General features: G+C 37.4%; 50 protein-coding genes and 5 pseudogenes (2 of these 55 running past the window's edge). 18 read left to right on the forward strand and 37 right to left on the reverse strand.

Features of this window, described 5'->3' with window-relative positions; all coding sequences use genetic code 11:
• Nucleotides 1-1,142, reverse strand: a pseudogene (locus CEF18_RS09530) (IS1182 family transposase) (it extends 276 nt beyond the left edge of the window).
• A 207-nt stretch (nucleotides 1,143-1,349) separates the two neighbouring features.
• On the opposite strand from CEF18_RS09530, the gene CEF18_RS25870 reads away from it, so the two are divergent.
• Nucleotides 1,350-1,526, forward strand: a complete 177-nt coding sequence (locus tag CEF18_RS25870; protein WP_183040916.1) for a hypothetical protein — start codon at nucleotides 1,350-1,352, stop codon at nucleotides 1,524-1,526.
• Nucleotides 1,465-1,996, forward strand: a pseudogene (locus CEF18_RS27325) (transposase); the annotation flags it as partial. The gene CEF18_RS25870 and the pseudogene CEF18_RS27325, both read left to right, overlap by 62 nt.
• A 382-nt stretch (nucleotides 1,997-2,378) precedes the next feature.
• On the opposite strand, the gene CEF18_RS09540 reads toward CEF18_RS27325, so the two are convergent.
• The 4 genes from CEF18_RS09540 to CEF18_RS09555 form a co-directional block, all read right to left on the reverse strand.
• On the reverse strand, nucleotides 2,379-3,521 hold the full coding sequence (locus CEF18_RS09540; RefSeq protein WP_110936248.1) for a YheC/YheD family endospore coat-associated protein: 1,143 nt from the start codon (nucleotides 3,519-3,521) through the stop codon (nucleotides 2,379-2,381).
• A 522-nt stretch (nucleotides 3,522-4,043) separates the two neighbouring features.
• Nucleotides 4,044-5,180, reverse strand: coding sequence for a UDP-N-acetylglucosamine 2-epimerase (neuC, locus tag CEF18_RS09545; RefSeq protein ID WP_110936249.1), 1,137 nt, complete (start codon nucleotides 5,178-5,180; stop codon nucleotides 4,044-4,046).
• 18 nt (nucleotides 5,181-5,198) lie between these two features.
• Entirely contained in the window at nucleotides 5,199-6,236 is a 1,038-nt protein-coding gene (neuB, locus tag CEF18_RS09550) for an N-acetylneuraminate synthase (RefSeq protein WP_110936250.1), read from the reverse strand.
• 34 nt (nucleotides 6,237-6,270) lie between these two features.
• Nucleotides 6,271-7,374 carry a DegT/DnrJ/EryC1/StrS family aminotransferase gene (locus CEF18_RS09555; protein WP_110936251.1) on the reverse strand — a complete coding sequence of 368 codons (1,104 nt, stop codon included), beginning with the start codon at nucleotides 7,372-7,374 and terminating at the stop codon, nucleotides 6,271-6,273.
• A 185-nt stretch (nucleotides 7,375-7,559) separates the two neighbouring features.
• On the opposite strand from CEF18_RS09555, the gene CEF18_RS09560 reads away from it, so the two are divergent.
• A complete protein-coding gene (locus tag CEF18_RS09560; protein WP_110936252.1) occupies nucleotides 7,560-8,579 on the forward strand; it encodes a polysaccharide biosynthesis protein in 1,020 nt (339 codons plus the stop codon).
• Nucleotides 8,580-9,068: 489 nt separating this feature from the next.
• Complete coding sequence (locus CEF18_RS09565; protein WP_110936253.1) at nucleotides 9,069-10,625, forward strand: surface carbohydrate biosynthesis protein; 1,557 nt, start codon at nucleotides 9,069-9,071, stop codon at nucleotides 10,623-10,625.
• Nucleotides 10,626-10,921: 296 nt separating this feature from the next.
• Here CEF18_RS09565 and CEF18_RS09570 read toward each other — a convergent pair whose 3' ends face one another.
• Nucleotides 10,922-11,212, reverse strand: coding sequence for a transposase (locus tag CEF18_RS09570; RefSeq protein WP_183040915.1), 291 nt, complete (start codon nucleotides 11,210-11,212; stop codon nucleotides 10,922-10,924).
• Nucleotides 11,196-11,474, reverse strand: a complete 279-nt coding sequence (locus tag CEF18_RS09575) for a transposase (protein ID WP_110936255.1) — start codon at nucleotides 11,472-11,474, stop codon at nucleotides 11,196-11,198. Before CEF18_RS09575 ends, CEF18_RS09570 begins: the two co-directional genes overlap by 17 nt.
• Nucleotides 11,475-12,212: 738 nt before the next feature.
• On the opposite strand from CEF18_RS09575, the gene CEF18_RS09580 reads away from it, so the two are divergent.
• From CEF18_RS09580 to CEF18_RS09610, 6 genes are all read left to right on the forward strand, one after another.
• Complete coding sequence (locus CEF18_RS09580; protein ID WP_110936256.1) at nucleotides 12,213-12,935, forward strand: acylneuraminate cytidylyltransferase family protein; 723 nt, start codon at nucleotides 12,213-12,215, stop codon at nucleotides 12,933-12,935.
• The gene (locus tag CEF18_RS09585) at nucleotides 12,919-13,716 is read left to right on the forward strand and encodes an SDR family oxidoreductase (RefSeq protein WP_110936257.1); all 798 of its coding nucleotides are present in this window, start codon (nucleotides 12,919-12,921) and stop codon (nucleotides 13,714-13,716) included. Before CEF18_RS09580 ends, CEF18_RS09585 begins: the two co-directional genes overlap by 17 nt.
• Nucleotides 13,710-14,642, forward strand: a complete 933-nt coding sequence (locus CEF18_RS09590) for a Gfo/Idh/MocA family oxidoreductase (protein WP_110936258.1) — start codon at nucleotides 13,710-13,712, stop codon at nucleotides 14,640-14,642. Before CEF18_RS09585 ends, CEF18_RS09590 begins: the two co-directional genes overlap by 7 nt.
• Nucleotides 14,626-15,447: an SDR family oxidoreductase gene (locus CEF18_RS09595; RefSeq protein WP_110936259.1), complete on the forward strand. Its 822-nt coding sequence runs from the start codon at nucleotides 14,626-14,628 to the stop codon at nucleotides 15,445-15,447. The genes CEF18_RS09590 and CEF18_RS09595 overlap by 17 nt, the downstream gene beginning before the upstream one ends.
• A gap of 309 nt (nucleotides 15,448-15,756) precedes the next feature.
• The gene (locus tag CEF18_RS09605; protein ID WP_110936261.1) at nucleotides 15,757-16,440 is read left to right on the forward strand and encodes an acylneuraminate cytidylyltransferase family protein; all 684 of its coding nucleotides are present in this window, start codon (nucleotides 15,757-15,759) and stop codon (nucleotides 16,438-16,440) included.
• A 12-nt stretch (nucleotides 16,441-16,452) separates the two neighbouring features.
• Nucleotides 16,453-17,085: an acetyltransferase gene (locus tag CEF18_RS09610; protein WP_110936262.1), complete on the forward strand. Its 633-nt coding sequence runs from the start codon at nucleotides 16,453-16,455 to the stop codon at nucleotides 17,083-17,085.
• 981 nt (nucleotides 17,086-18,066) lie between these two features.
• On the opposite strand, the gene CEF18_RS09615 is transcribed toward CEF18_RS09610, so the two are convergent.
• Nucleotides 18,067-18,666, reverse strand: a complete 600-nt coding sequence (locus CEF18_RS09615; RefSeq protein WP_110936263.1) for an NADPH-dependent FMN reductase — start codon at nucleotides 18,664-18,666, stop codon at nucleotides 18,067-18,069.
• A gap of 1,120 nt (nucleotides 18,667-19,786) precedes the next feature.
• Nucleotides 19,787-19,930 carry a hypothetical protein gene (locus tag CEF18_RS25875; protein ID WP_183040913.1) on the reverse strand — a complete coding sequence of 48 codons (144 nt, stop codon included), beginning with the start codon at nucleotides 19,928-19,930 and terminating at the stop codon, nucleotides 19,787-19,789.
• Nucleotides 19,931-20,463: 533 nt separating this feature from the next.
• On the opposite strand from CEF18_RS25875, the gene CEF18_RS09625 reads away from it, so the two are divergent.
• The gene (locus CEF18_RS09625) at nucleotides 20,464-21,489 is read left to right on the forward strand and encodes a DUF3231 family protein (protein ID WP_110936265.1); all 1,026 of its coding nucleotides are present in this window, start codon (nucleotides 20,464-20,466) and stop codon (nucleotides 21,487-21,489) included.
• A 326-nt stretch (nucleotides 21,490-21,815) separates the two neighbouring features.
• On the opposite strand, the gene CEF18_RS09630 is transcribed toward CEF18_RS09625, so the two are convergent.
• From CEF18_RS09630 to CEF18_RS25885, 3 genes and pseudogenes are all read right to left on the reverse strand, one after another.
• On the reverse strand, nucleotides 21,816-22,397 hold the full coding sequence (locus CEF18_RS09630; RefSeq protein ID WP_110936266.1) for a peptidoglycan-binding protein: 582 nt from the start codon (nucleotides 22,395-22,397) through the stop codon (nucleotides 21,816-21,818).
• Nucleotides 22,322-22,693 (reverse strand): annotated as a pseudogene (locus CEF18_RS26435) (VapE domain-containing protein). The gene CEF18_RS09630 and the pseudogene CEF18_RS26435 overlap by 76 nt, the downstream one beginning before the upstream one ends.
• Nucleotides 22,694-22,986: 293 nt before the next feature.
• Nucleotides 22,987-23,127, reverse strand: coding sequence for a hypothetical protein (locus CEF18_RS25885; RefSeq protein ID WP_190238685.1), 141 nt, complete (start codon nucleotides 23,125-23,127; stop codon nucleotides 22,987-22,989).
• Nucleotides 23,128-23,395: 268 nt separating this feature from the next.
• On the opposite strand from CEF18_RS25885, the gene CEF18_RS09650 reads away from it, so the two are divergent.
• A complete protein-coding gene (locus CEF18_RS09650; protein ID WP_110936269.1) occupies nucleotides 23,396-23,587 on the forward strand; it encodes a hypothetical protein in 192 nt (63 codons plus the stop codon).
• A 650-nt stretch (nucleotides 23,588-24,237) separates the two neighbouring features.
• Nucleotides 24,238-24,309, forward strand: coding sequence for a YjcZ family sporulation protein (locus tag CEF18_RS09655; RefSeq protein ID WP_110937649.1), 72 nt, complete (start codon nucleotides 24,238-24,240; stop codon nucleotides 24,307-24,309).
• A gap of 935 nt (nucleotides 24,310-25,244) precedes the next feature.
• Here the strand turns inward: CEF18_RS09655 and CEF18_RS09660 are convergent.
• The 9 genes and pseudogenes from CEF18_RS09660 to CEF18_RS09700 form a co-directional block, all read right to left on the reverse strand.
• Entirely contained in the window at nucleotides 25,245-25,502 is a 258-nt protein-coding gene (locus CEF18_RS09660; RefSeq protein ID WP_110936270.1) for a DUF5348 domain-containing protein, read from the reverse strand.
• Entirely contained in the window at nucleotides 25,499-26,302 is an 804-nt protein-coding gene (locus tag CEF18_RS09665) for an ExeA family protein (protein WP_110936271.1), read from the reverse strand. The genes CEF18_RS09660 and CEF18_RS09665 overlap by 4 nt, the downstream gene beginning before the upstream one ends.
• A pseudogene (locus CEF18_RS09670) lies at nucleotides 26,295-27,557 on the reverse strand (DDE-type integrase/transposase/recombinase). The gene CEF18_RS09665 and the pseudogene CEF18_RS09670 overlap by 8 nt, the downstream one beginning before the upstream one ends.
• A 134-nt stretch (nucleotides 27,558-27,691) precedes the next feature.
• Nucleotides 27,692-28,222, reverse strand: a complete 531-nt coding sequence (locus CEF18_RS09675) for a DUF6431 domain-containing protein (protein ID WP_110936272.1) — start codon at nucleotides 28,220-28,222, stop codon at nucleotides 27,692-27,694.
• Between the two features lie 720 nt (nucleotides 28,223-28,942).
• Entirely contained in the window at nucleotides 28,943-29,506 is a 564-nt protein-coding gene (locus tag CEF18_RS27015; RefSeq protein ID WP_310793560.1) for a DNA polymerase family A protein, read from the reverse strand.
• Nucleotides 29,487-30,902: a DNA polymerase gene (locus CEF18_RS09685; RefSeq protein WP_310793559.1), complete on the reverse strand. Its 1,416-nt coding sequence runs from the start codon at nucleotides 30,900-30,902 to the stop codon at nucleotides 29,487-29,489. Before CEF18_RS09685 ends, CEF18_RS27015 begins: the two co-directional genes overlap by 20 nt.
• Nucleotides 30,899-31,531: a DUF2815 family protein gene (locus CEF18_RS09690; RefSeq protein ID WP_110936274.1), complete on the reverse strand. Its 633-nt coding sequence runs from the start codon at nucleotides 31,529-31,531 to the stop codon at nucleotides 30,899-30,901. The genes CEF18_RS09685 and CEF18_RS09690 overlap by 4 nt, the downstream gene beginning before the upstream one ends.
• A gap of 182 nt (nucleotides 31,532-31,713) precedes the next feature.
• Nucleotides 31,714-32,889 (reverse strand): annotated as a pseudogene (locus CEF18_RS09695) (DUF2800 domain-containing protein).
• Nucleotides 32,886-33,089 carry a hypothetical protein gene (locus CEF18_RS09700; protein WP_110936275.1) on the reverse strand — a complete coding sequence of 68 codons (204 nt, stop codon included), beginning with the start codon at nucleotides 33,087-33,089 and terminating at the stop codon, nucleotides 32,886-32,888. The pseudogene CEF18_RS09695 and the gene CEF18_RS09700 overlap by 4 nt, the downstream one beginning before the upstream one ends.
• Between CEF18_RS09700 and CEF18_RS25890 the strand changes: the two genes are divergently transcribed.
• Nucleotides 33,088-33,243 carry a hypothetical protein gene (locus CEF18_RS25890; protein ID WP_183040911.1) on the forward strand — a complete coding sequence of 52 codons (156 nt, stop codon included), beginning with the start codon at nucleotides 33,088-33,090 and terminating at the stop codon, nucleotides 33,241-33,243. The two genes, CEF18_RS09700 and CEF18_RS25890, sit on opposite strands and share 2 nt — an antisense overlap.
• On the forward strand, nucleotides 33,227-33,619 hold the full coding sequence (locus tag CEF18_RS09705) for a hypothetical protein (RefSeq protein ID WP_110936276.1): 393 nt from the start codon (nucleotides 33,227-33,229) through the stop codon (nucleotides 33,617-33,619). The genes CEF18_RS25890 and CEF18_RS09705 overlap by 17 nt, the downstream gene beginning before the upstream one ends.
• Nucleotides 33,620-33,853: 234 nt before the next feature.
• On the opposite strand, the gene glnA is transcribed toward CEF18_RS09705, so the two are convergent.
• The 12 genes from glnA to miaB all read right to left on the reverse strand — a co-directional run bounded on the left by glnA (nucleotide 33,854) and on the right by miaB (nucleotide 49,020).
• A complete protein-coding gene (gene glnA / locus CEF18_RS09710) occupies nucleotides 33,854-35,191 on the reverse strand; it encodes a type I glutamate--ammonia ligase (protein ID WP_110936277.1) in 1,338 nt (445 codons plus the stop codon).
• Nucleotides 35,192-35,467: 276 nt separating this feature from the next.
• Nucleotides 35,468-36,667, reverse strand: a complete 1,200-nt coding sequence (locus CEF18_RS09715; RefSeq protein WP_110937650.1) for a methionine gamma-lyase family protein — start codon at nucleotides 36,665-36,667, stop codon at nucleotides 35,468-35,470.
• 65 nt (nucleotides 36,668-36,732) lie between these two features.
• Nucleotides 36,733-37,989, reverse strand: coding sequence for a GTPase HflX (gene hflX / locus CEF18_RS09720; protein WP_110936278.1), 1,257 nt, complete (start codon nucleotides 37,987-37,989; stop codon nucleotides 36,733-36,735).
• A 29-nt stretch (nucleotides 37,990-38,018) separates the two neighbouring features.
• On the reverse strand, nucleotides 38,019-38,972 hold the full coding sequence (locus CEF18_RS09725) for an AAA family ATPase (RefSeq protein ID WP_110936279.1): 954 nt from the start codon (nucleotides 38,970-38,972) through the stop codon (nucleotides 38,019-38,021).
• Nucleotides 38,973-39,180: 208 nt separating this feature from the next.
• Nucleotides 39,181-39,414, reverse strand: coding sequence for an RNA chaperone Hfq (gene hfq, locus CEF18_RS09730; RefSeq protein ID WP_110936280.1), 234 nt, complete (start codon nucleotides 39,412-39,414; stop codon nucleotides 39,181-39,183).
• A gap of 45 nt (nucleotides 39,415-39,459) precedes the next feature.
• Nucleotides 39,460-40,389, reverse strand: a complete 930-nt coding sequence (gene miaA, locus CEF18_RS09735) for a tRNA (adenosine(37)-N6)-dimethylallyltransferase MiaA (protein ID WP_110936281.1) — start codon at nucleotides 40,387-40,389, stop codon at nucleotides 39,460-39,462.
• Nucleotides 40,390-40,391: 2 nt separating this feature from the next.
• Nucleotides 40,392-41,186 carry a class I SAM-dependent methyltransferase gene (locus CEF18_RS09740; protein ID WP_110936282.1) on the reverse strand — a complete coding sequence of 265 codons (795 nt, stop codon included), beginning with the start codon at nucleotides 41,184-41,186 and terminating at the stop codon, nucleotides 40,392-40,394.
• A gap of 64 nt (nucleotides 41,187-41,250) precedes the next feature.
• On the reverse strand, nucleotides 41,251-43,140 hold the full coding sequence (mutL, locus tag CEF18_RS09745; protein WP_110936283.1) for a DNA mismatch repair endonuclease MutL: 1,890 nt from the start codon (nucleotides 43,138-43,140) through the stop codon (nucleotides 41,251-41,253).
• A gap of 17 nt (nucleotides 43,141-43,157) precedes the next feature.
• Nucleotides 43,158-45,806 (reverse strand): DNA mismatch repair protein MutS, encoded by a 2,649-nt coding sequence (mutS, locus tag CEF18_RS09750; protein WP_110936284.1) that lies wholly within the window; start codon nucleotides 45,804-45,806, stop codon nucleotides 43,158-43,160.
• Between the two features lie 377 nt (nucleotides 45,807-46,183).
• On the reverse strand, nucleotides 46,184-46,753 hold the full coding sequence (locus CEF18_RS09755) for an outer spore coat protein CotE (protein WP_110936285.1): 570 nt from the start codon (nucleotides 46,751-46,753) through the stop codon (nucleotides 46,184-46,186).
• Between the two features lie 295 nt (nucleotides 46,754-47,048).
• Nucleotides 47,049-47,474: a YlbF/YmcA family competence regulator gene (locus CEF18_RS09760; RefSeq protein WP_110936286.1), complete on the reverse strand. Its 426-nt coding sequence runs from the start codon at nucleotides 47,472-47,474 to the stop codon at nucleotides 47,049-47,051.
• A gap of 1 nt (nucleotide 47,475) precedes the next feature.
• On the reverse strand, nucleotides 47,476-49,020 hold the full coding sequence (gene miaB, locus CEF18_RS09765; RefSeq protein ID WP_110936287.1) for a tRNA (N6-isopentenyl adenosine(37)-C2)-methylthiotransferase MiaB: 1,545 nt from the start codon (nucleotides 49,018-49,020) through the stop codon (nucleotides 47,476-47,478).
• Nucleotides 49,021-49,291: 271 nt separating this feature from the next.
• On the opposite strand from miaB, the gene CEF18_RS09770 reads away from it, so the two are divergent.
• The 3 genes from CEF18_RS09770 to CEF18_RS09780 all read left to right on the forward strand — a co-directional run bounded on the left by CEF18_RS09770 (nucleotide 49,292) and on the right by CEF18_RS09780 (nucleotide 53,191).
• Nucleotides 49,292-50,932 (forward strand): ATP-binding protein, encoded by a 1,641-nt coding sequence (locus CEF18_RS09770; RefSeq protein WP_110936288.1) that lies wholly within the window; start codon nucleotides 49,292-49,294, stop codon nucleotides 50,930-50,932.
• An 18-nt stretch (nucleotides 50,933-50,950) separates the two neighbouring features.
• Entirely contained in the window at nucleotides 50,951-51,670 is a 720-nt protein-coding gene (locus CEF18_RS09775) for a response regulator (RefSeq protein ID WP_110936289.1), read from the forward strand.
• Nucleotides 51,671-51,847: 177 nt separating this feature from the next.
• Complete coding sequence (locus tag CEF18_RS09780) at nucleotides 51,848-53,191, forward strand: CitMHS family transporter (RefSeq protein WP_110936290.1); 1,344 nt, start codon at nucleotides 51,848-51,850, stop codon at nucleotides 53,189-53,191.
• 354 nt (nucleotides 53,192-53,545) lie between these two features.
• On the opposite strand, the gene CEF18_RS09785 is transcribed toward CEF18_RS09780, so the two are convergent.
• The 4 genes from CEF18_RS09785 to CEF18_RS09800 form a co-directional block, all read right to left on the reverse strand.
• Nucleotides 53,546-54,412: a 2-oxoacid:ferredoxin oxidoreductase subunit beta gene (locus CEF18_RS09785; RefSeq protein WP_110936291.1), complete on the reverse strand. Its 867-nt coding sequence runs from the start codon at nucleotides 54,410-54,412 to the stop codon at nucleotides 53,546-53,548.
• 3 nt (nucleotides 54,413-54,415) lie between these two features.
• A complete protein-coding gene (locus CEF18_RS09790; RefSeq protein ID WP_110936292.1) occupies nucleotides 54,416-56,158 on the reverse strand; it encodes a 2-oxoacid:acceptor oxidoreductase subunit alpha in 1,743 nt (580 codons plus the stop codon).
• 440 nt (nucleotides 56,159-56,598) lie between these two features.
• Entirely contained in the window at nucleotides 56,599-56,859 is a 261-nt protein-coding gene (locus tag CEF18_RS09795; RefSeq protein ID WP_110936293.1) for a stage V sporulation protein S, read from the reverse strand.
• Nucleotides 56,860-57,030: 171 nt separating this feature from the next.
• Nucleotides 57,031-57,671: the 3' portion of a TIGR00282 family metallophosphoesterase gene (locus CEF18_RS09800; protein ID WP_110936294.1), read on the reverse strand. Its footprint extends 160 nt past the window's final position; 641 of the gene's 801 nt are visible here — the last part of the coding sequence; the start codon falls outside the window, past its right edge — the gene reads right to left on this strand; it ends in the stop codon at nucleotides 57,031-57,033.

Consider the following 57,671-nt stretch of genomic DNA (forward strand, 5'->3'; position numbering starts at 1 on the left):
GACATCGTTTACATTTTTCAACTTCGAAATAATAGGTATCGGTTTGGTTTTTCACAGTCCCTTTTTTACCGATACGTGCTTTGCGAATCGCTAAATGTCCTGCAGGACATACATACTTTCCAGCATCTTTATTAAATTCAAATTCATCTTCTTTTTTTCTCGTCCCTAGTACAGCCGGTTTGAGTTTTGCGACGAGCTTTATACCATGTTGACTTGTGTAGTAGATATTTTTTTTCTGAATAAGCTGCATCTCCAACAACGGATTCAACAACCATGCCCGCCTTTTGACTTTTTTCGATTAAAGTTTTCAGTTCTTTGCCATCATTCTTTTCTCCCGTTGTGATCGTTGCTCCAGTGATGATCCGTTCGTCACTCATCGCAAGATGAGTCTTATACCCAAAGAAAGAAGAATTCTTGGATTTATGACCGACTCTGGCATCCGAATCTTCCGATTCTCTTATAAAATGACGATCATCATCAAGGGTCTCTTTTAAAAGGTTAAGAGGCTCTTTTACTTTCGGATATGTAACAAGCTTTGGTTTATCTTCTATGATTTTTACCAAGTCCTCTGTATAGGCTGCTTCGATCGTATCTTCTACAGGCTTTTTCGGGAATTTTTCTTTCATGGTATCATCAATGGAGTAGATCACTTTTCGTACTTGTTTCGATTGATTTCTCAATATTTCCTGAGGTGTCTTTTGGTTATACCGTACTTTTGTGTAAGTGGCATCTACGATTAATACAAGCGATTGAATAATTTCTTTTTCAATCGCACTTTCAACAGTTTTCTCGATCAGAAGGTCCAACAGGTTCATATCTTTCAATCGCTGACGACGAAATTTTGTTAAGGAACTCGAGTTAATTGGCCTGTCTTCTGACACCATATCTAGAAAGTATTTAAAGGACATATCCACTTGAACCCGTTCGATCAAATCCTGATCTGACAGTGTCTAAATCGTCTTCAAAAGAAGATATTTAAACATGCTTAGATAATGGACGGCATTCCGTCCATTATCTAAGCAATACTTTTCTTTTAGTTCATCATAAACAAATGAAAAATCGATGAGCTCATTAATTTTTCTTAAGAAATGATCCTCCGGAATAATCGCTTCATACAAACCGTTATAAACACTTAATTTCATTGAATGCTGGTGTTCTAATCATCAAATCCCCCACCTTAAGCTCGATTGTGTTCCTATCTCCAGTTGATTTTTAAAATTTTTGAGACGCCAGCGGGAAAAGCAATGGGCGCAGACCCCGCAGGGTGATTTTTGAGTCCACTGAAAAAGTCTCCACCAACTCAATATTCTCGATTATAATTAAAATATTAGTTGGAAGGGGTGCGTCACATGATCCAGAATCTAGAAGAAATTAAATTGAGTCCACATATGGAGTTGTATGAGTTAGTCATTCCAAAAGATAATCAACTCCGTCAAATCAATGAATTAGTAGACTTTTCATTTGTCCTATTCCGGTCACGAGAATTTAACGTTTGCGAAGAACTCCAAGTTTCGCCTTGTTTCTAAGTGACATCCGGTGATTACACATGGAAAAAGAGTAAAAGAAGATGAATTTATCTTCAATAAAGACGCCGGTTTATATATGTATCCGGCCGGCCATCTAGCAACCAAAAAATCGAACAAAAAACGAAAGAACCGCACCACATAATTAAAACATTACTTCAACATCAGTAAATGTCGCGTTTGTCCATTACGAGATGGATGTTACAAAGAAAATGCAAAAACAAAAACGTATTCCATCACCATCAAATCTACTGAACACCTCGATCAAGCGACGTTTCAAAAAGCAGAAGCGTTTAAAGAACTCGCGAAAGAACGCTACAAGATCGAAGCGAAAAATAGTGAATTAAAGAATCGACACGGGTATAAAAAATCTTCAAGCTCGGGTCTCTTTAAACATGCAAATCCAGAGTGCAATCACTATATTCGTGGTAAATATAAAGCGAATATTGAAACTTAAAAACGAAAAAGAGTAAGAAATAAGATGAGATATAGGCCTGAATCATCGAGAATCTGGTTCAGCGAGTTCTATATCACTTTTTTTTACGTTTACACTCAATAAAACTGACTTTATCAGTGGCCTCGTGATTTTTCCCGAGGAGGCTAAGGCATAGCCCGCGGCAAGCGAATAAATTTTCAAAATCGATCCGATAACACATTGTGTATGTTTTCTATTGTGACAAGAAAACAGCCTGCTATTTTCAATTTGAGTAAATAACAGGCTGTTCAATTTAACTATCGGACTTTTTCAGTGCCCTCCTCTAGGTAGAGGGGTTTTTCGATTCTTTGATATGGAACTCTCTTTTTGTTGAGTAAAATTAGATGCTAAGCCTTCGAAGGGAGTTTCTAGAGGTGCATTTAAAAGATTCTATTCTCTTGTTTATGAAGATAAATACAGTATTCTAAAGGATTAATAAATGCGCTTCTTATAGTTTGCTGTGGTGATTTTGCAACTAGATAAGCTAATTTAGTAGATGTAGAATTACATTCAATAAACCACAATTGCTGGTTTGAATCTAAGGCAAAATCTATGGCAGTTTCACCTAGAGAACCATAAATTCTTTCTATACTTTCATGAAATTTTCTAAGAAAGACTTCTATTTTCTGTTTTAATAAGTCTGCTTCTTCCTCTGAATAATTTAAATAGGAACGAATAAAAGGATCGAAGCGAAAAAACTCTGCACCGGAAGGTAAATTTGTAATAGGTGAGTTTTCGGCTCCGATTCGCGAAAAAATATCTATAACTTTTAACTTACCATTCCCTGTTCTTTGTATCTCAGCACGCATATCTGTCATCCTGTTATTGTTAACTTTAATAGAATTAATCGCCGACTGCATTATTGCTTTTTTATTTCTTAATATTCTTCTGATGACTTTTGTTAACTCATTATATGTTTTTACCTTACGATATACTAACCTTCCTGAAAAATATTTATATTCATAACCCTGCCCAGGAACCATCCTCACGTGAATGATACTATTGCCTAGTCTTCCTACCCTCGGTTTTATATAAACTGAATGATTATAAGCAAACATTTTTCTTAGATCTGTTGGGTGGTTGTACAGCATAGTAATGGGTAAATATTTTGAAACTTCTTCATCTTTTAACAGCTCTTGGTAAACATTCCATTTGTCAAAGGCGCTTCGTGCATTTAAAAAGTAAACGCCATTTTTTATTAAACTCTCACGAAGTTTCATATTTACGTTATTATTAATTTCACGCGTTCGACTGTATAATACATCGGGGTATGAGTATTCTTTTCTACGCCATTTTTCGGATTGAATATCAAAATAAACGCCATTTATTGTTAATTCCACAAGGTTTATATCTTTTCGTGAAAAGAAAAATAATTCAGTATTATTTAATCCATTATTCGCTCTCACAAGCTCTCTGACTGTAAATTTATATTCTTGTTTTATATATATATTGTGAATAGCTTTTGTGCTTATATATACTCCTATTCTAACTTTCTTAGGTTGTAGGGATCGAAAAAGATTCATGATTTCCACTCCTTTCTCTTGCTACCTTTTTCTAACGTGATTTCCCACTAGCTCAGAATGAACAAAATCTGCTCCTGCGGATACTCGTTGCAGATAAACATTGCTACTTTTTAATGGACTTCCGTCCGTCGCCTCGTTATGCTCACGCTTTATTTCTTAGAGAGTTAGTTTCAGAGCTAAAGGGATAATCACTTTTTCTAATAGTACATGTTATGAATAAAAGCGCGTATAGTTCTCAAAAAAGGTAACTGCCCTAAGCCCTAATCATTCAGGTGTTTTCATCAATAATAGAGAAGTTGATATTTAATGTGAATGTAAAACGGATACAAATTTCATAAGCTGAAACTAGATCAGAATGTTTACCAATAAAAAGACGACTCTAAATTCACTAATGAATTTAGAGTCGTCTTTTTAAATCAGCGATTACATCATATTGGAAATCGAAGGTTTGTCATGTTTCTTCTTCCTTCATTTTTCTCTTCAATATAAAAAAACTCTTATCTATATAAATTTATCTTGTTATCATTTATTCTGCTCGTTAAAAAGTGTATCCATAAATTTGATCATTTCTTCAGCAGGTGAATTTACGACATTATAAGGGTTTTTTTTGTGACTATTAATTTGGGATAATGCCTTTTGTATTTTCTTTTTAATATTTGACGAATTATAGTCTACATGAAGAACATTATCACCGTGTTCCCGATTCTTTTGTCTATTTCCTATATTGATAAAAGGCAGATTAAAAAAAGGCGCTTCTATAATACCACTACTGCTATTACCAACCAATACATTTACCTGAGACAACAAAAACAAATATTCATCTGCAGGGAGAGAATGAAAATAAGTAGCATTCTTATTTTGGGCCACAAATTCATTAATATATTTACTAAATACTTCCCCTCCAGCATCACTGTTAGTTCCTAATAGAATGAGCTGTGTCTCAGTAAACTCCCTTAAAGCAGCTAAAGTCGTATTAATTTGACTGGAAATAGGGGTACTTTCTTTAGAATCTGGGTGCATAATAAATAAAATCTTTTTTTTACTTCCAGATAACTTTAATTTTTTACTAAGGAATTGTTTTTGAGTGTCGTTCATATTTTTAATTTTTTGAATGTCATGTTTTCGTAAAGAACCAATAACGAATATGTTTGAAGGTTTTTCTTGCATCGAAATTAAGCGGATTTTTGATTCAAATGAAGAGACAAAATGAAAGTTGGATAACTTGGATATTGCATGCCTGACTGCATCATCTGCAGATCCTGACTTCTCCCCCCCATGCAGATGAAAGATCAAGACATTTAAGTAGTGAGCTGATATGGCAGCGGATAACATTTCTCCTCTATCTCCTAGAATAAGAATTGCATCAGGTTCAGCTTGATCAATAATGTCTGCAAAATATATTGTAGCCAACCCTATAGACTTAGACATTGCTCCTCTAGAATCTCCCTTCAATAAAATAGAGGGAGTAGAAAGGATATAAAAAGGATCTTCTCGCAGTTCATTAATTGTTTTTCCGTATTCCTCCAAAAGATGCATACCTGTTACAACAAGCTGTACATCTAAAAATGAGCATTTTTCTATTTCGAATAAGAAAGGCCTGTAGATACCATAGTCTGCTCGAGTTCCTGTGAAACATAAAATTTTCTTATTTTCCCCCAAAATGCACCTTCCTTTATTTCATGTTTCTAAGTCCTCCCATAATAAAGGTGATCCGATTGGTTTATCACATTTAATTTTTTTACCTATTATATTTTTAAATTGCTTCGCCTCAATATGTGTGGCAGGTCTTAGGTACGACAAATCTTCTTCAGATAATCTGTGACCTTTAGTGACTTCCTTACCAAGATAGATACCTCTTCTTACCGTTTTTTTAGTATCTAATTCAGAGGGTGTAACATGCTTTACTGTACTGCCCAATGCTGCCTCTATCTGTCTTATACCTTTAACCATTATTTTGAAATCTTCCGTGTTCAAAGAGGATTTGTGGTCTGGTCCTTCCATGGTATTATCCAAAGTAAGGTGCTTTTCAATTATTTTATATCCTAAACTTGTTGCTGCATAAGGTATTTCTATCCCTAAAGTGTGATCTGAATAACCAACTATACAATCAAAGTGCTCTTTAAAGGTTTCGATTACTCTTAAGTGAACTTCATTGTAAGGAGCGGGGTATGCTGACGTACAATGTAACAGCGCCAGTTGAGTATGTTTCGGGAAAATTTGTACCGCGTCTTGGATATCCTGCAAGGTTGCCATCCCAGTTGAAAGTATGATTGGCTTATTATAAGTTGCAAGCTGTTGAAGCAAAGAGTAATGTGTTAAATCACCACTTCCAATCTTATATGCAACTACATTCATTTCTTCCAACAGCTCCGCACTTTTCTTATCAAAAGGAGTTGAAATAAAAGTGATACCAAGATCATCACAAAACTTTTTCACCTCTTCAAACTCTTGTCTATTTAATTGATATTTTTTTAGCATGTCAAACTGTGAAGTATAATTCGTACTTTTTTGGTATATTGCTAATTTACTTTTTGGAGTTACTAATTGATCAGTTTGATAAGTCTGAAACTTTACAGCATCTGCACCTGCCTTTTTGGCTGCGTTTATAAGTTGTTTTGCCATGTTTACAGACCCGTTATGATTTACTCCTATTTCTGCAATGATATACACGCTTCCTTTATCGGTTACTGCAATATTACCAATCTTGAAAGGCATTTTCTCAATCCTTTCCAACAAATTAATCATCACACTACAATGCTTTTTTTAATGCCTTAATGACGTATAGTTGTTCATCGAACGTAATAGTGGAGTAAAATGGGATAGCTAAGGTACGATTGGACATTTCTTCGCTAACAGGAAAGTCCCCTGCTTGAAATCCGTACAGAAATCTAAAACTATTCTGCAAATGGATAGAAGGAAAATAAGGTTTAGCTTGAACACCACTCTTTTCCAGGACGGCTATCACTAAATCTCTGTTTGTATCCTTAGGGAGAATCACTATAAAAACAAACCAACTTATCTTACATTTGTTTAGTAAAGTTGGCAAAGTTACAGGAAGAAAATATTTATTAATTAATTCGATATAACGTAAAGCTGCTTTTTCTCGTTTCTCAAGAATTTCCGTCAGACGTTCCATTTGTGCTAATCCTACAGCAGCTTGCAGTTCCGACATGCGGTAATTGTAACCAATATAATCATGTTCTAACCATTGGCTGTTTACACTTCTGCCTTGGTTTCTTAAAGCGGAAGCCATTTTAAAGATATCCTCTCCGTTAGTAACCAAGATTCCGCCCTCTCCAGTAGTAATTTGCTTATTTGGATAAAATGCAAATACACCAGCATCTCCTAAAAGTCCAACTGGTGTTCCTTCCCATTCCGCCCCAATTGCTTCACAAGCATCTTCTATCACTAACAGATTATATTCGTTCGCTAACCTCATAATGTCATCCATTTTGCAAGGTTGCCCAAATATATGCACCGCTAATATTGCCTTTGTTTTAGAAGTAATAGCTTGTTCTATTTTTGATACATCCATATTTAGTGTGCTTGAGTCAATATCGACAAAAACAGGTACTACCCCTTCATAAACTAAGCAATTGCCGGAAGCAATAAAACTATAAGGGGAAGTTATGACTTCGTCTCCAGCGTTTAATCCAAGTGTTTTTACAGCCACATGTAAGGCGCTTGTTCCACTATTCATGGCAACAGCATAGCGGGCATTAAATTTGGTTTTAAACATGTTTTCAAATCCTTGCGTTTTCGTTCCCATACTTAATTGACCCGATTCTAAAACCTCTTTCACATAATTTTTTTCTAGTTCAGAAATGTCGGGCTTCGAAAGTGGAATAATCATTCTTAACCTCCTCCTTCACCAATCATCATTCCTTACTCATCTTATTAAGCTTAAAGCGTACATAGACCTCTCAACATACACCCATTTTAATATATATTTTCTAAAAGTAGTTTTTTAGCTTGTGCATCAGCAATTTTCCAATCATACCCTGCTATAAGTAAGTAACTAAAAGAGAGGTGTTTTTTATGGATGACCAATCATTAATCAACAATTACTTTAAAGGGAAAATGATACTAGTTACCGGTGGAACGGGGTCCATCGGCCAACGGATCGTTTCGACTTTATTAAAATGTGAACCAAGAAAAATTATTATTTTAAACAAAGATGACAGTAAACAATATTTAATGAAACAAAATTATGTCAACTGTCCAAATGTTAGCTTTCTATTAGGTGATATCCGTGATTATGACTGTGTAGAATATGCGACAAGAGGGATAGATATTGTTTTTCATGCAGCTGCCTTAAAACAAGTGCCCATTTGTGAAGAACACCCCTTTGAAGCAGTAAAAACTAATGTTATAGGAAGCGAGAATGTAGTCAAGGCTAGTATCTTTAATAAAGTCAAAAAAGTAATAAACGTTAGTACAGATAAAGCGGTTAATCCTACTAACACCTTAGGAGTTACAAAGCTTTTATCAGAAAAGATTTTCTATAATGCAAACTTGTCATTAAACAATAATGAAACAATTTTTTGTTCCGTACGCTTTGGAAATGTGATTAACTCTAGGGGATCTGTTATTCCTCTATTTATTGATCAAGCTAAGTCTGGAAAAGCAATAACAGTCACTGACCCTAAGATGACACGATTCATCATGAGTATTTCCGATGCAGCAAAACTAACCCTAAAATCGGCGTTTTATTCAAAAGGAGGAGAAACGTTCATTTTTAAAATGCAATCTCTGGAAATATTAAAACTAGCTAAAACCATTAAAGAATATTATAAAAAGAAAGGAATCAACACACCTCCAATAAAATCAATAGGTAAAAGAAGCGGTGAGAAACTCTGTGAAGAACTAATATGGGTTCATGAAAAGGAACGTGTGGTAGAAGACAAAGAATTATATGTAGTGCTCCCAGAGGATGTTTCCTCTTTTTATCACTTTACCAAAACATCAATGCCTATTTTTCGATCTGATCAAATAGAACCAATTGATCAAAGGGAGATTATAAAATTATTAGATGGATATGAAAGTAAATCAAGGTGATTGCAACGGAGAAAAAAATGAAGTTATATGGTCGTGCACTCTAGAATTCTTTTCCCTTTTTCACCATATAAAATATGCACGTGTTCCTATTGCACTACCATTATTAAGAGATTTCCAAAAATATATGAAACACCACTAGTGTTGCATAAAATTTTACATTCATCCTTTTTAGAGCCAAAAAGGTTTCGTGAGTAACTGAAGTAGCCTGGAGATGCTTCCAATTATGTTACTGGGTAAAACATTGTCGTAGATGGGGGTCTTTCTCCTTGGTAATAAAATATCGGGGTTCCAGTAATAATGAATCTAATATTGCTGGTTGTTCGTTGACAGAGTTGTTCGAATATTGTCTAGAAAATAAGCTTAATTGTTGGGTTCTTGTCCGTTTCATGCTTCTATACAAAGAATATAATAGTATCAATATTAGTTTAATTTAAAATTAGAGAAAGAGAACCATTTATCATTGACAAGAAAGGATGGTTTAGGTTTATTATGTTGAAAAAACAAACAAAATGGATTTATATACCAATAGAATTGCCTACAAGGGAAATAGATGGAAAACTTCTTTTAGCATATTTCGCAGTAAAAAATAATTACCGTGTAATTATTGGTGAACAACGAAATATATATGATTTTGCGCGATTTTTTCCACCAGGTATTTTTTTATCAAAGGGATATCCAAACATAAATAAGTATAAGACTAGCCACTTATTTAATATAAAAAAGCAAGGTCACTCTATTGTTGAATTGGACGAAGAGGGATTATTTCTGAATTTATTCCGTGATAGAACGAGTAATGAAAATCTTAAAATACTCAACCAAATATATTGTTGGGGAGATGTTCAAAAGAAAACTCTTGTAAATACTTATCCCCATTTTAAAAATAGATTTTCCATAACAGGTCATCCTCGTTTTGATTTATTAAGGGAAAAGTACCGCAGCGTACACAATCATGATGTTGAACAAATAAAAAAGAAATATGGAGATTTTATTTTAGTCAATACGAGATTCGGTTTCTACAATCATATAAGCAGAATAAAAGGAATTATGAAACGTAGAAATAAAGATTTATATGACGACTCAAAGACTCTATATCATCATTTTATTAAAATGGTTAAGGGATTAAGTAAAAGCTACCCAAACTTTAACATTGTTATCCGTCCTCATCCAAGTGAAAGTAAGGTTGAATATCAAAGAGAATTTATGGACTATAACAATGTGTTTATTGAACATGCAGGAACTGTAGCGAAATGGATTTTAGCTTCTAAATTAATGATTCACAATAATTGCACTACAGGTGTCGAAGCATTTTTACTGAACAAACCTGTTATTTCATACATGCCGATTAAACCGAAACTTAATGTATATTTAGCAAATGCAGTTAGCTATAAAGCTACTAATTTAGTTGAGGTAACTACTTTTATTGATTCATATATCTCTACAGGAAAGATCAATAATATTATTGATGACCTTAAATACACTGAGAAAGGAAAAAAAATACTATCTAACCATTATGGAGCTATGGATGGAAGTTATGCTTATGAAAAAATTATTCGTGAGCTAAACAAAATTAAGATAAATAGAAGTTCGGCATTACGAACAAAGGCAATCAAGGAAAAACGTGTAAAACGCTCAAAATTAGTGGTTACAGAAGCGAAAATTAAATCCTTTTTTAATAAATTAGATAGGATCGAAAGCGTTGATAATAAATTAACTGTTCGTCGACTCAAACCAAACCTTCTTTATCTCATAGAACCTAACGAGATTAAGATAAAAAGTAGTGCGCCATTACGAACAAAAGCAATCAAGAAAAAACGCCGAAAAAGTGCTCCATTACGATCAAAAGCAATCAAGAAAAAACGCCGAAAAAGTGCTCCATTACGATCAAAAGCAATCAAGAAAAAACGCCGAAAAAGTGCTCCATTACGAACAAAGGCAATCAAGAAAAAACGCCGAAAAAGTGCTCCATTACGAACAAAAGCAATCAAGAAAAAACGCCGAAAAAGTGCGCCATTACAAACAAAAGCAATCAAGAAAAAACGTGGATAACGTCGAAAATAAGTGGTTACAAAAAACGAAAATTAAATCCTTTTTTAATATTATTAGATAGGATCGAAAGCGTTGATAATAAATTAACTGTTCGTCGACTCAAACGAAACCTTTATCTCATAGAACCTAACAAGTGATATCAGAGATGAAAACCTATCTTCTTTTGAAGGACTGCGTATTTTTTCGACGACTGTAGGGACCAAATCGTCCTACCATTCAAAATTTTTTTGAATGGGTTCATAAATAAACCGACACTTTTTTTATCGATCCGGTTTCCCTGTCTGATGATCTTCGTACTAAAAGTAGACAGAGTTATAGTCATTCTTTTCAATTCGATATTCGGCAATAGCTGGTCTAGCCAAATATCTCCCAATATATTTAGCTGCTCCTTTCGCATTTTTCATTTTCTTTTTTGCATTCACATAAAAGCCATGAGGATATCGTATGTATAACTGATCTATTAACTCTTTTACATCGTCCCGATTTGGGTACCATTTCATCATTAAATCCATCAATAACTTTTGCCAAGAGTTGCTTAAATAATTGTAAGGAATATAGTCAACTGGAGCCCTATTTCTGTTTATCAATAGCGCCTTCAGTAACCAATGCATGAGGGTTAAATTTCAGGTCTCTTCCAAACGTATGAACAACTGTTATAACACCAACTTCTAACTGTCTTTTCTTATTTTTCTTCTTGTACCAATAATCAAATACTTGTGCTACTTCTTGAGCTAGTTCATTTAACTTTTTCCTGTCTTTGAAAAATACCTGACAAAGTTCTTTAGGAACAGTAAAAATCATATGTCGATGAGGAACATCTAATATGCATTCCACTTGTTTTCTGCCCATTCGTCCGTAGATTTCTTCTCACAACGATGACAAAAGCGACGCTACAAGTAAAACATACGAAAACAGGCCTGGATTCTCTTCCCCCCCCTAGACACTCATATTTTGCATATCCAATGTCTTTTGCACCGCAATGCATTGCTTTTTCAACCGTTTCTTCAATATCCTTTTGTAATTCTTTTGGAAATAAGCGATTATAGCGCTTCTAAAATCCATCAAAGTGACCTTTTAGAATTTGTTTGACAATGCCTTGCTTCTTCACCACATAGAAAAGTTATTTGGGTTTTAATCCAAACAAAAGAAAAAGCAATAAAAAAGTTGAATTCTTGCTGTTGTATCCAAGAAAGTCCTTAATAGATCATATGTTCAATTTAATTATATGACATAATTTACTCTTTTTTAACTAAAATTACAGAACAGGTCCTAACAAATAATGACCTCATTAGTTTGAGAATATGAAAGGTTTTAGTCCGTTGGTAAAAGTTTTTTTATTCACAACAAATTGTTATCTTTAATAAAGATGTTAGTAACAATATTTATAATATTTGATGAAGCAAAAATACTCGAACTACCATACTTTTTTTTATTTCGCTTTTTCATATTCCATGTGGCTACTCTTAAGGGAGTGACAGTAGTTGAAGGTTATGCTTCAAAGCTAAAAAGACTTAGAAATTTAACAAAAGATGTTCTGCTATTTTCACGATTTTTGATCAAGCCGAGCGAATTAAGGAGGTGTAAAGTATGAGCGATAACGACAGGACAGTTGCATTGATTCCTGCCAGAGGCGGCAGTAAAACTATTCCCTATAAAAACATCAAAATGTTTTTAGGGAAACCTTTAATTGCCTGGACAATTGAAGTTGCATTAAGTACAAAAGGCATTGACAGAGTAATCGTTTCTACTGATGATTTGAAAATTGCAGAAATCGCCAAGCATTATAATGCAGAAGTGTTTTTGCGTGAAAAACATTTAGCTTTAGATGATTCTATGCCAATTGATGTGATAAAAAGTGTGATAACTAGATTGAGGAAAGAAGGTGATAGCGCGTCGTACATGGTTTATCTTGAACCAACGAGCCCCCTCCGGATTCAATCTGATATAGAACAAAGTCTAAAGCTTTTACGTGATTCAAGTAACTCCTTTAAATCTGTTGCCACTTATACTGAAGCAGAGTTAAACCCGCACCGAGCATGGAAAATAGAAGATGATATCCCGAAAGTATTTATTCCCGGAGCCAACCCTTGGCTACCTAGGCAAGTCCAACCAAGAGCTTTTCAATTGAACGGAGCTGTGTACACTTTTTCTATTCATGACATTCTTCACCATGCGCAACATCTTCTCCCCGAACCTTCTGGAGCTATCCTAATGCCAAAAAACCGGTCAATTGATATAGACGATGAAGTTGACTTTTTACTTGGTGAATTACTTCTTAAAAGGAGGTTAGACAGTGAATGCTCTAAGTGATTTATTCTCTTTGAAAGGGAAAACCGCTCTCGTTACTGGGGGAGCTGGGTATTTAGGGAGTGAAATTAGTATAACGTTAGCAGAACTAGGAGCAAGAGTGATAATTGCAAGTAGAGATATTAAAAAATGTAAAGATAAATGTAACGAGATAAATAAGCAGCTTGGAAATGATTGCGACATTCACTTTCTTGAATTAGATTTAATGAAAAAAAAATCAATATTGCATTGTTTCAAACAGATAGATTTACAATTTGGTGGTCTCGATATTTTAGTAAATAATGCTTGGTCTGGGAATAAAAATTCATTTGAATCTATTACTGATGAAGATTGGGAATACGATATTAATATGAGTTTAAATTCGGTCTTTTACTGTATTAAGCGTGCTTTACCAGGATTAAAAAAAAATAAAGGGGTTATTTTAAATATTACTTCTATGTACGGACATGTAGCCCCGGATTACCGCATTTATGAGGGGACAGAATTTACCAACCCTCCGAGTTACGGGGTAGCAAAAGCAGGAGTCATTCAATTCACAAAGTATTTAGCCAGCTTTTTAGCTCCTGATCATATCCGTGTAAATTGTCTTAGTCCCGGCCCCTTCCCTCACGAAGTAACACAGCATAATCAGGAATTCATTAAAAAAATATCATCTAAAAATCCTTTGAATCGAATTGGCAAACCACATGAAATTAAAGGAGCGGTGGCTCTATTGTGCACAGATGCATCGAGTTATATGACTGGACAAAATATCTGCGTTGATGGTGGGTGGTCTATATGGTAATGAAGGTTGGTATCGTGGGGTTCAATGAAAGTAACGGACATCCTTTTTCATTTTCCGCTATTATTAATGGGTATAGACCTAATGCAATTTCAAACGCAGGATGGAGGGTGATCCAAAAATACCTTGATTTAAGAGATCAATCTGAGTTTGGGTTTGAAGGTATAAATATTACACATGCTTGGACACAGGACACCGCATTTACAAAAGAACTGTGCTATGCATGCAAAATCCCTAATCCACTATCGAAAATAACAAACATGCTTGAGGAAGTAGATGCCGTCATTATCGCTCGTGATGATTACCAGAGTCACAAAGGTCTGGCTTCTCTTTTTTTAGAGCAGGATATTCCTACTTTTATTGATAAACCACTATCATTAAAGGAGAAAGAACTGACTTATTTTAAACCTTACCTTAAAACTGGCAAACTTATGTCTTGTTCGGCTATGCGATTTGCTAAAGAATTAGATCGCTTTCATAGGGATCCTTCCCTTTATGGAAATTTGTATCTAATTCGCGCGATAGGGCCTTTATCTTGGGAAAAATACGGTATACATTTCCTTGAAGCTATCATACCCTTTCTTTCAACGGAACCCCATTCTGTGAAGTCTTTAACAACTAAGTATGATTCAATGGTAATTTCTTTGAAGGATAATACCTTGTTTCAAGTAAATACGGCAAAAGAACAAACACATAACTTTCTGCCTTTCTTTATTGATTTTTGTGGGTCCAAAGCATACTCACAGGTCACAGTAGGTGATAACTTTTCTATGTTTAGGAGAACACTTTGGTATTTCTTTCAATCTGTTAAAACCAAAACTCCCGCCATTGCCCCGGACTCTACATTAATGTTAATGAAAGTATTAATAGCTGGACAACGTTCAAAATTAGAAAACAGAGAGGTATTCATTGATGAAGTCATCATTTAAAGAACTATTTCAGTTACACGAAAAAGTCGCAGTTGTTACTGGAGCTCTTGGTATTTTAGGGAGACAATTTTCTTCCGGCCTGGCAGAGTTTGGTGCCAACGTCGTCATCGTAGATGTAGATGAAGAACTCTGTAAACAATTTGCTAAACAATTGTCTGATCAATACAAAGTAAAATGCTTCGGAATCGGATGTGATGTTTCATCTCCTCAGCAGGTTAAGAATATGGTGAAAAGAATAATAGAGAAATATAAAAAAATTGATATTCTGCACAACAATGCTGCAACGAAAACCTCAGATCTGAAAGCTTACTTTACAGCATTTGAAGACTATGATTTGGCACAATGGAGAGACGTGATGGCTGTTAATATTGATGGAATGTTTCTAGCGGCACAACAAGTAGGAAAAGAAATGGTTAAACAAAAAAAAGGTACTATTATCCAAACTTCTTCCATATACGGAATCATTGCCCCGGATCATCGCATTTATGAAAAGTCTCATTACTTAGGGACAACAATTAATACGCCTGCCGTTTACGCTGCTTCTAAAGCTGCTGTCTGGGGATTGACAAAATATCTTGCTACTTACTGGGCTGAGCAGGGGATAAGGGTGAATATGCTAACACCCGGAGGGATGGAGAGCGGCCAAAATGAAAAATTCAAACAGAATTACTCATACAGAACTCCCATGGCTCGTATGGGAAACCCAGATGAATTAGTAGGTGCACTCATCTACCTTGCTTCTGATGCTTCTTCTTATGTTACGGGACAAAATATGATCGTTGATGGAGGATTAAGCATTTGGTGAATCTTAACAAAATAACTTCTTAAATTTAATACTGATAATGAGGAGGTTTGTTTAGTATGTATGGTAATAACATTTTTAACAACAATTTAGTACTAAGGTATAGCCTAACAAAGGAATTTTTTGATTCATTCAAATCACTTAAGTATTCAAGTATAGAGTTACCATTAACAATGGTGAAAAACTTTCATAACTATATAAAAGGTTATGTCGATACCCATCATAGAAATATAAACCTAATTATAAAAATGAAAAAAATGCACTCATTTATTTCATTTTTTTCATGAACTAATAAAGAGGAGGAATTAATAAATGATTTTGGGTATAATTCCGGCAAGAGGCGGATCAAAAAGATTGCCTAATAAAAATGTTTCTTCTCTTAATGGAAAACCATTAATTGAGTATTCCATCCTTACAGCAAATAATTCGACACACATTAACCGAGTGGTTGTTTCAACTGAAAATAAAGAGATTGCACACATTTCTAGAAACGCAGGTGCTGATATACCTTTCTTAAGACCATCAGAACTAGCCGAAGACAACTCTAACGTTATTGATACTTGCCTGCATCTGTTGAAAGAATTAAAGCAAAGCGAACTCTATGTACCAGATATAATCATTTTACTTCAACCCACTTCCCCTTTACGTTCATCCGACCACATTGATGAAGCAATTGAACTCCTATTGAAAGAGAAAGCAGATACCGTACTCAGCGTTTCCCCTCTCGAATATGCTTTGAATACACTGATGAAGGTGAATACCAGCGGGTGTATGACGCCATATCTTGCTAATAATTCATTCAACAAAACTGATCAAATCTATCGATTAAATGGTGCAATCTATGTAGTCAGAGTCCAAACCATTATTGAAAATAAGTCATTTTCCAGTAGCCATTCGATTCCTTATATCATGCCATTAGACAAAAGCGTTGATATAGATACTGCGTTCGATTTTCAACTTGTTTCGTTTTTAATGAAAAAGGAACAGAACGATTAAAGGAGGAACTGCATGATTGGGATCATAGGGTCTGGTGGCCATGCAAAAGTTATTTTGGATATATTTTTAAAGTCTCTTCCTTTTGAGCAGATAACATTTTTCAGTTCAAATCCATCTGTACAAACCTTTGAAGGGTTTCCTTTATATACTGATTCAATTGAAAATCATCACCTTATAGATTCAAAGATTGATACGTGGCACATAGCTATTGGAGATCAAAATATTCGTAAAGAAAAAATAACATTCCTGCTTAACAAAAATTTTTTCATGACTTCAGCAATCCACCATAAAAGTATTATTTCAGAGTCTTCAAAAATAGGTAATGGAACTTCTATCATGGCAGGGGCCGTAGTGAACCCACAAACAACAATTGGAAAAGGTTGCGTAATTAACACTTCTGCAAGTGTTGATCACGACTGTAAAATTGACGATTATGTTAATGTTGGTCCTGGCAGTATACTAACTGGAAACGTTTATATTGGAAAATTAACGGACATTGGAGCTGGAGTAACAATCATCCCAAATATTAAAATAGGAAAAAATTGTAGAATAGGAGCTGGAGCTGTGGTAATTTCTAATATCCCAGATAATAGTGTTTGCGTTGGTGTTCCGGCAAAAGTTATTAGAACTAATAAACCCCTTTAAGGGGATGTTCAATAAGGTTACATTTGAACATTCTTCTTAAAGAAAACAATTATATTACAACGTTTGTTCGTCTTCATCTTATCGCAGTAACACGTTTATTTATCCTTAATTAAAAATTCGATGAGCTTACGAATGCGATAGGATGCTGATCCTCCTTGTTTTAATATTTCTTTTTAAAAAACCTGACCTAGTTTCATTAAGTTATTTTTATACTGTTTATTTTCAGTTAACTTTTTCACTATTGAACTTAAATCCCCTCATTATAAGCAGCACAACCTACAGACCCTTTTATTAAATATCGATGCTAACCATTATAATTAATGATAAATTCATACGGTATTTTTGGTTGTAAAACAATAATTCCCTTTTTAAACATAGCAGCTTCTACAGCAGTAGTGGAGGATATAGTCATGCAGTAGTCTGATTTCTTTAAAAGATCAAATAATTTATATCCTGGTGCTGTCGAACCCACTTATCAAAGGTTGATGGTGTCAGTTCGTTTGGTCATTTTGGGTTCTCCTGAGCTTTTATTTGAACCAAGTTTATATGTCCTTAACTGATTTGTCTAATCAAGTGTAACCTATTCATTTTCCCGAACTGTGCTTGAATGCTAGACTTCAACTCTTTATGGCCCTCCATTTCCTCCCACCTTCCGAATAGCGTTTAGTCATTCTCTTTATCTTAGTTTTTTATATTGTGCAACTGTTCAAAGAAGTTATCTCTAACACTAACTTCGATAACCCCATTAAAAAAACCCATCGTTCTTCGAGTGTGTCATAGTAGTGGTAATGAAGACTGTAAATGCATGAAAATGCACCTCACAAATTGGTATTTTTGGTTGTTTGTCTCTCCCATTTTACCATTTTTTCGCAAGGTCTATTTTATCCTGCACAGGATTTTCACCACCAAGTTGTAAGACAAGCCGCCACGTCATAAAAAAGGATTGTAGAAATTCTACAATCCTTCAATCAACCTTTTCAATTAACCACGAACTGTTTTTAGTGCAGTAGACCACTTGTTCACTTGATCTAACATACCATTTACATTTTCCAGATGTAGTTCAGCTGGTTTGAAAACAGTACCATTTTCAAAATCTGTAAACAATGATAATGTTGGATGAACACGAACGTCAGCCACTTGTACTTCTCCTAAAATTCCACGCAGATGCTCAACTGCACGAGCACCACCTGTAGAACCATAGCTCACAAAACCAGCTGCTTTATTGTTCCACTGTTCACCTGCAGTATCAATGGCATTTTTCAATGCTCCCGAAATACTGTGATTATATTCCTGAACAATAAAGACAAAACCATCTAGGCTTGAGAGTTTGTCGTGCCAAGCTTTAATACCTGGCTCTTCTCCATCTGTTGTAAATACGAATGGTAAATTGAAATCTGCAATATCCACGATCTCATAATTTGCATCTCCACGTTTGTCCGCAATATCTTTCACCCATGCGCCAACCTGTGGACTAACTCGTCCTTGACGTGTACTACCTAATATAATTCCGATGTTTAATTTTTCCATTGTTATTTCCTCCTTAGAATCTCTTTTACCTAATATTTTTTCTAAAAAACGCATGCTAGACACCAACTCTGTTTAAAATAAGTACCTTCCCCAATGAGAATAGTTCCTCTTCATTGTCCTTACCTTCTTATACTTAGAGACTTTAATTGTTAACCTTGAATTTAATTTTCAAGCGAACAAAAACGAAAAATCAATTCCGCTTATCTCTAATTTATATAGTACTACATAATATATTACGATTTCAAGACATTTGACTTTATTTTTGTAAGTAATATTAAAAAAGTACGTTAATAGTGTTTTTAGACTAAGAACTCACTTCGCAGTTTGTGAATAGAAGTGAAACACTTCAACTCTAGAGAGAAAAACGCGTAGCTGTTTTATGCGACGTATTAAGATGAAGATCACGAGGGATCTTCTTGTCCACATAGAATACTACTTTATTTACCCGACATACTATAGATATGTAAAAGGGAGGTGTTTCAAATAGAAAAATTTGAAAACAGGCAATATCTGCGAAATAATGAAACCAATGAAGAATTAAATATTGATAATGTAAATAAGGAATTTGGGAATGAAGATGGACCCCCAGAATTAAATAAAAATAATCGGAGTAATCTTAGAAATGGTCGATCAGAAAACGATAATAAAATCAAATGAAAATGTAAAGAAGCAGAAACATCTCAGTCTTGCCCTTTAGTTTCAGTCATTCTATCGGGAAACTTCAGGGGCTTTATCACCATCTGCAGTAGACTTCTTCTCGAACTAAAACCCCAGAACCTATACAGCACTCTGAGGTTAATCCCATTAAAAATTACTCATGTTCTGGTGAACTTGTGTACGAAACATGTAAACCTTTAATTAAGCTTAAATTCACCGTTGTATACGTATAATTTATCAAGGTTTAATAAATATAACTTCAAGGAAATTTAAACCTAGGAAGATTAAACGTTATAAAAGCTAGAAGTTTAAAACTTCTAGCTTATGTTCATAATTTAAGCATTAAATAAAAATCCTTTTCTGTCGATCAACCCTAAATCATATGCTTTCTCAACGTAACTGAAAGTTTCTGCTTTAAATGATTGATTATTACCCATTCTTATTTGAAGATCACTATGAGATGTCTGCCAGCCATCTACTCCTCTTGATAGATTAGGATCTTTAACTTCACCGCTCTTTAGTTGGTCGAAAAGTCCTTAAACCCTCCTGATGATTTAATATGAGAAACATCTTGCCCACCCATCTTAGCTTGATGCCTTGCCTCGAGTGTTAACCTTGTAAATGCAGAAAATGCACTTCTATTAGAATCATTTATCATCATTTTATTTACTTCCTCTCTATTTAATTATTAATCCTCAGCTACTCCCAATCAATTTGAAAACTTTAAAATGTGTTCTTCTATTAATATCGACTGAAATATTACAAATTTAACCTTTTTATTCAAAGAGTTTTCTATTTAGATGATATAAGTATTTTAAGGTAATAGTAATAACTTTTTTTATAGTACACTACACTTAACAATTTGAGTGATAACGACCATAAGAATGTACCGCTTCTGTCATATTTTTTACCAGCTATCGCCAATGCATTTATCAATGGGTGACATCAGTACGCGTATTTAAAACGTTAAGGATTTTGAAAGATAAAAAATCCTAATCCCTCCGTATTTTTAGCGAGGAATTAGGTACTAAAGGGCAGCTAGCATCTTACACTAAAGCTAACCCGTTACTTTAAGTGTAATCATTCACAATACCAAAAAGAACCAATATAGTTTAATGGCTATCTAATCCTTTTCATAAAATACAGTTTTTCGCACATAATAAACCCAACTTTATATTATAGAGGAGGTATGTAATGAATGAAAAGAAAATATATCTAACATCTGCTGAAATTGCTTCGCTTTGGACTGGGTATATGAATGATAGTATGTCGAAACGTGTATTAGGTTTTATGCTGAAGCATATAGAAGACACGGATATAAAACCGGTTGTTCAGTATGCCTATGATATTTCATCCAATCATCTGGAACAGTTACTTGCTATATTTCAAAATGAAAATTACGCTATTCCATACGGGTTTACCGAAGAAGACGTAAACATGAACGCACCATGGCTTTTTACGGATACATTTTGTTTAACCTATGTGAACCACATGTCGAAAGTGGGTTTGTTAACCTACAGTGGGTTTGTTTCTATGAGTTATAAAGGAGAGGTACGAGGTTACTTTACACAAGCAATAAACGAAACAGCTACGCTTTATAACAAAACGACCGAAATTGCCCTTTCAAAAGGAGTAAATGCAAGACATCCTTATATTGAAGTTCCGAAAGAAACGGATTACGTGGACAGTAAAAAATATTTTAGCGGGCTAAATCCATTTAATGACAAACGCCCATTAAACGCCATTGAAATTTCTTATTTGTATATGAATATACTTACAAACTCAACTGGCATGAAATTGTGCCTTGCATTTGCTCAAACTTCGCCGTCCAAAGATATACAAGATTTTATGTTGCGAGGAAAAGATATCTCGCAAAAGCATATTAAAATTTTTGTCGATACACTGCTAAAAGATGATATTGAAGCTCCGCAGGTACCTGATACATCTGTAGCTGATTCAACAACCCAAACATTTTCAGATAAATTAATGATGTTTCATATGTCTCTAATCGTTGCTGCAGGAATTGGAAACTATGCCACGGCTGCTGCTACCAGTCAACGAAGCGATTTAATGGTCAATTATGAACGATTATCGTTAGAAATTGCCCGACTTGCTAAAAGTGGAGCCGATATCATGATTAAACACAATTGGCTGGAACAACCACCGGGAATTAAAAATCGAGAAAAGCTCACAAGAAATAAAGAAAAAGCTAATCACTAAATGGTTAGCCTTTTTTCTTATAATTTTTGTAATAGAAATCCGACAAACAACCCCGGAATGACACTTAATATTGGAAGTCAATTTGAGCGAGTGTTATGATTTTATATCCTAATAAAAAAATATTTCAAATAAATTCATTGTCGAAATTTAGGGATGGATATATAATAAAAATGTACTTCGCCGGGGGCTTTGTGCGAAGAAATTAGGTGTTTTGTGATGGGAGTCGCCCCTGAAAGAAGGGTGGCTCTTTTTGTGTGTAGAAGCAGAGGCATAGCGCCCCTGCTCTTTTTCATTACTTTCTTGGGTAATTGGTAGTCTGTCCAATATTACCCAAACATATGAGAAAAAGTTTGTGGTCCAGCAATGCCATCTTTAGCAAGGTTATTTACGCTTTGAAAGTTACGGACAGCATTACGTGTTCGAGTGCCGAATACTCCGTCAATCTTGCCTAACTTAAATCCTCTGCAATGAAGAATAGCTTGTAGGATCCACGTTAGATTTCCTCTAGCTCCTCGCTTGAGGTTAATACAAGCTTCACGAGTATTAGATCCAAACTTACCATCAACGACTAAACGTGCTGACGTCTGCCTATTTAACTCTGTTTGTAGTCCACGGACGAGAGCACCTTTTGTTTCGTCACCATAGATATTATCTACAGAAATCTTTAATCTGTAGCGACTGTTTAGGGTTGATTGGATGGTTGCAGTTGTACCAGTAACTGTCTTTGGTTTGCTTTGTTTGACTGGTGTAGGTTTCGAAACTTTAACTTTCCCAAGACTGATAACTTGTCCAATCTTTAATTTACTAGGATTCACATCTTTATTATATTCGATCACTTCATCAATCGTAATCCCGTCAATTTCGTTCGCAATCGACCAGCACTCATTTCTCCGATCTCCACGATCCATACGCCTTGTAATAGTTCAGCTGCTTCTATTCCTTCAAACGATTCCACACTATTTGTAAACCAGAACTGCCCCATCTTTTGAATCAACGTCGTTTTACCAAGTCCCTGGGCACCGATTAAAACTGGCATGGTATCGTGTTTACATCAGGGACTCATCGCTCTTGCAACAGCTGCAGTAAATGATTTACGTGTGACTGCTCTAGTGTACTCCGTATCGGCAGCACCCAAGTAATCGATGAATAGAGAATCTAGCCGCTTCACTCCGTCCCACTTTAATCCGTTTAAATAGTTCGTCACTGGATTGAATCGGTTCTTAGCGGAACACGTAACCAAGGCGTCATTAATAATGTCCCGGACTCTGAAGTTTAAGATTTTTTCTAAGTATCCTCATAGTCCGGCATCGTCTGTATCCGTCCAAGAGAAAACACTGTGATCCTCTTCTCGAGGTGCCCATGGGAAAGGACCTTCTCCGAGGATGACGTCCGCAAACGTATCCATTCGTATACGTCCTTTTAAGTTTGGATCATGATCTAAGGCAACCAAAGCGTTTTGAATTGTTTTTAATGGTTGTCCAGTAGTAGGACTGATCTTCAGCTCCTTGATCCAATTGAAATCATCCTTCGTAGCAGGAGTTGTATTTGATTCCGTTCGGCAACTGCAGCTGTTTGAATCAGTTCATCATATAAGTTATCTGCATCAGTATTCTTTTCACTCATCATGCCCTGTTGCATAGCTTCGGCAACCTCACCTAACTCTTCTACTAGGATTGGAAGCCAAGTACCATGCGAATGCCTTTGAATGCCTCACTTTCTGTTTTGTCGTTCATGTTCCTGGAGCACGTCATATAACGCGTTACTTGTTTTGGAGTTTTGGAGCTTTGGTTCATTGGTTTGTCTCCCTTCATCGTTTTCTCGGACTGCGACATTTGAAAAATGACTAAAGCACCCATCGCATTTAATTAATTCCATCATAAAATAACTACAAGAAGGAGTGGGTTTGGTGGAATCAGAATTAGATATTATTGATGAAGTACTTCCTCTTCTCGACATTATTACAATATTAATAATTGAAGCTGATCCAATAATCGGTATTGTTCTTGTAGCCCTGCTTAAACTTGTTACTGAGGATAGAATTGCTAAAATTTCCTTAATATTATTAGTGATTGTCTTAGGTACTATAAATGTTGAGTGAGAATTGTAGTAGCATAAAGTATATGCGTCTTATTAACCTATTAAGTTTCATAAAAATACATTTTTTCTATGAAAAGTTATTATTACACTGACTTGACTCCTAATGGACCCAAATGAAGATTTTATATGGAGTTTTTTTGTGTCATAATTTTCGTCATTTCTGTATTACCTCCTAATCAAGTAACCTTTTCTCGATATCATTCATTCGTTAAAAATTTCTTCACTAGGGGAATGTGATTATTCTCAACTGCATACTGAATGTACTTCTTCTCAATCTTCCATTCTGCGTCAAGATAATCGCATAGATCGACTAACAATCCTTATAAAAAGTACTTGATATTAGATTCGGACTATTCATTAATCGTCGTTTTGTTTATCAATCCAAAACATTCGACTGACACAACATGCGTCTAAAATACGTTCCATTAATCATTACCCCTTTGTTACACAATCTCGGTCATTTCTCAGACTGCTCATCAGCCAATGTCTTCCTCATTTGTCCATGATTAATTCGACTGTTTTTTTCTATCTATCCGCAATCAACTACATCGTTTTTACCTTATTACCATAAGATGTACTATCCGCAATCAACTACATCGTTTTTACCTTATTACATAAGATGTACTATCCCTATCGAAGGGGGGGTTACTAATGTTTGTCTTGATTGTAGTCTTATTTATTTTGTTGATTATTGTCGGTACAGTTTTCGTTAAACATTGCTAGAATTTTTGATGCGAGCACTTATTTAGAAGCGCTCGCTTTTTTTATCCTCATTCCTGATTTTCATGATTCAATTTTTTATAACTTCGCTTTATCCGGCTTTAGTCCTTGAAGTCTCGGACTGTGCAATACAAGTCACTGAACATTCATGTTAGCAGGATCCTTCATATTGAAACTATTCTCCAAAAGTTAAATGCCGTCTTTTATTGACCAAACAGTTACATTTATTTAAATTTCCGCATTAATTTTAGGAGCTTTGTCCTCTACACCTTCTTTTCTATTTCATATATTAATATAGTCACATAAGAATGGAGGTAGGAAAATATATGGGTTCATCATACTATCACACAGCTTGTAAATATAAAGGTAGGCCTGTGGAAATTAGGGATTGTTATGGAAAATGTTATCGGGGTACTATAGAATATGTTACACCACACGGTGTCTATCTTAGTACAGGATCTGGTGGAATATTCTTCCCATTCTTCGCTATTGTTTCTTTAGTACTGTTAGCCTCGTTGTTCTTTTTTTAAGTAACTAATCACTTTAACAGTAAAAAACATTAATGGTATAACAACGTTGCTACATCATTGTTTTTTCAGAAAGGCTTATGGTACTAAATTTGGTAGACATTCAGAAGGGAAAGCATCTCCTTCTGAATGTTATACATAGAATTTTCATGACACTCTAAGAATTTGGTTTACCTTATCTGATTGATCTTTTATTGATCAGTAAGTTAGATCATTTAGCGTATGTTACATATAAATTATAAGAATCGCTTGATCGTGGAATATTGTAAACGAGCACAATATTCCGGATACTCTTTTTCACATTAATCCAGGTGTAAATCTGAAATAATGTGCTATTTTTTTCACGGTATTTCGGAATGTGCAAAAACATGTTCAAATTACTCCAGCGTATATTTACAGAAAAGAAAACCCCTAAAAAGGGGCATTAACTAGCATGTAATTTTCTATGTTTATTCGAACCTTGTACACCTCGAATGTGTGGAGAACAAACCTTACTTCACTTTCCAGAGTGACAAACCAGTCAGAATCTCTCTCCAAATATGCATGGAGGTACCAGTTCTGTATCCGTAACTCAAATGCATAGCCTTGTTCTATCCAGTAAGGCTGTTGTCCGATCCATACTCTCCATTCTTGCTGATGATGGTCATATACTAAGATCCCTCGCCTCATGATAAGCCATGATCCTCTATAGCTAATCTTACGATTTCCTCATCTATCTGTTCCTTCTTTAGTTGAAATCCATATAATAAACTGTTAATTGTTAAGGTATTTAGAACTCGAGGCCAGCCCTGGGATCGTAATGCAATCGCTTCTACTGCTGTTTCCGTAAAGATGGGCATCTTTGCCCCTGCTAACTTCATGTGATGATGAATGTAATTGGAAACTTCCTCCCTAGTTAAGGGTTGAATCTCATATTTCATAATCATTCTCTGAGAAAGGGGACGATGATGATTTAACGCTAATCGTGTCTTTAAATGCGGTAAACCAGCTAAGACTAAGATAAAAGGATTCATTGAATCCATTTGAAAATTAAATAAAATGGCGATATCCTGTAAAAAAGCATCCTTTGCCATATGCATTTCATCCAAAATGAAAACGGGGGTAATCTTTCGTTCTCCCGACATTCGTTCAATCCCGTGTTGAATTTGTCTGAAAAGATCAACCTTACGGAACTTCGGTTCCTCCCCCAATCCGTATACCAATCCACGATAGAAATCCATTACACCACCCGTTGAAAGAGGAAAATAAACGACATGATATAAGGAAGGATTCAATGACTCCTTAAAGGACCGTAAGATAAACGTTTTCCCCGCACCGGGATCTCCAATAAGGAGACCCATGCCCTTTGTTTTTTGTAAATAATTTAATGCCTGTAATGACCCTTGATAATCATTGGAAGGAAACGCATCCGAAGGTCGTATATCTTTTGAAAATGGTGTCCGAGCTAAGGAGTAAAAAGATTTATACATGAGCTTGTTCCTCCTTCACATCGGGCTTTTGAGACAATGAAAATGGCGAGCGAACCCGTTTTACATGTGCATTATCTTTCATGGATACGAGAGCTGCTTCAGCCACTTTCTTATCCTCCTCAAAGATATAGACCCCTTTTTCGTCTAGCCTCACATCGATAGAATGACCAATAAAACGTGATGGTACTTCATAGAGTTGTTTATTTAAGGTGATTGTACTATCTACTTTTACTTTCCGTGCTCTCTTTTTAGAAAAATCGTTTCAAGAACAGACAAATCCTCCAGAAATGTGAGATCCTTCAGTTGAGATTGAAACATTTCATGTGGTGTTTTACCTTCTAAAGAGGCGTGAACTCTTCGATGATAATTTACCTCTAACCAGCTCCAAAATCGTTCATTTAACTCTTCTAGTGAATGCACGGGATCGACTTGTAATAATGGATAAAACCTCGTTTGGATCGTTTTAAATAGCCTTTCTACCTTCCCTTTAGCACGGGGGTCATACGGCTGCGTGTGAGCTAATGTAATCCCGAGTTGGGCACATGCATATTGAAGTGTTTCAGATCGATAGATCTTGCCATTATCGGCGTATATAATGGTTGGTTTTCCTCGTCGAATCAAGGCCTCTTTCGTTACTACTCTCAAACCATCAAACTTCTCTGACGAGAAAAATTGCGCATACGGAACCAGCCGAGAACAATCATCAATATAAGCAATTAAAAAGGTTTTTGTCTTTTTCCCATTGTTGGGCACATAAGGGCCGTGTGATAAATCAGCCTGCCACAACACGTTCACCTTTTCGTGAGCGAACCGTTTTCTTTCAGGTGTCGCCACCATTTGTTTCCCAACAAGGTTGTGTTTTTTTAGTAAACGAATTATAGTAGAGTAAGATATTTGGTTTCTTTGTATCTCTCCACGCTCGATTAGTTGTTCGTAGAAAACACTAACCGGCATATGGAGAGATTTTTTTCGTGTTTCTAGGACGAGATCTTGATCATCCGGGGATAGCCGTCGAGAATTTCCTCGATCCATACGCTTCTTAGGCTTTAAAGCTTCAAATCCATTCCTCCGATAATGAAGAAGCCACTCTTTTATTGTTTTCTCTGCAATTTTCCTTTCTCCATAATAAGGAACAGAATGAACTTTCCCTTCCAGTCCTTTAAAATATTCCTTAGGATCTACTTGTCCGTTTAACAGGGGCGCTATTAACCCGTACCTGAAATAGGGCCACTTGTTCACGAGTTTTTTCATTCATGGAATCTTCCTCCTTTTTTATCGAAGGACGACCGGTCATCCATGGTTATTATTCTACTTTTTCAGATAAATTCTGACTATGAAAAAGGTATGTGGGATAATCAATATTTTTTAAATCGGCTAAATATGGTAGAATTAACGTGCCATAAAGTATGTTGATAAGTGACCCCATGACCTTCGTAAGAAGGGTGATTCGCCAAAATCAAGGATCATTTTCATATATTTTGTGGCTTCTTTTATAATATCCCGCGACATTCCACTGATTTCCCCTAAGCTGATAAAGAAGCTATGAGTCCAATTTATGATCTTGAGGTATCGATGAAGATAAAATCTCGCTAACTGACAGTTTCCTTTTATGCTTTTACTCTGAAGAATCTTGTTTATTCTCTCTAAAACCGTATGGATCGTATGTTGAAAATAAGGGATTAGAAAGTCTGGAAGGATAGAAATATTAACTTCACATTGTAAACATCTTAAGCGACTAATCGGGATCCGTTGGATTGTCACTTCCGTTATTCCATACCGCCAGTAATATCCATTACGATGAAGATTTCCGTGTGCCTGACATTTGCAGTTAGGGCATACATCAAACAATGGAAATCCGTTCTTTTTCCCTCTTTCACCGTATTCCACTAAGCTAATACCAAAATCATGAGAAATGATCATAAAAAAACTCCCCCTTCTAATATGCAAAAAATTTAGCACATTATTCCAGAGAAGTATAGATAGAATTCCGTAGGATTTTGGAAATATAAGCGGTAATCATGAGGATATAAAGTGACTGTTTACAGGAAAATGATTACTGCACAATAGCCGTCATTTATACATTACCTACTAATAAAGCAACCTTTGAAACTTACTGGATATTACAATCGTTGTTTCTTTCGTCTATTACGTTCCTGGTTACCTCTGACGTGAGACTCATTTGTCATGGTGCAACGCTGCCACTAAACTGTTTCACCACAGGGAGGAAAGTGTCTCTCTATCTTTTGGCATACATTATTTTTGCTTTATTATTCATCCTTCACCGCCAGTCACCCTTTTTTCGATACTTATAAATCCCCCACTCTTTACGCCAACGAGCCAACCCTGTTACTGACATGCCTAATTCTTGTGCACTATCGATTTCTCTCATGCCTTTCTTTTTTATTTTCTTATACACATTCACGTGAGGTTTTTAAATTTCGGTCCACCAGGTTTAGATTCACCCTCCAATAACGCACCAAACTTTCTCAGCTTGACACCGTGTTTACACCCTCTGTTACAATACGCCGTGTTTCTTTTAGGATTTTGACAACCGTTACAATGGTTATGTACGATGATGTCCACTTGTTTGAATATCTCAATCCGCTTTTCTTTATCTCGAAGCATGGTTTCACCACTCTCTTAATAATCAGAGACAAAACCATCAGCCGTTAAAGGTAGATCCGGTGCCCAACTAATGGACTCACCCATGATCGCATTCACACTCTCTAAATCTGCTTGGTCTTTCGGCACGTCCAACACCACTTCATCGTGAACAAGGATCACTGATTGGTAATGGTTATTCTTCAATCTGATGATGGCTTCTGCTAAACAATCACGGGCAATGGCTTGGGCCACGTTCTCCGTTAATTTACCGCCATAGGTGTTCATCTTGCTCCACTTCTTTGTGGTTTGATCCATGCCCCAGTAATGGACTGCTTCCTTGCCAAAATCATTCTCAGATAAAAAAGGTTTGGCATAGAATAACTTCCTCCTTCCGCTTGGCAGTGTAATAGTTAGAAAATCCAATCCGTTGATAATGTCGCTTTCTCTATTAAGAAGGAGCCCTTTCACTCCTTGCGGTTGTCCGGTTCTCATAACAGCAAGTGCTGCGTTTTCTATGCTGTACCACAGATCAACGATCCTTTTGTTCGTGCTTCTCCACCGTCTTACAACATCCGGGAGTTCACCTTCTTGTAATCCCATGTTCAACGCGCCCATTTGGATCAGTGCACCAACGGCACCCTGGTAACCTAAAGCAAGTTCTGATACTTTCCCTTTGCTTCGTAGTTCGTACTCTGGGTTTCCTTTTTTGATTAACTCGAGGGGGAACTCCAAACATCTGGGAAGCAGATGCCTCATATATTTTGCCGTGTGTCTTAAAAACTTCCATACGCCATGTTTCACCTGCTAGCCAAGCAATCACTCTCGCTTCGATAGCGTTGAAGTCACTGACTAACAGCACGTTCCCTTCACTGGGTACAAAAGCTGTACGGATTAATTCAGATAAGGTATTAGGCACGTTTCCATAGATCAACTTGATTGCATCGCTTTTCTTTTCTTGAACGAGTTGACGAGCATAAGATAGAGTATCCAAATAATTACGAGGTAAGTTTTGGACCTGGACTAATCGACCTGCCCATCGTCCTGTACGGTTTACCCCGTAAAACTGAAGCAGTCCTCTGACTCGACCATCTTCTCCTTTTGCTTCTTTCATGGCTAGGTATTTTTTCACACTAGTTTTAGACAGCTCCAAGCGGATCTGTAACATCCGTTTGACGTCTCCTTCTAACGAGTTAACCAGTTCTTCCACGATAGCTTTCTGAAGGTTTTCAACTTCAACACCTTTTGAAGCAAGCCATTTTGTAAGTTGTTGTGTGCTGTTGGGATTATCTAATCCTGTTATTTGCGTAGCTTCGGCAGTTAACTCTTTCGTCGATAGATGACTGACATACAGAGCGCCTTCAATAAGTGGTGTGTCTACGGCTACCCCGTAAGCATTCATTTCCTGATCGATCTCCCACAGTTTTTGTTCTGCAGCTGGTATCGGAAAATTACTTAACCAACGTTCGACTTCCATTTCTGTTACAACGTCCTGGATGCAATACTCTATGAATAGATCCCATTTTTCAGGCTCATGGTGTGGCAACGTTTCTGTTCTTCCGCTGTTCTTCTTGGTGGGTTTAGTTGGTGTGCAAAATAATCGAATTAAAGAGGTTCCAGTACTTAATTTCCTTTTATCGTTTGGTAGCCCTAGCGCTACGCCTGTAGGCGATAACCCCGCTGTGTATCCGCAATATAAACCGTGGAACATTGTACATCTCCACTGATTTAAAGGAGTATTTGTTATCGTATTCAAGCAATACCACTCGAAAGCAGCGTTATACGCGTGCTTTGTAACTGCCGGATCTCCGAGAGCCTTCATAACTTCATCAGGAATAGTTTCATCTTCTGCTAGGTCAACAATTTCTACTGGCTGCCCATCAATAGAGTAAGCAAAGAGTAATATTTTAAAAGCAGGGGACTGTACACTTCTGTACAATCCCGCTTTTCTAATGTCTATATCACTAAACGTTTCAATGTCTATATTTAACGATTTCATATCCCATACACGCCACCGTTGTTAACTGGTGCGCCTGTGATCGGATCGTACTGCAGTTGTTGCTGTGGTGCTTGTCCTCCACCGAAATCAGAATCAGCAGCAGGAGCAGAAGTACCAAGCGCTTCTCCATCACGTGTTTTCTGTACGTTGGTACTGATATAGCAACCAACGCCCTTTTTACCTGAGAACATGTAAGGACTAAAGTTAATCGCAATACGGCCATACATACCGCTATAGATTTCTGTTGCATCCATGATCGGCTGTGCGTTTACATCAACTACTTTTGGCGGGTAATCAACCCCGGTTGAAGCCGTGAAGGCCCAGTGTCCTTTGCACTCTTCACCAAATGGCATTCCGTCTGAAGGTCTGACACCGTCACCGTCATGAACTGGAATAGCTACGTTAGGAGGAACAACCCCGTTCCACTGCTTGGCTTTCCCTCTTTCTTTCGCAGCTTCAAGAGCGGCATCAATTTTTTGCTTTGTCTGTACATCTGACTTCGGAAGTAAAACAACCGCGCTGTATTTTGGTGCGCCCCCGTGTTGGTTTTCACGTGGAGTTAATAGATTTACAAAGCTGAAACGTACCTCACCAGTTACTACTCTTGTTTGGTTTGCTTGATTTTCCATGTTTACATTCCTCCTTTTAGGTTCTATTTGTATTTTTCGCTTACGTACTTCAAACCGGTACCTGTATGAATCTTTACCAATCTTCTTGAACAATTCTTTTCGTGCTTTGCTTTTAGTAGACTCCAATATTCCAAATACATCTTTTTTAGAGACCGTACTGAAAACTGCATATTGATAATCCATTACTGAAAATCGTCTTTCGCATCCACGTCATTTGTTACTGCTTCACGTTTGTCCGAAGTAGGAGCAAGCGTAGGTTTTCCTGGTGACTTTTGCACGTGCCCTGGTTCTTCTAGCAAACTACGGTATTCTTTGGCTCCAAGTTCTTTCTCAAGCTTTGCAACAGTCAATGGGACACGGTCATATAAAACAGCTTCATCGATCCCGCTTATCGTTAAATGTTGAAAAGCTTTGTCCAGGTCCACGTATGATCGTGATCCTCTACCTGCAACAACCTTCCACCCGGTAATCTCTTTACCTTTCAAACTTTCTTTCAGTACATGATCCTTCAACGCCTTGATCCACGAAGCAATGTGTTCTCCTTTTTCAAGAATGGCACCTACTTCTTCATCAGAGATTAAAGGCGGTTTCATCTGTTTAAAATCATCTAAAGCAGTGAACTGATCCGCTCTCGCACGACACGTTACCTTTGCTTTACAAAACTTGCAGTGTTCTCCTGGTACAAACTCGCCTTCCCCTTCAAAAGCTTTGCGGGCTATCGGCTTGATCTCTTCTCCCCAGTCCAACAACTCTTGAAGTGGGATCTTATACTCAGAAGCATCGCTGAATAGACGAGGTTGAACGACCACCATTTGAACGTGTTCAATATTGTGTAGAAAACCATATTCGAGATAAGCACCAAGTGCAAGTTTCATCTGTGGATTTTCTTCTGCACTAACAGGCACCCCCTTCCCATACTTAAAATCAATCACGTAAAGGGTAGATCCACCGATAACAATGCAGTCCCCGGTTCCAAATCCTTCTGGAACGTAGGTACTAAAATCTAACTTCTTCTCCACGGCTACAAATGGGGCATAACTAAATCCGTGCGTAATGCCTTGAATGTACTCCAGGTATGTTTCCGTGTGCTTTAACATTTCGTCTTGGAACAACTCATTTTCTTTAAATTTCTTGATACGGTTATTAAATTTACGAATGCCCATAGGTTCGGTATAGTGCTTACGTAATCGTAATTCCGCTATCTAATGGGCAAGTGTTCCTTCTTCAGCAAAGCTAGAAGTTTCATCTTCGAACTTTTCTTCCACACGGGCACTTGGCGTACACGTTAACCAACTAGTTGCACCGCTTGCCGATAATAACGCATGGGCACGCTCAGAGTGGGCAATATTATTGCTCATATTTTAGCGCCCTTTTCACGAAGCTTTGTTGCAAATGCCCCATATTGCTCCTGTGGAAGTGCTGTTAATGCTTGTGCTCCGAATGATTCCAATAGAGAAACCAGTTCTTCCCTCTTGCCCTGATCAACTAATTGCGTAGCTGCTACTGCTAATTGATCCATTGTGTAAGCTGGCGCAGAATTTGATAGAAAACAAGGCATGGACCGGGACATCAGAGTTATTCAGCGGGCTGCAACTGAAATGACCCCAGAACAACGAAGAGAAGCATTAAAAATGTGGGACTTCCTTTTTAAAGAAGTGATCGATGACGCTAAGAAGCAAGAGGATGTGAATGGCGATGACGAGGAAGATTAATTTTGAGAAATTAAACAGAGTAATTAAATGCCCACATTGCGACAACGAAGAAATTTTAGGAGATATTTGTCATGTTTGTAATCTCCCAACTGTAAATAAATGTAGCGGCTTTGACAAGAAATATTTGCAAGATATCTATGACGGTCCATGGCTAACGTTTGAGAAAAGTTGTGGGAAAATTCTACCAACAAATGCCCGTTACTGCTATAGTTGCAATTCAACGTCTACATTTATAGAATGCGGTCATCTTGTTCACCATGAAGAAGAAATGGAGTATTTAAAAGGATTAGACGCAAATAAAGAAAGAACACCGTTGAATAGAGATGATTACAATGAATTGAGTTCTATTGGTCTAATAGGAAATCAGAATTACTAACCTTAGGTCACAGAAGTATGCAGATCACAGCAAATGTATATTCTCATATCAGTGAAAAGATAGAAAAGAACAGTATGGATAAATTCGAGGAATATACCAAAAACATATTTGAGTGATATTTTTTGTCATATTTTTAGGTCAAATTTAAGTCAATAAAAATCGTAATTATATTTTAAAGCGTTTGACCTAAACAAAGAAAACCCCAGAACCTATACGGCTCTGGGGCTAATCCTATTAATAAGTGTTCATGTACTGCTCGCGCTCCCAAGGGTGAACTTGTGTGCGGAACATATCCCACTCGATTTCTTTAAGTTCAATAAAGTGCTCAAGTGCGTGTGAACCAAGTGACTTTGTAATAATTTCGTTTCTTCGTAATGCTTCAGTTGCTTCTCCTAGATTCGCAGGTAATGCTTGGATTCCTTCTGCTTTACGCTCTTCAAGGTCCATTGCATAGATGTTGCGATTCGTTTCAGGTGGTGGTGTCAAGTTATTTCTGATACCATCAAGGCCAGCTGCAAGCATTGCTGCCATAGCTAAGTATGGGTTAGCTGCCGGGTCTGGACTACGAACCTCAATACGCGTACTCAAGCCTCTTGAAGACGGAATACGAACTAATGGGGAACGATTTCTCATAGACCACGCTATGTAACATGGTGCTTCATAGCCAGGTACAAGTCTCTTATACGAGTTCACTGTCGGGTTAGTGATTGCAGTGAATGCATCCGCGTGCTTAAGGATACCGCCTAAGAATTGCATTGCTGTTTTACTTAATTGTGAGTCAGTTGTCTCATCATAGAAAGCATTTACGTTACCTTCTGTGAATAAAGACATATTAGCGTGCATTCCGCTTCCGTTTACGCCAAACAATGGTTTAGGCATAAATGTCGCATGCAAGCCATGCTTTCTAGCAATTGTTTTAACAACTAGCTTGAACGTTTGAATGTTGTCGCAAGTTGTAACTGCGTCTGCATATTTAAAGTCAATTTCATGTTGGCCAGGAGCAACCTCATGGTGAGATGCTTCAATTTCAAAGCCCATATCTTCAAGCTCTAAAACGATATCTCGACGGCAGTTTTCCCCTAAATCTGTAGGAGCAAGGTCAAAATAACCACCTTTATCATTTAGATCAAGTGTTGGTTCGCCATCTGAGTCAATTTTGAATAAGAAGAATTCAGGCTCTGGTCCGATATTGAAATCCGAATATCCAAGGTCTTTTGCTTCTTTAAGTACTCTTTTTAATACGCCACGCGGGTCCCCATCAAACGGAGTTTGATCTGGGCTATAAATATCACAAATTAATCTAGCTACTTTTCCTTTTTCCGGAGTCCAAGGGAAGATTACCCAAGTATCAAGATCTGGAAATAAGTACATATCCGATTCTTCAATTCTTACAAAACCTTCTATGGATGAACCATCAAACATCATCAAGTTATCCAATGCTTTTGTTAATTGACCTACAGGAATCTCAACATTCTTAATAATACCTAAGATGTCTGTGAACTGTAATCGAATAAATCTTACATTTTCCTCTTCTGCCATGCGTAAAATGTCTTCTCTAGCGTATTTACTCATTCGTATAGTCTCCTCCTTCAAATTTACTGCTACTAATGTAGCAGGGGTACTTTTACAAATCTCCTTCATCGAACAAAAGGATGCTCATGCTTAACGATGAACATTCAATTTTTTCGATTTATCTAAGGATAGTTTTATGATACCGAAGATTTTTCATTCTTTGTATAACCTTGTCAGATAATCTGACAAAGAAATTTTCTGACAAAGAAAGATATAGTTCCCCTTTTTCATAATACCCAAATCTACAATTTCCTAATCTACCTTTTAATTTACACGTCATTTTTCTATTAATTTGAGCGCTGCATCGAACACTGCAATCTTTACATGTTCAAATGTTAGACCACCCTGAACGTATGCTGTATACGGAACTCTAATTGGTCCATCAGCGGTTAGCTCCATACTCGCTCCTTGAATAAATGTTCCCGCAGCCATGATCACGTCGTCTTCATAGCCCGGCATATAACTAGGGTGTGGTTTAACGTGTGCATCTACTGGTGATGCTGCTTGAATCGCCTGACAAAATGAAACCATGGCTTCTTTCGTTGGAAAGGAAACCGATTGTATTAAATCCGTTCGTGGCTCTTCCCAGGAAGGCGAAGTCGTCATCCCTAATTCACTCAGAAATCTAGCGGTATACAATGCCCCTTTTAAGGCTTCATTCACGACATGAGGTGCCAGGAAAAAACCTTGATACATTTCCAGCAGTGAATAGAGGCTTGCTCCACCTTCCAGGCCGATACCTGGAGAAGTCAAGCGGTTCCCACACAGTGTAATTAAATCTTCTCTGCCAGCAATGTATCCCCCGGTTTTTGCAAGTCCACCGCCTGGGTTTTTAATAAGCGAGCCGGCAATAAGGTCTGCGCCTACATTCGTTGGTTCAAGTTTTTCAACAAACTCACCATAGCAATTATCCACAAATACAATGATAGCAGGATCTATCTTTTTCACTTTTTCAACCATCTCTTCAATTTGTTTAATTGTAAACGACGGCCTATCTGCATAACCTTTTGATCGTTGAATCCCTATTACTTTTGTATTTGGCGAAAATTGATATTCTACCTCTGCAAAATCTACCTCATTATCCTTCAAGGCAATTTCTTTATAACTGATATCAAAATCTGCCAAGGAACCTGTCCCTTTTTCTCCGCGTTTACCGATTACTTCTTCCAGCGTGTCATAAGGGGCACCTGTAATATACATAAGTTCGTCTCCAGGTCTTAAAATACCAAAGAGACTTGTACTAATTGCATGCGTGCCGGAAATAATTTGTGGACGAACAATTGCTGCGTCTGTATGAAACACATCTGCGTAAACTTTTTCCAAGGTATCTCTTCCTAAATCGTCGTATCCATACCCCGTAGATCCTTGAAAGTGAAAGTCCGATACTTCATTTTTCTTAAATGCTGATAACACTTTTCGTTGGTTATGTTCCGCTATCTCACCTCGTTTATAAAAGGCATCTTGTAATATAAACATGGTTTCACTACTAATTTTCTCTAGCTTGTCTCTTGTAAGTAATTGTGACTGCATGATTTTCTCCCCTAGTCGTTCTTTCTGTCTTGTAACTCATGATAAATTCCCGATTCAACTGGCGCATATCCTCTAATAATATAGTTTTCCGTTGCTTCATCGAATTGCCTCTCTATTTGGATTGTTTCTTTTTGTATTCGATGAAGAATTTTTCCATCGGAAGCATGTACATACACGATAAAAGAATCAAAGTATTCTTCCATCGCGGCCTCGATTTTGTTTTTTAGAATAACCATATCGTCATCGTTATGTGCACTAATTAAAACAGATGCCCCTTTGCTGTGCGAAAAGAAATCTCCTTCAATCTGATCGCGTTTATTATAAACCGTTAACATTGGTATTTGCTCTGCTTCTAAATCCAGTAGAATTTTTTCCACAGTTTCTTCGTGATTAACAAAGTCAGGACTCGAACTATCTACCACGTGTAAGATCAGGTCCGCTTCTTTTACTTCTTCTAGTGTCGATCTGAAGGCAGCAATAAGGGCTGTTGGCAACTGCTGTATGAATCCAACTGTATCGGTCAGAAGAACTTCCATTCCGGACGGCAGTTTTAATTTTTTTGTAGTCGGATCTAATGTTGCAAACAATTCATCCTCCATATAAGCTTCGGCCTGTGTAATTTTATTTAATATCGTCGATTTACCGGCATTTGTATATCCTACCAAGGAAATTTGATAGGCTTGGTTCTTTTTCCTGCGCTCACGGTATCTTTCACGGTGCGCAACAATTTGTGATAACTGCTTCTTTATTTCATCCATCCGGCCTCGAATGTGGCGCTGGTCAATTTCAAGTTGTGTTTCACCAGGTCCACGAGTACCAATTCCACCCCCGAGACGAGAGAGAACGTGTCCCTGTCCTCTCAAGCGCGGAAGTAGGTAACTTAACTGGGCTAATTCTACTTGCAGTTTACCTTCTCTGGACCTGGCTCTATTCGCAAAAATATCTAATATTAGCTGTGTTCGGTCGATCACGAGAATATCTAATTCATTTGTTACATTTCGAAGCTGTGAAGGCGTTAATTCATCATTAAAGATAACAACATCCGCTTCTTTTTCTTCTACTAGTAATTGTAATTCTTCCACTTTACCGCGGCCTATATAAGTACCCGATTGGGGACGTTCCAATCCTTGAATGAGGCTTGCTATAACTACTCCTCCTGCAGTATTCGTTAACGCAGTAAGTTCTTCCATACGATACTGAAAGTCTTCTTCATTTGCTGATTTGAGTTTGACTCCTACTACAATAACTCTTTCTTTACTCGCTTTCATATTTGACTGAATAACAAATCACCTTCTTTTTAGGATTCCCCTAGAATATTATGGAACGCTCTCTCAAAATCGATTCTTCTTAACGTTGCAAGTATATCCCGGCTATATTCCTTTTCCTGCAACAGGCGGACAGCCTGAATACGAATTGCTTTCTCTAGCAAGTTCCGGATAAATCGCCCATTACTGAACCTTCCATGTTCATATTCTTTTGCAATGATTAAAAGTTCATTCATATAGGTCATAGATTCATCATCAAGTTCATAGTCTCGCTGTGCTGCCATACTTTTCGTCATTTTCAACAGCTCTTCTACCGAGTAATTGGGAAAAGTCAGTACCATTGGAAATCTTGACGGCAATCCTGGATTTAATCTCATAAACCGGTCCATCTCGACCGGATAGCCAGCAAGGATTAAGACAAAATTATGTTGTTGATCTTCCATTACCTTAACAAGAGCATCGATGGCCTCTTTTCCAAAATCTTTTTCTCCGCCCCTCGCTAGTGAATACGCCTCATCAATAAACAAAACTCCACCGAGAGCTTTTTCTACTAAGTTACGTGTTTTCTGTGCGGTGTGTCCTATATATTCTCCGACTAAATCTGCTCTTTCCACTTCAATAAAGTGACCCTTTTCTAGTACATTTAAGTCTCTCAACATGGTAGCTATTAATCTTGCCACGGTTGTTTTACCTGTTCCTGGATTTCCTTTAAAAATCATATGAAGTGCTTGTTGACCGGTCTTTAACCCTTTATCCTGTCTAATATTATTAATGTAAATCCAAGAATAAATTTCGTGAACAAATGACTTAATGGATTCTAATCCTACATAGTCGTCAAAAGACTTCATGACATTGCGATATTCAACATGATCTATCGGCGGATAATTGCCTTCCCGCCCCCATATTGAATCGTTCTTCTCTCTCTCTTCAGAGTTGATAACAATATTTATTTGTCCTCTTTTTTTCATTTTAGCTGACTGTAACATCGAAGTCACCATCCTCTATCTTAAAGGGAATTCCTATCTGTCACAATCACTATACGCATGAACTTTATAGACGTGACAAATGCCCACAAGAAAAAAGGATCTAACATTCTATAAAGCAACAGAAGCTCAGCAAAAAAAGAAGGCTACGCTCGCGGCATCAAAAGGGCACTGAAAAAGTTAAAAATCGACTTTTCCAGTGCCATTCCTCTTACTTACTTTCCTGATTTAATTGAACATTTCGCTGAGGTGAGAACGTTGAAATTGCGTGCTTATAGACCAATTGTTGTTTACCGTCTGTATCTAGTATAACGGTAAAATTGTCAAAGCTCTTCACATGTCCCCTGAGCTGGAATCCGTTAAGTAAAAATACAGTAACCGGAATATTTTCTTTCCTCAATTGATTTAAGAATTGATCTTGTATGTTCACTGATTGTTGTTTCATATATGTGCAGCCCCCTCTATTCACATTATTAACTATATTCTAGATTTAAAACAACTTTCCTTCTAAATATAGAATAATTTCTTCTATTTTTTCTTCCCGGTCGTCTGTCATATCAAACCATTCTATGTCCATCTTGTTACGGAACCATGTTAATTGCCGTTTAGCAAAGCGTCTGGAATTTTGTTTTAAATTATCAATCGCCTCTTCCTTTGAACAATCTCCAAGTATATACGGAGTAATCTCTTTATATCCAATCGCTTGCATCGATTGCACCGAAGCAAATCCTTCATTTGTTAACTTCTTCACTTCTTCAATCAACCCATCTTGGATCATTTGCTCCACCCGTAAGTTAATTCGTTCATATAATTTGTCTCTATCCATCGTTAATCCTATAACATAGAAATCATATGAGGAAGACCGGTTTTCTTCTTTATCACTCCGTAAAGGTTTACCTGTAAGGTGATAGACTTCTAATGTCCGAATCACACGACGGCGATTGTTTGGGTGAAGTTCCTGGTAACTTTCTGGATCAATATCCTTAAGCTGGCTATGTAATGCTTCGTTCCCATTTTCTTCCGCATACTGCTCTAACCTCTCACGAAATGCTGTGTCTTCCCCTTTTTCTGAAAAATCATAGTTATATAATACAGCGTTCACATATAACCCTGTACCTCCCACAATAAAAGGAATCCGTCCTTTTTCGTATATTTTATGTATAGCAGTGTTTGCCGCAGATTGAAAGTCAGCAACCGAAAAAGAGTCTTGCGGATTTATAATATCTATTAGATGATGGGGTACATCTTCCATTTCCTCTGGCGTTATTTTAGCAGTACCTATGTCCATGTCACGATATACTTGCATGGAATCCCCACTAATAATTTCACCGTTGAAATGTTGGGCTAGTTGAATACTCGTTGCGGTTTTCCCAACGGCTGTAGGGCCAACAACTACAATCAATGGTTTACGTGTTGTCATTGTTATTCCCTCTCTTCCAAATCAATAATACCATAGTGGAAAACTGAAGATGGTCTGACTTGAACATGAAAACCATATAAAGCAAAGCGGGTACTCTTAAAATGGTCCTTCAATACTACTTTCTTTCTTGCTACTCTTATAGCATCGATGATCATTTGTTCAAAATCACCTTCGTATAACCCATATTGTTTCAAAGTTTCGATACCATCTGATGAGACTTCTTCTTGAAACATAGGATCGAAATAAACCACGTCAACACTTGCGTCTGGCTGTTCCTTTAACCAGTTTTCTGCGTTTGTATGAATAACTTTTATTCTTCTCATTGCTTCGTTTAAAGGCAGAAGGGAACTTTCATACGATTGAAGCCCTTCTTCTACGATAGTAAAAATAACCTCTGATGCTTCTAATCCAATAACATTGCCTTGCTTCCCTATAGCTAAACTTGCAAGTTGTACATCAGATCCAAGACCCAGCGTTGCATCCACTAGAATATCACCTTCTCGTAAATCACACGCTGATACGAAAGGGTCCTCTTGATGATAAAGCCATCTTTTCGCCCGAAACATCGCAGCATTTGGATGAAAGAAGAAAGGCTGACTTCCCTCTTTACGATATACTTCAATTCTAGTAGTTGTAACTACGTATGCAGGCCCGCCACATTCACGGATTAACTTGTCAATCGGTTGTTTTCTTCTTACAACATAAGGAAGTGACCACTTTTCAGCTAACTTTCGCCCCCACTTTTTTATATCTTCTGCTGCTTTCGAAGATGACGTTACAAATCCGTCTCGCTCCATACGAATCCTCCTCTACCTGGGATGACTAAAACTAGTAGCACCTACACACAGAACATAGGCGCTACTACATTATCCTCTTAAACATTTTTTCGATGTCATAGGTGGAATAATGAATAAGAATGGGTCTGCCGTGAGGACACGTGTATGGATCTTCACATGTGCGTAACGTCTCTAAAAGTTGGAACATTTCATCCTTTGTTAAATGACGATTTGCTTTAATAGCAGCCTTACAGGACATAAGAATAGCTGCTTCCTCGCGTAGTTTTCCGATATGAATCGTTTGCTCATTTCTTAATTGTTCGAGCATTTCTGAAATAACTTCCTCTTCCTGACCTTCCGGAAACCAAGTAGGATGAGACCTTACAATATACGTACGAGAACCAAATGGTTCCAGAAATAACCCTACGTCTTCTAATTCCTTTTGGTATTCTGTCATCAATGATTCTTCTGATTGTGTAAATTCGAATTGAAGTGGCACGAGTAGCTCTTGCAGCTGGTTATTTGTTAACGAGAGTTTATCTCGGAAATACTCGTATTTAATTCGCTCTTGTGCAGCGTGTTGATCTACCATATATAAGCCTTGGTCGTTTTGTGCCATTATATACGTGCCATGCAATTGGCCGATCGGATAGAGCACTGGTACATTGGCTTTGGTGACATTTCCCTCTTGGCTTGATTCTTCTGATTCTTGTGAAAATGGTGGTTCAACAACAGGTTCCCTTTCCAATTCCCAAATGTCCGCTTCTGCTGCTTTTTGCTTATTGATCGTTTGAAAATCTGATTCTCTCACTTCACCCGTCATATCATTTTCAGGTTGCTGAAAAAAACTAGATTCTTGCGCATTTTCGGTCTCTTCCTTCTCCCTTTGATTATTCAGTGACTGCGCACGATGCTCGAAAGAAAAGGCCATTTGTTCCGAATTAGGTTTATTGTTTGAATATTTTCTTTCTAATACATCTGGGATTAACTGAATTCCTTTAAAAACATCTTTAATACTTCCTGTAACGAGCTCCTGTAACGCTTTTTCTTTACTAATTCTCACTTCAAGTTTTGAGGGATGGACATTGACATCCACCAGTAAAGGGTTCATCTCAACATGCAGCACTACTAATGGGAATTTCCCGATCGGTAAAAGGGTGTGATACCCTTCTTGAATCGCTTTTATGAGTGAGTAATTTTTCACGTATCTACCATTTAAAATAGTAGACATATACGAACGATTCGACCTAGTTACTTCAGGCTTAGCAATAAATCCTTTCAAAGTAAAATCTAACGTTTCCGCTTCAATAGGAACCATTTTTTTTGCCATGGCTGATCCATAAATAGAAGCGATCACGCGAGCAAGATCCCCATTTCCCACTGTTTGCAGCAAAGTTTTTTGATTGTGCGTAAGAATGAACGCTATTTCCGGATGGGACAATGCCATTCTATTGATGATATCTGAGATGTGACCAAGTTCCGTATGAATCGTTCGTAAATACTTTAAGCGAGCCGGTGTATTATAAAACAAATCTGTAACAATGATTTCCGTTCCTTTCCGTGGAGTGGCCGTCTTTTCGTGTTTCACGTGCCCCCCTTCAAGCCGGATTTCTTGTCCCTCTGTTCCACCCGTGCTCGATTTCAAGGTGAGTTTTGAAACGGAAGCAATACTCGGCAATGCTTCTCCGCGAAAACCCAGTGTCTTTATTCGAAACAAATCTGCATCATGTTGAATTTTACTAGTAGCATGTCGGAAAAAAGCCATTCGGAAGTCGTCTTTCTCAAGTCCATCTCCGTCGTCTAAAACCCTTATTAATGACAATCCACCCTCTTCAATATCGATCCGAATCTGGGTACTATTCGCATCAATCGCATTTTCTACAAGCTCCTTCACAACAGAAGATGGTCTTTCAACCACTTCCCCAGCAGCAATTTTGTTTGATAGCAATTCATCGAGCTGAAAAATCTTCGCCATTAGTCACACCTCCTTTTTTATTTGGTTAATTTTCGTTGCAGCTTGTCCAATAATTGAATGGCTTCAATTGGTGTTATATGAAGGAGATTCGCTGACGTTAACTCAGTAATCACCTTATCTTCCGTACGTGTTCTTTTATTTTTTGATTTTTGCAGCGGAAGACTCTCTTCCTCAAAGAGCGTTAATTGTTGCGGACCATTCTCCTCTTTCTTCTCGAAAAATGGAACTTCCTTGTGGATTTCAGAATCAGGCTCAGGTGAATAATTCGTTACAGGTTTTCGAATTTGAGGTTCTCCTGCTTCAAATTCTTTTAAGATCATTTTTGCACGTGCAATCAGCTTGGGTGGCAGTTCTGCCAGTTCTGCAACATAAATTCCATAGCTTCGATCCGCCGCGCCTTCGATCACTTTATGAAGAAACACGACTGTCCCGTTCTCTTCTTTTGCTGAGACATGAACATTTTTCAATCGCGGTAACGCTGACTCAAGCGTTGTCAGCTCGTGATAATGCGTAGAAAATAACGTTTTTGCTCCAATATCATCATGAATATATTCCATAATCGCTTGCGCTAAACTCATTCCATCGTACGTAGATGTGCCTCTTCCAATTTCATCCAACAGAATGAGGCTCTGTTTTGTAGCCTTCGATACGGCATGCTTTGTCTCCAACATTTCCACCATAAATGTACTCTGTCCCTGCGCCAGGTCATCTGCCGCTCCAATCCGCGTAAATATTTGATCAAACACTGGTATTTGGGCTTGATGAGCCGGAATATAACTCCCAATTTGTGTCATAATCGAGATGAGAGCCAGTTGTCGCATATACGTGCTCTTACCAGCCATATTTGGCCCCGTCACAAGTAAAAGCTCCCGATCTTCGCCTAAATAGATATCATTAGGCACGTAATCTCCTTCATCAATCATTTTTTCCACTACAGGGTGTCGGCTCTCACGAATATCAACTGTACCTTCTGAAATTAAGGTTGGCTTTACATACCGATTTTCTTCCGCTATTGCCGCAAAGCTTTGCAGGACATCAAAAGTGCTGACCACACTCGCAAGTTGTTGTAAGGAAGGAATATACGCCTTGACTTGTTCGCGAATTTTCATAAAAAGCTCGTATTCTAGCTTTTCGCTTTTTTCTTCCGCTTCTAAAATCAATACTTCTTTTTCTTTTAATTCTTCCGTAATATATCTTTCTGCATTCGTCAGAGTTTGTCTTCTTTCATAACGTCCCTCGGGAATTTGCGGTAGATTTGGTTTCGTAACTTCAATATAATATCCAAAAACTTTATTGAAACCTATCTTTAACGAACGGATACCAGTGACTTCTTTTTCTTGTTTCTCCAACGCGGCGATCCATGTTTTACCGTTTCTCATAGCATCGCGGTATTCATCCAATTGTTCAGAATATCCATCTTTAATGAGACCGCCATCCGTAATTCCGACAGGACAATCCTCGTTAATGCTGCCTTCTAATAGGTGCCGTAAATCCTGACAATCAACGATCCCGTGCATTAAGGAGTTTCCGTAATCACTGTTTAGTGATCGTACCGTCTGGAAAATGGTTGGAACCTTTTCCAATGATTTTTTTAACTGAATCAAGTCACGACCATTCACATTACCGAAAGCTACTCTTCCCGAAAGTCGTTCTAAATCATAGACTCCTTGCAGGTGTTCTTTTAACGCCTCTCGTTCAAAAAAGCGTTCAATAAGTTTCCCGACTAATTCATGTCGTTTCGCGATCGTACCCTGATTGAGAAGGGGTCTTTCAATCCATTGCTTAAGCATTCTTCCTCCCATAGCAGTTTCTGTGCGATCCAAAACCCATAGAAGAGATCCTTGTTTCTTCTTTTCTCTCAATGTTTCTACTAACTCTAAATTTCTCTTGGAATGAACATCCATTGTCATATATTCTCGCGGTAAATAAAATCTAGCAGCCTGTAAGTGATCTAATGAACGTTTTGTTGTTCTCTTTAAATACCAGATAAGCTGATAGCTCGTTTCTTTTGTTTTCCCATCTGAAAGAGCTTGAACAAGCCCAGTGCCTTCATCTAGTGGCTCCGTATGATCCTCATTCGACAGTGTCACGTGAAGTCTAGCTTCTAATTCGTTTCGCCTTCCCTGCTCAAATGAAGAAGGAATAATCACTTCCCGCGGACGAAAACCTGCCATTTCATCAATTAACTCACTAAAACTACCAGTCATCGTGGTAACAAGGAATTCTCCAGTAGTCATATCAGCAGCAGCAAGCCCGTATTCATCGCCTTCAAAAGGAGTGACAGATAGAAGATAATTATTATCTTTTTCCCCAATAGCTCTGCCTTCCATCACTGTTCCAGGAGTGATAATTTGCACCACTTCCCGCCTGACAACCCCCTTAGCCTCTGCTGGATCCTCTGTTTGTTCACAAATAGCTACTTTATAGCCCTTCTCTATTAATTGTGCTATGTAATTTGCTGCTGCATGGTGGGGAACACCACACATGGGAATTCCAGCTTCCCCTTTTCCACGAGCAGTTAATGTAATTTCTAATTCCTTCGCTGCCTTTTTTGCATCCTCATAGAACATCTCATAAAAGTCACCTAAGCGGAAAAACAAAAAAGCATCTTCATGTTCCGCTTTTATGCGTAAATATTGTTCCATCATTGGGGTAATTGTAGCCATCGTTATCATCCAACCTTTAGCTTAACTTCTCTAGTAAATACGGACTTATTATAACATAATCAGCGTTAGTCTTAGTAAGAAAAACGATCTAGCTGATTTAGTTAAGAAAAACGCAAAGCGTCTTTTGTTAAATACAGCGTCAGCTTCCGCCGCCATCTTTTAAGTATCAAGGGTGGGTTTCCCTTGATACTTGCGGCGTGAAGATAGCTATCAAAGCTTACAGAAGTTTTCGTAAGTTTCGAAGCTTAGATAAGAAGTTTTCTGAAGCGCAAGACCCCGGGATCCCTGGATGAATAACCCGCGTAAATCTTAAAACAAAACACATCCTTACGAAGTTTTAATTCCTTCGTAAGGATGTGCCTGATTCTCCCAAGATCCTATTCTTCAAGATCACCCATTAAAAAATTAGGATCGAGGTCTTCAAAATCTCCATCTTTTATTTGATCGCTATCTAGGTCATCGTCAAAATCTGATGTTGCGGTAGGATCCACTAAGACTGTTATTTTTGTTTCCCCAATTACCTCAACCATGAATTCTTTTTCTACTTGGATCTCCACGTCTTTTTCATTAGATGCAATAAGGGCTTCTAGCGTATTTGGTTGCTGCACCATTCGTGCGACAACTTCTATATCTCCTGACAAGATATCACTGTCTTGCATGACTAATGGTACGACATCTGTATATTTCACAGTTTCGGTCGCCACTTTTGTCTTCGTATTACCGGAGTAAGAATACCAAATATTGATATCATATGAACCCCGCATTTCTACTGCATCACCCTTTTTTTTCGCAGCATATTTGTGATTGATAATCCAACAACCAAGAATACTGGTAGGCTGATCTTCTGGTGCTACAATATGCTTGGTTTCCGAAAACTTTCTTCCTTTTCCACAAACAGCTTTCGTAATTATTTCCCTGTAGTGTTGATCGTTATCTGAAGCTGACATCGAATTCCCTCCTTGCACGTAAATAAACTACGTGACATTCTCTAAAAACCTCTCGCTTGCATCCTATGCAAGACAAATACCTAGTGTGTTATTTTTAATAAATAAATAAGTGATCGCCTGTTCAATGATGTATATGTCCCTTTTCTTGAAAAAATGATAAGAAAAACTGCATTGCAAATTTTTGTGTCCTTTTTTCTATTTTGTTGCTTTTGTTATTACGGAAGGTTGTTTGGAAGAATTAAAAAAAGTCATTTCCAAATTGGAAATGACTTTTCTCTACTCTAGAATATTTTTATTAGCAACCGCCTGATTTTAAAGGGTTTTTATTTGTTGTCCCTTGAAGAAGATCTCCACCAGTAGATTCAATAATTTTTGTTGTCACTGTATTCGAAATGGTATTACTCACTAATTGCATTAATTCATTAACTTCTGTTTGTGATTGTTTAAACTCTTCAACCAATGGGATACCCTCTAATTCATCTTGAAGGGCATCAATTTTAGCATCCGTTGCCTTCAAAGCTTCTGTTTTTTGATAATGTTTTAAATTAACAGCTTCTTTTTGTAAAGCCTTGATTTTCCCAATAATTTCCTGAACGCGTAAATGATCATTAATCTGTGATTCCGCGCGTTTGAAAAAATCTACTTCTTCCGTTTCAGCCATCATTGCCGCCAATTCTCTAGCTTTTTTTACGATATCTTGTTTTGTATATGTTCCACTCATATTAATTCACCCCAACCGTTTCTACAACTTCGCCATCTAATGACCATGTTTTTGCATTTGTTACTTTCACTTGAATAAGTGTACCAATGGACGCATCGGTCCCTCGAAAGTTCACTAATTTATTCGTACGGGTTCTACCCATAAGTACGTCCTCATTTTTCTTACTGACACCTTCTACTAATACTTCAACCACTTTTCCTTGGTAAGCAAGGTTATTGGCTGCAGACATTTCATTAACTAAGGCATTTAAACGCTGTAATCTTTCCTTCTTCACTTCCATTGGCACGTTGTCTTCCATCTTAGCTGCTGGCGTGCCATCTCTCGGAGAATAAATATACGTATACGCACTGTCATAGTTCATTTCCCTCATTAATGAGAGTGTATCCTCGAATTGTTCTTCGGTCTCATTTGGAAACCCTACGATGATATCTGTTGTAAACGATGCATGCGGAATTGCCGTCTTGATCTTGTTAGCCAGTTCCACATAATGCTCACGGGTATACTTTCTAGCCATTAATTTCAAAACAGCATTACTACCGCTTTGTACCGGTAAATGAATATGCTCAACCATATTCCCGCCTTTAGCTAAAACTTCGATTAAGTGATCATCGAAATCTCTTGGGTGACTCGTTGTAAATCGAACGCGAGGAATATCTATTTTCCGGATTTCTTCCATTAAATCTCCGAGACCGTATTCCATGTCCACAAGATCTTTTCCGTAGGCATTTACATTTTGACCAAGCAATGTGATATCTTTATAACCGCTTCTTGCAAGGTGACGGACCTCTTCGATAACGTCTTCAGGCCGTCTACTCCTCTCCTTGCCTCTTGTATAAGGTACAATACAATACGTACAGAACTTATCACAGCCATACATGATATTTACCCAGCCTTGAATCTTACCTTTTCTTGCGCGAGGCATATTTTCAATAATATCGCCCTCTTTGGACCAAACCTCAACCACCATCTCTTTACTGAAGATAGCATTTTTCAAGAGATCAGGCAATCGGTGAATGTTGTGAGTACCGAAAATTAAATCCACGTGCGGGTGCTTTTGAAGAATACGGTTTACGACCGATTCTTCTTGTGACATACAGCCACAAACCCCGACAATTAGACCTGGGTTTTCCAATTTCATCGGTTTTAAATTTCCAATTTCACCAAACACTTTATTTTCTGCGTTTTCCCGAATAGCACACGTATTCAAAAGAATAATATCAGCATTTTCTGCAACTGCTGTTGATTCAAAACCCATTTGCAACAGAATCCCCGCTATATTCTCTGAATCGTGTTCATTCATCTGGCAACCATATGTTCGAATTAAGAATTTTTTCCCTTTACCAATCCCTTGCATATCTTCCGGGATATCAAAGTTATATAAGATAGATACATCTTCTTTTCCACGCTTTTTTGCCTGCTTTAAATCAGGCGGAGTGTAGCTCGTTTGAAAGTATTGAGAGTAATCTTTATTCTGGTCGGATTTTACGTCCGCAGAAGAAGTCCCCTCCATCGCTTTCACTTGTTGTTTTTTCTGATCTTCATTCATTTGCCATTCAATCTCCTTTACTAATTAACATACCGTATAAAGTATAAAGGGTTTTAAAGCGTTATACAACCATTTGTATAGAGATAGCAATTGCCTTCCGTTAGCAAGACCGATAACTGCTAGTGACCACATCAAGCATTCGAGATATATGCTAAGTAATCTCTAATCATTCTCATTAAAAGTTCATAAAAAACTCTCTTCCTCTTTAGTGAACTGTATAGTAGACTCAATGGGTAACTGTCTACACTCTCTAAAGAAAGGTGCTGACACGATGAAAGATTTCTTAAATACAGCAAATAAAAAGCACCTTGTAAAACCACATTCAAAAATGACCCTTAAGATAAAACTGATTTTCCTTATCACACTGCTAATAACTGGTATGTTTTTAATCCTAGGTTTACTTATCAATTATTTGTTTACGAATACATTAGAAGAAAGTATGGGCGAACAAGCCTTAAATGTTGCCGAAAGTGTTGCACACATACCAGAATTAATTCAAGCGTTTGAGGATGAGGATCCAGCATCTACAATCCAACCTATCGCTTCTGATATTCGTGAAGCAACTGGTGCGGAATTTATCGTCGTTGGTAATAAAGAGGAAATACGATATTCTCATCCAAATCATTCCCAAATCGGCAAAAAAATGGTCGGTGAAGATAACCACCGAGCACTAGCACTCGGTGAATCCTATGTATCAACTGCTCTCGGCTCGTTAGGACAATCTTTGCGAGGGAAAGTTCCTGTCCTGTCTAATAATGGAGAGATTATTGGTGTTGTTTCCGTCGGATTTTTAGCTAAGGATGTTGAAAATGTTATTCAGGCTCATAGTAAAGAGATATGGCTTGTTTTGATCATCATAGGATTAATAGGTATTATCGGTGCAACTTTCGTTTCTAACTATATTAAAAGGATACTATTCGGTTTAGAACCAGAGGAAATTTCCCACCTGTTATTACAAAAAGAAACCATTTTACAATCGACACATGAAGGTATTATCGCTGTTAATCAAAAGGGTACGATTACATTAATCAATGCATCGGCACAAAAATTACTATTTGATGCAGAGTCAATTCATTATATAGGAACCCAAATAAGTGATGTTTTACCGGAATCTCAACTTCCAGAAGTGTTAAAAGATGGACAAAGCCAATTTAACCGTGAAATGCAAGTTAGGAGCGTTAGTATCTTAGTTAACAGGGTGCCTATTTACTATGAAAATATGTTAATTGGTGCTGTTGCCACATTCCGTGATAAAACAGAAATGGAAACGTTGACGATGGAGCTCACTAGAGTTAAACAATATGCTGAAGCGTTGCGAGCGCAAACACACGAGTTTTCGAATAAACTTTCTATCATTTTTGGCTTGCTACAATTAAAACATACCAAAGAAGCGATAGAATTTATTAAGAAGGAAAGTAATCTCCAACAGGAGTGGATCAGGATTGTTATTGAAAAAATATCCGATCCACTATTAAGTGCCCTCATCTTAGGTAAATTAAATCAAGCAAGTGAAAGACAAATTTCATTATCCATCCACCCTGATAGTCAACTTACGGCCCATATGTCTGATCGAAAGCGAGAAGCACTGCTTACGGCACTAGGTAATGTAATTGATAACGCCATGGATGCCGTCCAACTCAAAATAAGAACAGAACGGAAAATATCTATCTTTTTTACTGATCTGGGAGATGATGTCTTAATTGAAGTGGACGATTCGGGGTCAGGGGTGTCATTAGATGATATGGAAGAAATATTTCGCCAAGGCTTCTCAACGAAAAAAGGATACCATCGAGGTGTTGGACTAGCCCTTTCAAAGCAAATAATATCTGAAGTTAACGGAGATATATTTCTTGAAGAAACAGACCTTGGTGGGGCCTGCTTTGTTATCACCATACCTAAATTAGAAGACTAAAGAAAAGAGGCATGAATAATGACTGAAGACTTTCGTGTTTTAATTGTTGAAGATGATTTTCGGATTGCTGATATTACAAGTGAATTCATTTCAAAACTAGATGATTTTTCAATTGTTGGTTTGACAAAGTCTGGTGAAGAGACGCTCGAGTTTTTGAAAAAAAACACCCCTTTACCTCACATCATTTTGTTAGACGTTTATATTCCGGATGTTAAAGGGTTAGATTTATTTTGGAGTATTCGAAAAACTTATCATCAAATCGACATTATCATGGTAACAGCAACAAAAGAAGTAACGATGATTGAGGACACCCTTCGAGGAGGAATTTTTGATTACATTGTTAAACCGGTAGATTTTTCTAGATTAAAAGCAACGTTGGATAGATTTAAAGAACGCCGAACATTTTTGGATTCTAAAAGTACGATGGACCAGAAAGAGATTGATATGTTAACCGGTGTCCAGGAGTCAATGAGGTATGAAAATGCCTCTCACGCTAAAATACTCCCTAAAGGGATCGATGGAATGACTCTTGATAAAATCAGGGAAATATTACAGCCTCTTAACCGTGAAGGTGTGACAGCGGTAGAGGTTAGTAAAAAGCTAGGTGCCAGCCGTTCTACGGTGAGGCGTTATTTGGAATATATGACCTCCATTAATGAATTAAAGGTTAAACAAAGCTATGGGGAAGTTGGTCGACCAGAAAGACGTTACATCTGTGAACAAAATGAACAAAACTAACAAAATAGTTTTTAATCGATTTATATAACTAATCTGCCCCCTCTTTTCTTTGTATGGTATCTTTTTCTTACAAGCAACAAGATGAGAAGAGGGAAGTATAATAATTATGCAATTAATTTGTATGCGCTTCCATTATATTCCCTCTTCAACTTACTTTTTTATGATGGAGGGAAAAGCATGTTAAGTATTATAGCCTTTACTACTATTTTCGCAATCGTATTTTTACTTATTAAAGGAAAGATCAGTCCGATTATCGGTCTTGTTATTATCCCTATTTTAGGTGCACTCTTAGCGGGATTTGGTATCTCGGAAATCGGTGAATTTTTTAATGAGGGAATTGATAGCGTTATCAACGTTGTCATCATGTTCATTTTTGCTATCCTTTATTTCGGTGTCATGCAAGACGCTGGACTTTTTGATCCAATTATTAATAAAATGATCAAATTCTCCAGGGGAAACGTTATTGCCGTTGCAGTAGGTACGGTGATCATTGGTGCCATTGCTCATCTTGATGGATCCGGGGCTTCCACGTTCCTTATCACTATTCCAGCTTTATTGCCTCTTTATAAGCGTTTGAAAATGAGCCCGTACCTTCTTCTTTTATTAGTTGGTACAAGTGCCAGTATTATTAATATGGTACCCTGGGGCGGTCCTCTTGGTCGTACAGCAGCAGTTTTGGGAGTTGATCCTTCAGAACTTTGGAGACCTCTCATTCCTTTACAAATCATTGCTTTGTTATTACTAGTTGGTATGGCTATTATTCTAGGAATGCGTGAGCAGCGCAGAATAAGCAAGTTAGGTCCTCAAACTAGTCTTGATTCAGAGGCTGCTGCAGCTCTTGAATTGGATGAATCTGATATGAGTGATGATTCATTAGAAAAACAAAACACAAATAACTTACTTCGTCCTAAATTGCTATGGATTAATTTGCTTTTAACAGTCGGTTTGATCGCGATGCTTGTATGGGGAATCATTCCAGCCGGCTTTGTCTTTATGATTGGCTTAAGCATTGCTTTACCGTTAAATTATCCAAAGGTAGATAAGCAGATGGAACGAATCAAAGCACATGCTCCAAATGCACTGTTAATGGCATCCATTATTTTGGCTGCAGGTTCATTTTTAGGTATTTTGACTGGAACAGGCATGTTGGATTCGTTAGCAACAGATTTAGTCCTGATTTTACCAGCTTTACTTGTCCCTTACTTGCATATCATAATCGGCGTATTCGGTGTCCCTTTTGAATTAATATTAAACACTGACGCTTACTATTTTGCTTTACTTCCAGTCGTAGAACAAATTGTTACTAGCTATGGGGTGGAAGGTGTATCTGCTGCCTATGCGATGATGATTGGAAATATTATTGGAACGTTTATAAGTCCCTTTTCCCCTGCTCTCTGGCTCGCACTTGGATTAGCCGGTCTTGAAATGGGTAAACATATTCGTTACTCTTTTTTCTGGATGTGGGGTTTCAGTATTGTATTATTTGGCGTAGCGATCATGATGGGGATTATTTCTTTATAGTAGCCTAAGAAAAACGCGTAGCGTCTTTTGTATCTATTTTGTTTTGTTATCATTGAAGGTTGTTTGGAAGAATTTCAGCTCCCTTTCCGTGGATGATCCGCTAGCCACCTCGAGCAAACAACAATTTTTTAGAAAGGCAGTTGCGGAAAACAATAATATCTAAAAACAAGAATTTTGTGCTTCTTACCTGTTAAAATAGGAAAACATATAAATTCTGATATTATCAAAAAGGGCACTAAAAAAGTAAAAACTCTACTTTTTCAGTGCCCTTCCGTCTGTGTTCGAGGAGGCTGATTTCTTCTATCTTTAGGGGAGCATATAAGTAATGCAAAAGTTATTTTTACCCACTAGCAATTACATAAATTCCGCCGCTAGTTGTTCAAATTCTTCTTTTTTTAGCGATAATTCCTGTGAAGCAAGTGATTCTTCTTTAAATCCTTTCACCATCGATTCATAGGACGGTTTTTGTTTGTTTTGGTAAATTAATCCTGTTACAAGGCCATCGTATGTCATTAGTGTATTCATTGCCTTCATACGATTTTCAGGATCATAGTCTTCAACCGTTGATAGTGAGATCAAGTTCTCTTTGAACCAAGCGTACGTGTTGATTTTATTAAAAGTTACACATGGACTAAATACATTGATTAAAGAAAACCCTTTGTGATTCATTCCTTGTTCGATAAGAGACGTTAGTTCTTTTAAATCACTGGAGAAACTTTGAGCAACAAATCCTGCTCCAGAAGCTAAGGCCAGTTCCATCACACTTAAGGATGACTCAATAGATCCCTCTGGTGTGCTTTTTGTTTTGAAGCCCAAGTCACTTCGCGGAGAGGTTTGCCCTTTCGTTAATCCGTATATTTGATTGTCCATCACGATATATGTGACATCAATGTTTCTGCGAATAGCATGGATGGTATGACCCATTCCGATTGCAAAACCATCTCCATCTCCTCCTGAAGCAATAACAGTCAATTCACGGTTTGCCATCTTGACACCTTGAGCAATTGGTAATGACCGTCCGTGGATACCGTGAAGACCGTATGAATTAATATATCCTGAGATTCTGCCTGAACAACCGATGCCTGACACTACCGCTAATTGCTCTGGAATAACACCGACGTTTGCCGCTGCACGTTGTATTGCCGCCTGTACCGAGAAATCACCGCACCCGGGACACCAGTTTGGTTTTACATTATTTCTAAAATCTTTAAACGTCGCCATACTTTAAAGTACCTCCTTACATCTGTTGTGAATCTCTGAAGGTAAAAATGGATTTCCATCATATTTTAAAATGGACTCTACTTTATTTAAACGAGTATTCATTTTCAATAATTGTGCCACTTGACCCGTAGCATTATTTTCAATCACAATGACTTTCTTTGCCTTATCTATCATACTTTCTAACTCATCCGTTGGAAACGGATGTAATAAACGTATTTGTCCGTGGTTTACTTTAACGCCATCTTTTTCAAGCATTGGGATTGCCTCTTGAATCGTTCCTCTAGTAGAGTTAACACCTAAAATTAATACATCTGCATTATCATGTTTTTCGTCTTTTACTACTGGGACTGGGAAATTAGCAATTAACGTATCTAGCTTTCTCATACGCTTATCCATCTGAGCTTTCCTGTTCTCAGGACTTTCTGATGGTTTTCCCTGTTCATTATGCTCTACACCAGTTACATGATGAAGTCCATTAGGCATGCCTGGAATAACTCGTTTGGAAATACCATCTTCTGTAACATCGTAACGCTTGAAGTATACCCCTTTTTCTTGCTCTGGAAGAACTTCTTCAGGATCTAATTTACCCCGACGGATTTCTACTTTTTCAAAATCAAGTGGTTCCACAGTTTGCTTCCCAAGTGAAAGTGCTAAATCTGTCATAAGGATAACCGGCACTTGATACTCTTCTGCGATATTGAATGCTTCAATCGTGTCATAGAATGCTTCTTCCACACTTGAAGGGGCTAACACAACTTTAGGAATTTCACCGTGAGTACCAAATATAACGGCAAAAATATCGGATTGCTCCTGCTTTGTAGGGAGTCCTGTACTCGGACCGCCTCTCTGCGTATCTATTATGACCAATGGTGTCTCTGTCATGCCACTAAGGCCAATTCCCTCCATCATGAGAGACAATCCAGGACCAGCCGAAGCAGTTAATGAGCGAACCCCCGCATAATTTGCACCGATCGCCATGGTACATGCTGCTATTTCATCTTCCGTTTGAATAACCGTACCGCCATAATCGGGTAATTTTCTAATAAGATACTCCATGATTTCAGAAGCTGGTGTTATAGGATATGCTGGCATAAATCTAGCGCCACCAGTTAATGCACCAAGTGCTATCGCATCGTTACCAATCATAAACATACGATGTTTACCGTCTGCTTTTTCTAATGAAAAATCTCCAACGTTTCCGCTAGCTTCTTTCTGGAAATATTCCATCCCTGCTCGAATAGCATCCATGTTCTTTTCCACAACTGTTGCACCTTTTTTGGAAAAAATTTGTTCGACCACTGATTTAAACATCTCTGGATTTAATCCTATCACGGCTGCTGAAGCTCCTACTGCGACCATATTTTTCATCAATGAGGTGCCTAAATCTGTAGCAATTTTAGTGAAAGGAACCGAAAATAACTTTGCATGTGACCCTTCCGGAAGACTAGGTGTAAATTTACTGTCACCTATTACAACTGCTCCCAAACTAAGTTCATGGTGATTTACATCAATCGTTTCTTGGTCAAAAGCAACGAGAATATCTAAGTCATCCGAAATAGAATTCGTTGCCTTTATGCTAACCCTAATTTTATTATTGGTATGTCCACCTTTGATTCTCGAAGAAAAATGGCGGTAACCATATAAAAAATAGCCTTGACGGTTTAGAGCCATTGAAAAAATCTCTCCCGTACTTTCAATACCTTCCCCTTGCTGTCCCCCAACTTTCCATGAAAGTTGATTTATCATTATTCACTACACTCCTTTTCATCTGCACCGGACGTCTTCCCATCTAATACAAGTGATAATCCTTCTATGAATGCGGATACATTCATGTAGTTAGTTAATCTATTATGCTTCCCCTAGTTGCTATATACCTTAAACTACTATTAAATGAGTTTGACACTTCCATTTAATCAGCTCTGGCTAAAGAACATTTTCAATAATGAGCTTGAATCAAGATAAAAGAAGTGTCGCCTCTCATCTTACGTAAGTTTATGTATCTATTTATATTGTAACATAATCTCTGACCTTTCCTAGACGAAAGTTAGAATATTCAATTTTCTTTTTTGGGCATTTAGCTAATCTTTATTCAATGAATAGCCCCACTCATATGGGTTTCTTTCCTATTATGGTTCAAGTGTTTCCACAAAAAAATACCCGACTGAGAATGTCAGGTATTTTTTGATTTATCGGGGCTCAATGATCAACTTAATAGCGGTTCGGTCCTCATTATCGATTTTAATATCTGTAAATGCTGGAATACAAATAAGATCGATACCACTTGGTGCTACAAAACCTCGAGCGATGGCAACTGCTTTCACGGATTGGTTTAATGCACCTGCCCCAATTGCTTGAATTTCTGCGTGTCCTCTTTCTCTAATGACTCCGGCTAATGCACCAGCTACAGAATTTGGATTGGATTTTGCTGAAACTTTTAGTATTTCCATTTCAGAACCTCCTTTTGGAATTGTTGTTCAATCGATTGCCAAACATCAAGTTAGCACCATGGGATTTGAAATTAATCGCTCTTTCTTTGATCAACCTATCAAAAAAGGAATGTCTTACACTTTACCTCTTTCTGTATATATTCGAAACCTCAAATTATATACATCATGTCCCTAATCAAAAAAGGGCCGGTCCTCATTAATGCTAATACGTTGAATATTTAAAGCCTTTCCAGACTGGTTATCGAGCTCAACAACTACTCCATTTAACTGTTCCCGTCCTGTTGTTACCTCAAACCTAGCAGGTAAGTTTGTTAGAAATCGATTAATGATGACATTTCGGTCCATCCCTAAAATACCATCCAAAGGTCCGGTCATACCAACGTCCGTAATGTAAGCTGTACCATTTGGCAGAATGCGTTCATCAGCAGTTTGAACGTGTGTATGCGTTCCAACTACAGTAGAAACCTTGCCATCCAAAAACCAACCTATGGCTAGCTTTTCACTCGTTGCTTCTGCATGAAAATCAACAAATATAAAGGGAGTTTCTTGTCTTACTTCTTCTACAATCGCTTCTAATTTCCTAAATGGACAATCGATAGGTGGTAAAAAAGTTCTCCCTTGAGCATTAATAACAGCTACCTTTTTATTACCGACTTTTTTAATTACATATCCCTTACCGGGGTTTCCTTCGGGGAAGTTTGCTGGTCTTATCATATTCGATGCTGATTCATCCTCTATAAAATCAAATATTTCTTTTTTATCCCACGTATGATTTCCCATTGTTACAACGTCTACACCTAGTTGAATAAAAT

Origin of the sequence: Salipaludibacillus neizhouensis, assembly GCF_002886185.1 — a bacterium.
GTDB lineage: Bacteria > Bacillota > Bacilli > Bacillales > Salisediminibacteriaceae > Salipaludibacillus > Salipaludibacillus neizhouensis.

Bases quoted from the DNA above. Each gene is read 5' to 3' on its own strand.
- CEF18_RS25890 (WP_183040911.1), top strand. From the start codon at position 33,088: ATGGACCGGGACATCAGAGTTATTCAGCGGGCTGCAACTGAAATGACC.
- CEF18_RS09690 (WP_110936274.1), bottom strand. From the start codon at position 31,531: ATGGAAAATCAAGCAAACCAAACAAGAGTAGTAACTGGTGAGGTACGT.
- CEF18_RS09595 (WP_110936259.1), top strand. From the start codon at position 14,626: ATGAAGTCATCATTTAAAGAACTATTTCAGTTACACGAAAAAGTCGCA.
- CEF18_RS09610 (WP_110936262.1), top strand. From the start codon at position 16,453: ATGATTGGGATCATAGGGTCTGGTGGCCATGCAAAAGTTATTTTGGAT.
- CEF18_RS25870 (WP_183040916.1), top strand. From the start codon at position 1,350: ATGATCCAGAATCTAGAAGAAATTAAATTGAGTCCACATATGGAGTTG.
- CEF18_RS09685 (WP_310793559.1), bottom strand. From the start codon at position 30,902: ATGAAATCGTTAAATATAGACATTGAAACGTTTAGTGATATAGACATT.
- CEF18_RS09760 (WP_110936286.1), bottom strand. From the start codon at position 47,474: ATGAGTGGAACATATACAAAACAAGATATCGTAAAAAAAGCTAGAGAA.
- miaA (WP_110936281.1), bottom strand. From the start codon at position 40,389: ATGACAACACGTAAACCATTGATTGTAGTTGTTGGCCCTACAGCCGTT.
- CEF18_RS09705 (WP_110936276.1), top strand. From the start codon at position 33,227: ATGACGAGGAAGATTAATTTTGAGAAATTAAACAGAGTAATTAAATGC.
- miaB (WP_110936287.1), bottom strand. From the start codon at position 49,020: ATGAATGAAGATCAGAAAAAACAACAAGTGAAAGCGATGGAGGGGACT.
- CEF18_RS27015 (WP_310793560.1), bottom strand. From the start codon at position 29,506: ATGGGATTACAAGAAGGTGAACTCCCGGATGTTGTAAGACGGTGGAGA.
- CEF18_RS09795 (WP_110936293.1), bottom strand. From the start codon at position 56,859: ATGGAAATACTAAAAGTTTCAGCAAAATCCAATCCAAATTCTGTAGCT.
- CEF18_RS09785 (WP_110936291.1), bottom strand. From the start codon at position 54,412: ATGGCGACGTTTAAAGATTTTAGAAATAATGTAAAACCAAACTGGTGT.
- CEF18_RS09790 (WP_110936292.1), bottom strand. From the start codon at position 56,158: ATGATAAATCAACTTTCATGGAAAGTTGGGGGACAGCAAGGGGAAGGT.
- CEF18_RS09630 (WP_110936266.1), bottom strand. From the start codon at position 22,397: ATGGATCGTGGAGATCGGAGAAATGAGTGCTGGTCGATTGCGAACGAA.
- CEF18_RS09725 (WP_110936279.1), bottom strand. From the start codon at position 38,972: ATGTTACAGTCAGCTAAAATGAAAAAAAGAGGACAAATAAATATTGTT.
- CEF18_RS09605 (WP_110936261.1), top strand. From the start codon at position 15,757: ATGATTTTGGGTATAATTCCGGCAAGAGGCGGATCAAAAAGATTGCCT.
- CEF18_RS09540 (WP_110936248.1), bottom strand. From the start codon at position 3,521: ATGAATCTTTTTCGATCCCTACAACCTAAGAAAGTTAGAATAGGAGTA.
- CEF18_RS25875 (WP_183040913.1), bottom strand. From the start codon at position 19,930: ATGATGATAAATGATTCTAATAGAAGTGCATTTTCTGCATTTACAAGG.
- CEF18_RS09615 (WP_110936263.1), bottom strand. From the start codon at position 18,666: ATGCGTTTTTTAGAAAAAATATTAGGTAAAAGAGATTCTAAGGAGGAA.
- CEF18_RS09625 (WP_110936265.1), top strand. From the start codon at position 20,464: ATGAATGAAAAGAAAATATATCTAACATCTGCTGAAATTGCTTCGCTT.
- CEF18_RS09590 (WP_110936258.1), top strand. From the start codon at position 13,710: ATGGTAATGAAGGTTGGTATCGTGGGGTTCAATGAAAGTAACGGACAT.
- CEF18_RS09770 (WP_110936288.1), top strand. From the start codon at position 49,292: ATGAAAGATTTCTTAAATACAGCAAATAAAAAGCACCTTGTAAAACCA.
- hflX (WP_110936278.1), bottom strand. From the start codon at position 37,989: ATGAAAGCGAGTAAAGAAAGAGTTATTGTAGTAGGAGTCAAACTCAAA.
- CEF18_RS09675 (WP_110936272.1), bottom strand. From the start codon at position 28,222: ATGATCATTTCTCATGATTTTGGTATTAGCTTAGTGGAATACGGTGAA.
- CEF18_RS09740 (WP_110936282.1), bottom strand. From the start codon at position 41,186: ATGGAGCGAGACGGATTTGTAACGTCATCTTCGAAAGCAGCAGAAGAT.
- CEF18_RS09575 (WP_110936255.1), bottom strand. From the start codon at position 11,474: ATGGGCAGAAAACAAGTGGAATGCATATTAGATGTTCCTCATCGACAT.
- mutL (WP_110936283.1), bottom strand. From the start codon at position 43,140: ATGGCGAAGATTTTTCAGCTCGATGAATTGCTATCAAACAAAATTGCT.
- glnA (WP_110936277.1), bottom strand. From the start codon at position 35,191: ATGAGTAAATACGCTAGAGAAGACATTTTACGCATGGCAGAAGAGGAA.
- CEF18_RS09665 (WP_110936271.1), bottom strand. From the start codon at position 26,302: ATGTATAAATCTTTTTACTCCTTAGCTCGGACACCATTTTCAAAAGAT.
- CEF18_RS09580 (WP_110936256.1), top strand. From the start codon at position 12,213: ATGAGCGATAACGACAGGACAGTTGCATTGATTCCTGCCAGAGGCGGC.
- CEF18_RS09565 (WP_110936253.1), top strand. From the start codon at position 9,069: ATGTTGAAAAAACAAACAAAATGGATTTATATACCAATAGAATTGCCT.
- CEF18_RS09555 (WP_110936251.1), bottom strand. From the start codon at position 7,374: ATGATTATTCCACTTTCGAAGCCCGACATTTCTGAACTAGAAAAAAAT.
- CEF18_RS09700 (WP_110936275.1), bottom strand. From the start codon at position 33,089: ATGCCTTGTTTTCTATCAAATTCTGCGCCAGCTTACACAATGGATCAA.
- CEF18_RS09775 (WP_110936289.1), top strand. From the start codon at position 50,951: ATGACTGAAGACTTTCGTGTTTTAATTGTTGAAGATGATTTTCGGATT.
- hfq (WP_110936280.1), bottom strand. From the start codon at position 39,414: ATGAAACAACAATCAGTGAACATACAAGATCAATTCTTAAATCAATTG.
- CEF18_RS25885 (WP_190238685.1), bottom strand. From the start codon at position 23,127: ATGCAACAGGGCATGATGAGTGAAAAGAATACTGATGCAGATAACTTA.
- mutS (WP_110936284.1), bottom strand. From the start codon at position 45,806: ATGGCTACAATTACCCCAATGATGGAACAATATTTACGCATAAAAGCG.
- CEF18_RS09560 (WP_110936252.1), top strand. From the start codon at position 7,560: ATGGATGACCAATCATTAATCAACAATTACTTTAAAGGGAAAATGATA.
- neuB (WP_110936250.1), bottom strand. From the start codon at position 6,236: ATGCCTTTCAAGATTGGTAATATTGCAGTAACCGATAAAGGAAGCGTG.
- CEF18_RS09755 (WP_110936285.1), bottom strand. From the start codon at position 46,753: ATGTCAGCTTCAGATAACGATCAACACTACAGGGAAATAATTACGAAA.
- CEF18_RS09780 (WP_110936290.1), top strand. From the start codon at position 51,848: ATGTTAAGTATTATAGCCTTTACTACTATTTTCGCAATCGTATTTTTA.
- CEF18_RS09660 (WP_110936270.1), bottom strand. From the start codon at position 25,502: ATGAGGCGAGGGATCTTAGTATATGACCATCATCAGCAAGAATGGAGA.
- CEF18_RS09715 (WP_110937650.1), bottom strand. From the start codon at position 36,667: ATGTTTATATTACAAGATGCCTTTTATAAACGAGGTGAGATAGCGGAA.